Origin of the sequence: Microbulbifer agarilyticus S89, assembly GCF_000220505.1 — a bacterium.
Taxonomy (GTDB): Bacteria; Pseudomonadota; Gammaproteobacteria; order Pseudomonadales; family Cellvibrionaceae; genus Microbulbifer; species Microbulbifer agarilyticus_B.
Map to the genome: position 1 here is coordinate 1 of NZ_AFPJ01000009.1, position 57671 is coordinate 57671.

The 57671-nt window shown below is 55.9% G+C and carries 58 protein-coding genes, 1 tRNA gene and 1 pseudogene (1 of these 60 running past the window's edge); 21 read left to right on the forward strand and 39 right to left on the reverse strand.

Translation table 11 applies throughout. From position 1 onward, the window contains the following. The 5 genes from AS89_RS0102525 to AS89_RS0102545 form a co-directional block, all read right to left on the reverse strand. Positions 1-609 (reverse strand): pyridoxal-phosphate dependent enzyme (locus AS89_RS0102525; RefSeq protein WP_010130735.1); only part of this gene is annotated, 609 nt, incomplete at its 3' end. Between the two features lie 131 nt (positions 610-740). Further along, positions 741-1073 carry a preprotein translocase subunit YajC gene (gene yajC / locus AS89_RS0102530; RefSeq protein ID WP_010130736.1) on the reverse strand — a complete coding sequence of 111 codons (333 nt, stop codon included), beginning with the start codon at positions 1071-1073 and terminating at the stop codon, positions 741-743. A 129-nt stretch (positions 1074-1202) separates the two neighbouring features. Continuing rightward, positions 1203-1649, reverse strand: a complete 447-nt coding sequence (locus AS89_RS0102535) for a helix-turn-helix domain-containing protein (protein WP_010130737.1) — start codon at positions 1647-1649, stop codon at positions 1203-1205. A gap of 413 nt (positions 1650-2062) precedes the next feature. Next, positions 2063-2539 carry a thioredoxin-dependent thiol peroxidase gene (gene bcp / locus AS89_RS0102540; RefSeq protein ID WP_010130738.1) on the reverse strand — a complete coding sequence of 159 codons (477 nt, stop codon included), beginning with the start codon at positions 2537-2539 and terminating at the stop codon, positions 2063-2065. A 161-nt stretch (positions 2540-2700) separates the two neighbouring features. Further along, positions 2701-3237 (reverse strand): DUF2244 domain-containing protein, encoded by a 537-nt coding sequence (locus AS89_RS0102545; protein ID WP_010130739.1) that lies wholly within the window; start codon positions 3235-3237, stop codon positions 2701-2703. Positions 3238-3549: 312 nt separating this feature from the next. Between AS89_RS0102545 and asnS the strand changes: the two genes are divergently transcribed. Next, on the forward strand, positions 3550-4950 hold the full coding sequence (gene asnS / locus AS89_RS0102550; protein ID WP_010130740.1) for an asparagine--tRNA ligase: 1401 nt from the start codon (positions 3550-3552) through the stop codon (positions 4948-4950). Positions 4951-5042: 92 nt separating this feature from the next. Here asnS and AS89_RS0102555 read toward each other — a convergent pair whose 3' ends face one another. The 15 genes from AS89_RS0102555 to AS89_RS0102625 all read right to left on the reverse strand — a co-directional run bounded on the left by AS89_RS0102555 (position 5043) and on the right by AS89_RS0102625 (position 17763). After that, positions 5043-6023, reverse strand: coding sequence for a malate dehydrogenase (locus tag AS89_RS0102555; RefSeq protein ID WP_010130741.1), 981 nt, complete (start codon positions 6021-6023; stop codon positions 5043-5045). Positions 6024-6123: 100 nt separating this feature from the next. After that, positions 6124-6756: a dUTP diphosphatase gene (locus AS89_RS0102560; RefSeq protein ID WP_010130742.1), complete on the reverse strand. Its 633-nt coding sequence runs from the start codon at positions 6754-6756 to the stop codon at positions 6124-6126. A 30-nt stretch (positions 6757-6786) separates the two neighbouring features. Next, positions 6787-7563, reverse strand: a complete 777-nt coding sequence (locus AS89_RS0102565; RefSeq protein WP_010130744.1) for a TatD family hydrolase — start codon at positions 7561-7563, stop codon at positions 6787-6789. A 187-nt stretch (positions 7564-7750) separates the two neighbouring features. Then, the gene (locus AS89_RS0102570; protein ID WP_010130745.1) at positions 7751-8104 is read right to left on the reverse strand and encodes a PilZ domain-containing protein; all 354 of its coding nucleotides are present in this window, start codon (positions 8102-8104) and stop codon (positions 7751-7753) included. A 186-nt stretch (positions 8105-8290) separates the two neighbouring features. Then, positions 8291-9328 carry a DNA polymerase III subunit delta' gene (locus tag AS89_RS0102575; protein ID WP_010130746.1) on the reverse strand — a complete coding sequence of 346 codons (1038 nt, stop codon included), beginning with the start codon at positions 9326-9328 and terminating at the stop codon, positions 8291-8293. After that, positions 9325-9963 carry a dTMP kinase gene (gene tmk, locus AS89_RS0102580; RefSeq protein WP_010130747.1) on the reverse strand — a complete coding sequence of 213 codons (639 nt, stop codon included), beginning with the start codon at positions 9961-9963 and terminating at the stop codon, positions 9325-9327. The genes AS89_RS0102575 and tmk overlap by 4 nt, the downstream gene beginning before the upstream one ends. Positions 9964-9997: 34 nt before the next feature. Beyond that, a complete protein-coding gene (gene mltG, locus AS89_RS0102585; RefSeq protein ID WP_081475651.1) occupies positions 9998-11113 on the reverse strand; it encodes an endolytic transglycosylase MltG in 1116 nt (371 codons plus the stop codon). Beyond that, positions 11107-11958 (reverse strand): aminotransferase class IV, encoded by an 852-nt coding sequence (locus AS89_RS0102590; RefSeq protein ID WP_010130749.1) that lies wholly within the window; start codon positions 11956-11958, stop codon positions 11107-11109. Before AS89_RS0102590 ends, mltG begins: the two co-directional genes overlap by 7 nt. A gap of 120 nt (positions 11959-12078) precedes the next feature. Then, on the reverse strand, positions 12079-13320 hold the full coding sequence (gene fabF / locus AS89_RS0102595) for a beta-ketoacyl-ACP synthase II (protein WP_010130750.1): 1242 nt from the start codon (positions 13318-13320) through the stop codon (positions 12079-12081). Positions 13321-13525: 205 nt separating this feature from the next. Beyond that, entirely contained in the window at positions 13526-13762 is a 237-nt protein-coding gene (acpP, locus tag AS89_RS0102600) for an acyl carrier protein (RefSeq protein WP_010130751.1), read from the reverse strand. 224 nt (positions 13763-13986) lie between these two features. Next, positions 13987-14742 (reverse strand): 3-oxoacyl-ACP reductase FabG, encoded by a 756-nt coding sequence (fabG, locus tag AS89_RS0102605; RefSeq protein ID WP_010130752.1) that lies wholly within the window; start codon positions 14740-14742, stop codon positions 13987-13989. A 92-nt stretch (positions 14743-14834) separates the two neighbouring features. After that, on the reverse strand, positions 14835-15779 hold the full coding sequence (fabD, locus tag AS89_RS0102610; RefSeq protein WP_010130753.1) for an ACP S-malonyltransferase: 945 nt from the start codon (positions 15777-15779) through the stop codon (positions 14835-14837). Between the two features lie 96 nt (positions 15780-15875). Beyond that, the gene (plsX, locus tag AS89_RS0102615; protein ID WP_258165052.1) at positions 15876-16886 is read right to left on the reverse strand and encodes a phosphate acyltransferase PlsX; all 1011 of its coding nucleotides are present in this window, start codon (positions 16884-16886) and stop codon (positions 15876-15878) included. A gap of 27 nt (positions 16887-16913) precedes the next feature. Beyond that, positions 16914-17105, reverse strand: coding sequence for a 50S ribosomal protein L32 (gene rpmF, locus AS89_RS0102620; protein WP_010130756.1), 192 nt, complete (start codon positions 17103-17105; stop codon positions 16914-16916). Between the two features lie 79 nt (positions 17106-17184). Then, positions 17185-17763, reverse strand: a complete 579-nt coding sequence (locus AS89_RS0102625) for a YceD family protein (RefSeq protein WP_237709615.1) — start codon at positions 17761-17763, stop codon at positions 17185-17187. 124 nt (positions 17764-17887) lie between these two features. Here AS89_RS0102625 and AS89_RS0102630 point away from each other — a divergent pair, with 124 nt between their 5' ends. After that, positions 17888-18472, forward strand: a complete 585-nt coding sequence (locus tag AS89_RS0102630; RefSeq protein ID WP_010130758.1) for a Maf family protein — start codon at positions 17888-17890, stop codon at positions 18470-18472. Positions 18473-18501: 29 nt separating this feature from the next. On the opposite strand, the gene AS89_RS0102635 is transcribed toward AS89_RS0102630, so the two are convergent. Together AS89_RS0102635 and rluC are read right to left on the reverse strand one after the other, a co-directional pair. Then, positions 18502-19146, reverse strand: coding sequence for an HAD-IA family hydrolase (locus AS89_RS0102635; RefSeq protein WP_010130759.1), 645 nt, complete (start codon positions 19144-19146; stop codon positions 18502-18504). A gap of 26 nt (positions 19147-19172) precedes the next feature. Then, on the reverse strand, positions 19173-20102 hold the full coding sequence (rluC, locus tag AS89_RS0102640; RefSeq protein ID WP_010130760.1) for a 23S rRNA pseudouridine(955/2504/2580) synthase RluC: 930 nt from the start codon (positions 20100-20102) through the stop codon (positions 19173-19175). Positions 20103-20974: 872 nt separating this feature from the next. Between rluC and rne the strand changes: the two genes are divergently transcribed. Both rne and AS89_RS0102650 read left to right on the forward strand, forming a co-directional pair. After that, the gene (gene rne / locus AS89_RS0102645; RefSeq protein WP_029249735.1) at positions 20975-24067 is read left to right on the forward strand and encodes a ribonuclease E; all 3093 of its coding nucleotides are present in this window, start codon (positions 20975-20977) and stop codon (positions 24065-24067) included. Positions 24068-24188: 121 nt separating this feature from the next. Next, a tRNA-Ser gene (locus AS89_RS0102650) sits at positions 24189-24276 on the forward strand. Positions 24277-24405: 129 nt separating this feature from the next. Here AS89_RS0102650 and AS89_RS16735 read toward each other — a convergent pair. The 3 genes and pseudogenes from AS89_RS16735 to AS89_RS19035 all read right to left on the reverse strand — a co-directional run. Beyond that, positions 24406-25722 (reverse strand): low temperature requirement protein A, encoded by a 1317-nt coding sequence (locus tag AS89_RS16735; RefSeq protein WP_081475653.1) that lies wholly within the window; start codon positions 25720-25722, stop codon positions 24406-24408. Beyond that, on the reverse strand, positions 25622-26353 hold the full coding sequence (locus AS89_RS17995) for a substrate binding domain-containing protein (RefSeq protein ID WP_237709616.1): 732 nt from the start codon (positions 26351-26353) through the stop codon (positions 25622-25624). The genes AS89_RS16735 and AS89_RS17995 overlap by 101 nt, the downstream gene beginning before the upstream one ends. 87 nt (positions 26354-26440) lie before the next feature. Continuing rightward, a pseudogene (locus AS89_RS19035) lies at positions 26441-26512 on the reverse strand (hypothetical protein); the annotation flags it as partial. A gap of 12 nt (positions 26513-26524) precedes the next feature. On the opposite strand from AS89_RS19035, the gene AS89_RS0102665 reads away from it, so the two are divergent. Both AS89_RS0102665 and AS89_RS0102670 read left to right on the forward strand, forming a co-directional pair. Continuing rightward, positions 26525-27274 carry an SDR family NAD(P)-dependent oxidoreductase gene (locus AS89_RS0102665; RefSeq protein WP_237709623.1) on the forward strand — a complete coding sequence of 250 codons (750 nt, stop codon included), beginning with the start codon at positions 26525-26527 and terminating at the stop codon, positions 27272-27274. Positions 27275-27316: 42 nt separating this feature from the next. Then, positions 27317-28303: a zinc-dependent alcohol dehydrogenase family protein gene (locus AS89_RS0102670; RefSeq protein ID WP_010130766.1), complete on the forward strand. Its 987-nt coding sequence runs from the start codon at positions 27317-27319 to the stop codon at positions 28301-28303. A 154-nt stretch (positions 28304-28457) separates the two neighbouring features. Here AS89_RS0102670 and AS89_RS16745 read toward each other — a convergent pair whose 3' ends face one another. Beyond that, positions 28458-29465, reverse strand: a complete 1008-nt coding sequence (locus AS89_RS16745) for a linear amide C-N hydrolase (protein WP_081475654.1) — start codon at positions 29463-29465, stop codon at positions 28458-28460. 150 nt (positions 29466-29615) lie between these two features. Next, positions 29616-30272, reverse strand: a complete 657-nt coding sequence (locus AS89_RS0102680; protein WP_010130770.1) for a trimeric intracellular cation channel family protein — start codon at positions 30270-30272, stop codon at positions 29616-29618. Positions 30273-30461: 189 nt separating this feature from the next. Between AS89_RS0102680 and AS89_RS0102685 the strand changes: the two genes are divergently transcribed. The 10 genes from AS89_RS0102685 to AS89_RS0102730 all read left to right on the forward strand — a co-directional run bounded on the left by AS89_RS0102685 (position 30462) and on the right by AS89_RS0102730 (position 40722). Next, on the forward strand, positions 30462-31160 hold the full coding sequence (locus tag AS89_RS0102685; protein ID WP_010130772.1) for a TVP38/TMEM64 family protein: 699 nt from the start codon (positions 30462-30464) through the stop codon (positions 31158-31160). A gap of 73 nt (positions 31161-31233) precedes the next feature. Next, positions 31234-33477, forward strand: coding sequence for a hypothetical protein (locus tag AS89_RS0102690; RefSeq protein WP_010130773.1), 2244 nt, complete (start codon positions 31234-31236; stop codon positions 33475-33477). Further along, positions 33474-34769, forward strand: a complete 1296-nt coding sequence (locus tag AS89_RS0102695) for a glycosyltransferase (RefSeq protein WP_010130774.1) — start codon at positions 33474-33476, stop codon at positions 34767-34769. The genes AS89_RS0102690 and AS89_RS0102695 overlap by 4 nt, the downstream gene beginning before the upstream one ends. A gap of 12 nt (positions 34770-34781) precedes the next feature. Beyond that, positions 34782-37376, forward strand: a complete 2595-nt coding sequence (locus AS89_RS0102700; RefSeq protein ID WP_010130775.1) for an endonuclease/exonuclease/phosphatase family protein — start codon at positions 34782-34784, stop codon at positions 37374-37376. Between the two features lie 233 nt (positions 37377-37609). Further along, positions 37610-38287 carry a Bax inhibitor-1/YccA family protein gene (locus tag AS89_RS0102705; protein ID WP_010130776.1) on the forward strand — a complete coding sequence of 226 codons (678 nt, stop codon included), beginning with the start codon at positions 37610-37612 and terminating at the stop codon, positions 38285-38287. A gap of 138 nt (positions 38288-38425) precedes the next feature. Further along, positions 38426-38818, forward strand: a complete 393-nt coding sequence (gene tusD, locus AS89_RS0102710) for a sulfurtransferase complex subunit TusD (RefSeq protein WP_010130777.1) — start codon at positions 38426-38428, stop codon at positions 38816-38818. Between the two features lie 4 nt (positions 38819-38822). Then, positions 38823-39182 carry a sulfurtransferase complex subunit TusC gene (tusC, locus tag AS89_RS0102715; RefSeq protein WP_010130778.1) on the forward strand — a complete coding sequence of 120 codons (360 nt, stop codon included), beginning with the start codon at positions 38823-38825 and terminating at the stop codon, positions 39180-39182. A 1-nt stretch (position 39183) separates the two neighbouring features. Further along, complete coding sequence (gene tusB, locus AS89_RS0102720; RefSeq protein WP_010130780.1) at positions 39184-39465, forward strand: sulfurtransferase complex subunit TusB; 282 nt, start codon at positions 39184-39186, stop codon at positions 39463-39465. A 7-nt stretch (positions 39466-39472) separates the two neighbouring features. Beyond that, complete coding sequence (locus AS89_RS0102725) at positions 39473-39808, forward strand: TusE/DsrC/DsvC family sulfur relay protein (protein WP_010130782.1); 336 nt, start codon at positions 39473-39475, stop codon at positions 39806-39808. Between the two features lie 140 nt (positions 39809-39948). Next, positions 39949-40722, forward strand: coding sequence for an OmpW/AlkL family protein (locus tag AS89_RS0102730; RefSeq protein ID WP_010130783.1), 774 nt, complete (start codon positions 39949-39951; stop codon positions 40720-40722). 369 nt (positions 40723-41091) lie between these two features. Here the strand turns inward: AS89_RS0102730 and merA are convergent, their stop codons facing one another. The 10 genes from merA to AS89_RS0102775 all read right to left on the reverse strand — a co-directional run bounded on the left by merA (position 41092) and on the right by AS89_RS0102775 (position 51557). Beyond that, positions 41092-42492 (reverse strand): mercury(II) reductase, encoded by a 1401-nt coding sequence (gene merA, locus AS89_RS16750; protein WP_010130784.1) that lies wholly within the window; start codon positions 42490-42492, stop codon positions 41092-41094. Positions 42493-42585: 93 nt separating this feature from the next. Next, positions 42586-42861 carry a mercury resistance system periplasmic binding protein MerP gene (gene merP / locus AS89_RS18910; protein ID WP_010130785.1) on the reverse strand — a complete coding sequence of 92 codons (276 nt, stop codon included), beginning with the start codon at positions 42859-42861 and terminating at the stop codon, positions 42586-42588. 35 nt (positions 42862-42896) lie between these two features. Continuing rightward, entirely contained in the window at positions 42897-43235 is a 339-nt protein-coding gene (locus tag AS89_RS0102745) for a mercuric transporter MerT family protein (RefSeq protein ID WP_010130786.1), read from the reverse strand. Between the two features lie 58 nt (positions 43236-43293). Beyond that, entirely contained in the window at positions 43294-43698 is a 405-nt protein-coding gene (merR, locus tag AS89_RS0102750; protein WP_010130787.1) for an Hg(II)-responsive transcriptional regulator, read from the reverse strand. A 127-nt stretch (positions 43699-43825) separates the two neighbouring features. Beyond that, positions 43826-44818 carry an arsenic resistance protein gene (locus tag AS89_RS0102755; RefSeq protein ID WP_010130788.1) on the reverse strand — a complete coding sequence of 331 codons (993 nt, stop codon included), beginning with the start codon at positions 44816-44818 and terminating at the stop codon, positions 43826-43828. A 71-nt stretch (positions 44819-44889) separates the two neighbouring features. Next, the gene (locus AS89_RS19105) at positions 44890-45141 is read right to left on the reverse strand and encodes a cation transporter dimerization domain-containing protein (RefSeq protein ID WP_441295530.1); all 252 of its coding nucleotides are present in this window, start codon (positions 45139-45141) and stop codon (positions 44890-44892) included. Between the two features lie 129 nt (positions 45142-45270). Continuing rightward, positions 45271-45768: a cation diffusion facilitator family transporter gene (locus tag AS89_RS19110; protein WP_441295531.1), complete on the reverse strand. Its 498-nt coding sequence runs from the start codon at positions 45766-45768 to the stop codon at positions 45271-45273. Positions 45769-45826: 58 nt separating this feature from the next. After that, on the reverse strand, positions 45827-48937 hold the full coding sequence (locus AS89_RS0102765) for an efflux RND transporter permease subunit (protein ID WP_010130790.1): 3111 nt from the start codon (positions 48935-48937) through the stop codon (positions 45827-45829). A gap of 13 nt (positions 48938-48950) precedes the next feature. Next, positions 48951-50231, reverse strand: coding sequence for an efflux RND transporter periplasmic adaptor subunit (locus AS89_RS0102770; RefSeq protein WP_081475655.1), 1281 nt, complete (start codon positions 50229-50231; stop codon positions 48951-48953). Positions 50232-50246: 15 nt separating this feature from the next. After that, on the reverse strand, positions 50247-51557 hold the full coding sequence (locus AS89_RS0102775; protein ID WP_010130792.1) for a TolC family protein: 1311 nt from the start codon (positions 51555-51557) through the stop codon (positions 50247-50249). 203 nt (positions 51558-51760) lie between these two features. On the opposite strand from AS89_RS0102775, the gene AS89_RS0102780 reads away from it, so the two are divergent. Next, positions 51761-52015, forward strand: coding sequence for a hypothetical protein (locus AS89_RS0102780; RefSeq protein ID WP_138976357.1), 255 nt, complete (start codon positions 51761-51763; stop codon positions 52013-52015). Positions 52016-52081: 66 nt separating this feature from the next. Here the strand turns inward: AS89_RS0102780 and cadR are convergent, their stop codons facing one another. Then, positions 52082-52504 (reverse strand): Cd(II)/Pb(II)-responsive transcriptional regulator, encoded by a 423-nt coding sequence (gene cadR / locus AS89_RS18375; RefSeq protein ID WP_010130794.1) that lies wholly within the window; start codon positions 52502-52504, stop codon positions 52082-52084. Positions 52505-52593: 89 nt separating this feature from the next. Between cadR and AS89_RS0102790 the strand changes: the two genes are divergently transcribed. Beyond that, complete coding sequence (locus AS89_RS0102790; RefSeq protein ID WP_010130795.1) at positions 52594-54780, forward strand: heavy metal translocating P-type ATPase; 2187 nt, start codon at positions 52594-52596, stop codon at positions 54778-54780. Positions 54781-55004: 224 nt separating this feature from the next. Here the strand turns inward: AS89_RS0102790 and AS89_RS0102795 are convergent, their stop codons facing one another. Next, positions 55005-55322 (reverse strand): helix-turn-helix domain-containing protein, encoded by a 318-nt coding sequence (locus AS89_RS0102795; protein ID WP_010130797.1) that lies wholly within the window; start codon positions 55320-55322, stop codon positions 55005-55007. 292 nt (positions 55323-55614) lie between these two features. Here AS89_RS0102795 and AS89_RS18090 point away from each other — a divergent pair, with 292 nt between their 5' ends. The 3 genes from AS89_RS18090 to AS89_RS18095 form a co-directional block, all read left to right on the forward strand. Continuing rightward, positions 55615-55977 (forward strand): hypothetical protein, encoded by a 363-nt coding sequence (locus AS89_RS18090; protein WP_138976358.1) that lies wholly within the window; start codon positions 55615-55617, stop codon positions 55975-55977. 3 nt (positions 55978-55980) lie between these two features. After that, positions 55981-57426: a DEAD/DEAH box helicase gene (locus AS89_RS0102805; protein ID WP_029249737.1), complete on the forward strand. Its 1446-nt coding sequence runs from the start codon at positions 55981-55983 to the stop codon at positions 57424-57426. A 117-nt stretch (positions 57427-57543) separates the two neighbouring features. Beyond that, a protein-coding gene (locus AS89_RS18095; protein WP_081475656.1) for a metallophosphoesterase crosses the window boundary here: on the forward strand, positions 57544-57671 show its start. The gene runs 712 nt beyond the window's last position; the window shows 128 of its 840 coding nt (coding positions 1-128); its start codon is at positions 57544-57546; its stop codon lies off the right edge, out of view.

Genomic DNA, 57671 nt, shown 5'->3' on the forward strand with positions numbered 1-57671 from the left:
GCCCCCGCTGCCACTCGCACACACAAGATGTTCTGGAGAAAATCCTGCACGCTGGCAATCCTGGATGAGTTCCTCGACACCAGCGATATAACCCCACACACCGAGTCCATCACTACCACCGGTAGGGATCGAGAGTGCTTTGCGACCCTGCGCGAGATAGTGCTGCTCCCACTCCTGGAATAGCTCGGGAAGTCGGGAAAGGTATTCTTGTAATGGATACAGGCTCACCTGGGCACCGGCGAGGTAATCCACGAGGAGATTTCCGTCCGGCGCATCCTCGAGCTTACTCTGTGGCCGGCTTTGTCTCAGTAAGACGTGGGCACGGAGACCACACCGTGCGGCGGCAAGTGCGGTGGCACGACAATGATTCGACTGCTCACCTCCGCACGTGATGAGCGTATCCGCCCCAATCCTCTTGGCTTCGGCGACAATAAACTCAAGCTTGCGCAGCTTGTTGCCAGACATTGCGCTCTCGGTTATGTCATCCCGCTTGACCCAAATACGCGGACCGTTAAATGGCTTCGAGAACCGCTCGGTAATACGATCAAGTGGCTGTAATGGCGTGGGCAGGTTCGCAAGCCGCTCTCGCGGCGGGTAAGCAATCGTCACAGTCAACTTCCCTTTTTATTATGGTTTGCGTATTACTAACAAAAAAACCCGGCGATCACCGGGTTTTGCGTGTGAAGCTCCACTGCTTCCCTCAGACCACTTAGCGTGCGGCCAAGGCGAAGCATATGTCTTCAGATATTTTTGATGGTGCCTTTAGGCAGTACCGCATGTACGGCAACTTTCTGGAACTTCAGCTTCATGTTGTCCGCCACTTCCAGAATCAGGTAATCGTCGTCGACTTTCTCGACACGGCCCAGCATGCCGCTGGTCATTACCACTTCATCGCCCTTTTTCAGCGCACCCACAAGCTCCTGATGCTCTTTCTGGCGCTTACGCTGCGGACGAATAATGAACAGCCACATGAATACAAACAAGCCGCCGAACATCAGCAGGGTTATCAGCGGGTTACCCTGAGGAGCCGGTGCGGCCTCTTGTGCCATTGCAGCAGGAATAAAGAAATCCATGGTCTAAACCTCAATAGAGTCAGTCAAATTCTGGGGCACAACTCTAACGGCTTTGACAAAATGAGGCAATCCAGAGCGCCGCAATTGCGGGCTCTGGATCGTGTGATGCGAGGGATCTATGGTTGCCGATTAATAGCGCTGACGAACTTGCCGGCGGTACCCGGTGGGTGACATTCCGGTCCAGCGCTTGAACGCACTGGTAAAGCTGGTTCTGTCAGAGAAATCGAGGATGCGGGAGATACCGTCGACACTCAGTGCAGTGTCTTTCAAAAAATGTACCGCATGACGGAAACGGACGTGATCCCGCAGGGAAGCAAAACTGAGGTTGTGCTCCTGCAAACGGCGCTGCAGGGTGCGGGTCGACATGCTGAGATCGGAGGCTACCGGGCGAATCGCCAGGGATGCCTTGCCAATCCGTTGTTCCAGCACATCAATTACACGGGCGGCAATACCAAAGCTGGTCGCTTCCGGTGGTGCCAGCAACTGGTCGAGAATGTTCGGATCACCGGACAGACGCGCCTGCTGCAATGGTTTGTCTTCTGACAAAGAAGCCTGATCTGGCTGAATGTGATTCATTGAGCTGCTCCTTTATGGATTCCTTGAGCCGCGGTTATTGTTCTACGCCCGCTTCCTGCGAGACCCTTTTTACCACCGCCAGCACTATTGCCGATTTGATGTGTGTTTACAAATCCAGCAATCGCTGACTACAACCTTGGGTGCTGGGCGCACCTGAAAAACAAGCAACGAAGCCTACCCAGAGTGAACGATTTTTGTACTGCTTCCTCGCACCACACTCAATCGCCCTGGGCAAAACGTTTGAGCGGCGCTCCTTTACACAAGCCAGTATAGACCATCTAGGGATAATGCAAGGGGCGACAGGCAATTTTTTTTAAGTAATCCACAAAAAGAATGCAGCGCCCCCGAGGAAAGCCCTTCCAGCTATGGCCCCAAAGGGCCAAGCCCGGGGCCACCGGGGTCCTTCCGTGCGTTCAGGCCAGGTTTTCATCAATCCAGTTGAGGACATCATCGTGGTGGGTTTTCGTCTTCACCTTATCGATGATGTGCTGCAGACGCCCCGCTTTATCGATAATAAAGGTAGTACGGATCAATCCCATGTACTCCTTGCCCATAAACTTCTTGAGACCCCAGCAGCCATATTTATCGGCGATCTTGTGGTCTTCGTCCGCAAGCAGGTCGAAATTCAGCTCGTACTTATCAATAAATTTCTGCAGTTTGGCTTCTGGGTCTGGGCTCAGACCAAAGACAACGGTGTCACGCTTGGCGAATTCCTTTGCACTGTCGCGAATTCCGCATGCCTGCGTGGTGCAGCCTGGGGTCAATGCCTTCGGATAAAAATACAGCACGACATTTTTACTGTCCCGAAAGTCTTTCAATGCAACCTTCTCGCCGTTTTGATTCTTCAGGGTAAATACTGGTGCGAGATTGCCGATCTTTGGATGTGCCATGGTGCCTCCCCTTATTACAAAAATAACACGCGCAGTATTGGATACGTGCTGGATTAGCAAGAGCGCATGCGTCTGGCGAAGATTATATCTAGATTATCAAGGGGCGCGATCTTGCGCGGCGATATTGTTGAATACGGTTTACGGTATTCGCCCCTGCGAGATCAAAAGTCCTGCAGGCGGAAGCTCTGTTCTTTGCGCGCGCGCAAGCCGCAGGTGCCGAGCTTTTCAACCAGCGCCGCCTTTTCCGCATCCGTCAGAAACTCACCCACCTCCAGGCAGCCCTCAGGCCCACTGAAAGTCACGGCGGTGGGCTCGGCTGGCGTCGCCCCCATCCGTACCAGCACCGCCAGGCTGTCGCGGTCAAACTCGGTGTGGTACACCGGCCGCTCGAGATTACCGCGGCTGGTATCCAGCACTACGCGCTCATCGGTTATGCGGATTACTTCGCGGCGCGTACCTTCCATATATACGTAGCCAAACAGGGCTCCGAGCAAAAGCATTTCCAGGCCGGCAAAGGGAATGACCATCCAGGCACCTGCCAGCGCAAACGCGATACTGATACCCAGGGAAACCGCTACCAGGGAAATGAACACCCAGAGGTTGCCGGCAAAGGATAGGGATTGATTGGGCGCGAGAAGGATACAGGCCCGACGCCCGCGCGCGCCGCCGACTTCTTTGACCATGAGTACATCATCCATCACTGTGATATTTTCAGTGTAGGACAGGGCAAAACTGAACCAAGAGTCAGTTTGTCCAGACGTGGGCTTCTATACTGTGGCGGCACCGGCGACCGGAATTTCGGGTGCCCCTCCTGCCACCCATTCTCGCGACCTGTGCTTCCTGGCCACAACCGGCGTTTCAGGGGTAGATTTTCCCGCACTCAGGGGGCAAGATGCGGCGGGAATACGCGTCCAAAAGCCGCGTGTACTAACCGCCTGCCCCGTTTCCGGCACACCCATGGCTGAATGAAACCTAACCCGGCATGCGCGAACGACAACAAGAGCACCATCATGCAAGTTGAGTCCATCGAAAAACTATTGAAGTCCACCAAGCGGGAAGGTGAAACCGCCCGTATCCAGGGTTGGATCCGTACCCGTCGTGATTCCAAAGCGGGCCTGTCCTTTCTCGCCGTGCACGACGGCAGCTGTTTCGACCCGATTCAGGTGGTCGTGGAAGCCGACATCAACAACTACCAGTCTGAAATTCTGCGCCTCACCACAGGCTGTGCCGTCGACATTGAAGGCACGATCAAGGCGTCTGAGGGTAAAGGGCAGTCGATCGAACTGCTGGCCAGCAGTGTGACTGTGGTCGGTTGGGTAGAAGATCCAGACACCTATCCCATGTCTCCCAAGCGTCACAGCATGGAGCACCTGCGCGAGCATGCACACTTGCGCCCTCGCACCAACGTCAGTGGCGCGGTTGCGCGCGTACGTAACTGCATTGCGCAGGCCGTGCACCGCTTCTTCCACGAGCGCGGGTTTAACTATGTGCACACCCCAATCATCACGGCTTCTGACTGTGAAGGTGCGGGTGAGATGTTCCGCGTAAGCACGTTGGACCAGACCAACCTGCCGCTGACTGACAAGGGTGACGTGGACTATGGCGAGGATTTCTTCGGCGAAGAAACCTTCCTCACCGTGTCTGGCCAGCTGAATGTAGAGAGCTACTGCCTTGCGCTCTCCAAGGTCTACACCTTTGGCCCGACGTTCCGCGCGGAGAACTCCAACACCACCCGTCACCTGGCGGAGTTCTGGATGGTGGAGCCGGAGATCGCATTTGCCGATCTGGCCGACTGCGCCAATCTGGCCGAAGAAATGCTCAAGTACATTTTCCGTGCGGTTCTGACCGAGCGTGCCGACGACATGGCGTTCTTTGCTCAGCGTATTGATAAAGAAGCCATCTCGCGCCTGGAGAACATCGTCGATAATGACTTCGCGCGTATCAATTACAGCGATGCCATCGAGATTCTGGAAAACTGCAAAGAGAAATTCGAATTCCCGGTTTCCTGGGGTATCGATCTGGCCTCCGAACACGAGCGCTATCTTGCCGAGAAGCACTTCAAAAAGCCGGTCATCGTGTTGAACTATCCGAAGGACATCAAGGCCTTCTATATGCGCATGAATGACGACGGTAAAACCGTGGCAGCCATGGACGTACTGGCCCCGGGCATTGGTGAGATCATCGGTGGCTCACAGCGTGAGGAGCGCCTTGATCGCCTGGATGCGCGCATGGACGAAATGGATGTTCCGAAAGAGCACCTGGATTGGTACCGCGACCTGCGTCGCTACGGTACTGTTCCGCACGGAGGCTTTGGACTGGGCTTCGACCGCATCGTGTCTTACGTTACCGGTATGGGCAATATCCGCGATGTAATCCCCTTCCCGCGCACACCGCGCAACGCGAAGTTCTAACTTGTTTCTGCCAGCAAAATGCGCTGGCAGAAACAAAAAACCCGCACCAAGGTGCGGGTTTTTTTGTGGCTTTTACTCGCTTGCGTAAAAGCTTACGGCAGCAGGTGCGCTACAGCATCACGCTCTTCAGCCAGTTCCTGCTCAGTCGCAGTCATCTTCTCGCGAGAGAAATCATTGATGTCTACGCCCTGCACGATTTCCCAGTCGCCGTTTTTGCAAACAACCGGGAAGGAGTAGATCAGGCCTTTCTCGATACCGTAAGAACCATCGCTGTAAACACCCATGCTGGTCCAGTCGCCTTCGGCGGAACCCAGGGCCCAATCACGCATATGGTCGATAGCGGCATTGGCTGCGGAAGCTGCAGAGGAAGCGCCACGCGCCTTGATGATCGCCGCACCGCGCTGCTGAACAGTCGGGATGAAGTCAGTCTCGTACCACTCCTGCTCTACTTTACCCATGGCGTCTTCGCCATTGACCTTGGCCTGGTGCAGGTCAGGGTACTGGGTCGCAGAGTGATTACCCCAGATGGTCATGTGGGTAATGTCGTTGACGGTGGAATCGGTCTTGTTCGCCAGCTGAGTCAGGGCACGGTTGTGGTCCAGACGGGTCATGGCGGTGAAGTTACGCGGGTCCAGATCAGGCGCATTGCGCTGGGCGATCAGGGCGTTGGTGTTGGCCGGGTTGCCCACCACCAGTACTTTCACGTCGCGGGAAGCTACGTCGTTCAGAGCTTTGCCCTGTGCAGAGAAGATTGCAGCGTTGGCTTCCAGCAGGTCTTTACGCTCCATGCCAGGGCCACGCGGACGCGCGCCAACCAGCAGTGCGTAGTCGGCGTCTTTAAAGGCAACGGTTGCATCGTCGGACTGAACGATTCCTGCCAGCAGCGGGAAGGCACAGTCTTCGAGTTCCATCGCTACGCCTTTCAGCGCTTCCAGAGCAGGAGTGATTTCCAGCAGCTGAAGAATAACTGGTTGATCCTTACCCAGCATTTCGCCAGAAGCGATGCGGAACAGTAGGGAGTAGCTGATCTGACCGGCGGCGCCGGTAACTGCAACACGAACAGGTGCTTTCACGATGTATCTCCGTTGTTTTCAGGCGCGAGCATTATAGGGCCTGGCAAATTAATTTCATTATCCTTTGGTCTATATCTCTATACAAAAGAGACCAAATTAATTACGCCAAATCCTTTTTCGTGCCCGGATAACGAACTTTTAAGGCTTCATACAACTGAACACTGAAATTTTCTGCTGCGGCGTCTAAAGATTGAACAATCTCCGCCAGGTGCTCGTTGTCTTCCCTGCCCTGCCACTGCTTCTGGTAGCTGCCATCCTGATAACCGTGATCCTGCCGGAAGCGATTCAGGACATTCTTGCCGACATAGCGGCGGTAAAGTTCATCCAGGTCCATCGAACAGTCGGCTAATAATTGTGCAAACCCAGGCAGGTCAAACTGCTTGGTGGCGAGCGTTTTCAGGGTGAAGGCCTCAAGGTTTTCCCTGAAGTCGCCAGCGCTGACATCAAGCGCTGCGAGCTGCTGCTGCATTTCTTTCGCAACTACCTCAGGGGCGCCCTGCTGCAACTCCAGGCTCAGGCCGAAATGCCAGATATCCACTAGCTCCAGCTTAACCTGCTCGATTTCCGGCTCCTGCTTTTTCCACCACTTCCAACCGTAGTGATCCAACAGTTCGGCGCTCTCCACCCAGATCGCGCGATACCAGGCGAAATTCTGCGCACGCCAATTCTCATTTACGACCGTATTGATGGCGTCCTGCAGGGCCAGCATGGTCTCCAGTTGTTGTTGAGACATAGTTATTTCCTAAAATCAGCCCGGCCGGGTTTATGCGGCGCGAGGAAACAGTCGGTAAAAGTTTTCAGTAGTGATGTGGGCAAGCTCTTCGTAAGGCAGTCCGCGCAAATCGGCAATAAACTCGGCAACCTCACGCACATAGGCGGGAATATTCGGTTTGCCACGGTGGGGAACCGGCGCGAGGTACGGAGAATCCGTCTCCACTAGAAGGCGATCCAGCGGTACCTGCTTGGCTACTTCGCGGAGTTCTTCGGCATTTTTGAAGGTCACGATGCCCGAGAGGGAGATGTAGTAGTTCAGATCCAATGCCGCCTTGGCCATCTCCCAGGATTCGGTGAAACAGTGCAGAACACCCGCATGCTCACGGCTGCCATGCTGTTTAATCAGGTCGATGGTGTCCTGGCGAGCATCACGGGTATGCACGATGACAGGTAAGCCGACTTGCCCCGCAGCCTGAAGATGCGCAACAAAGCTTTGTTGCTGCACTTCCCGGGTTTCGGTGCTGTAGTAGTAATCCAGACCGGTCTCACCGAGTGCCACTACGTTGGGCTGTGCCGACAGGCGCTTCAGTTTGTCGACATCGGCAAGGCCGGAATCCACGTCCAGCGGGTGCACACCCACGGAACAGACCACGTCGGGATAGGTATTGGCGATGGAAACCACCTGGTCGGCATTCTCCAGGCTAATGCCCACACAGAGAAATTTGCTCACCCCGCGGCTACGCGCAAGGTCCAGAACTGCGTCCAGGTCACCGTCAAACTTATCGAGTTTGAGCCTGTCGAGGTGACAATGAGAATCTACCAGCATAAATCACAGCCTATCGCCCTACGTTCGAAATGACGAAGCAGGGAAATTGAATCAGGGAAATTGAGCGGGCGATTATACAGCCCTGGCCAGCGATATGCCTGTCTAGCGAGGCGCGCGTAATACAACGGCTTGTGGGAGGGCAACAGCCAGGCCAAATGGCCCGGCGTATCGATCCAGCGGGACTGCGTTACAGGGTGTGCGTTGGCCGGCTCGACTCCAGGGAGCCTGCCAGCAGCGTTTCAATTTTGTTCTGCGCGGTATTTTCCTTGTCGCTAAACTGAATACCAATGCCCGGAGTGCGGTTACCTTGCGCTCCACCGGGAGTAATCCAGACGACCTTTCCGGCCACCGGGAGCTTTTCCGGTTCATCCATCAGGCTCAACAGCAGGAAAACTTCGTCACCCAGGCTGTACGATTTGTCGGTATTGATAAACAGACCACCGTTCTTCACGAACGGCATGTACGCCGCATACAACACGGATTTGTCTTGGATCTTCAGTGACAGGATGCCGTTACGGGCACCGCCCCCCATACCTTTCATGCTAAACCCCACCGCGGTTGCGCATAACCTTCCACCCCAAAGGACGATTTGGCCATACGCCACTTCTTGTACATTATTTAACCGCTCGCCTGAAACCCTAACCCTGTGTAGAGCCGACGACCGTATAGGAATTGTCGTGCTAACTTACCTCGATGGCCAGCAACCTGTCCACATTCCTGTGCAATATCAGCGGAACAGCCCCGCCCAGCGAATCATCAGTTCTTCCAGCAGTAGTCGCTTGTTCGGGTTACTGTTGCCAGATAGCAACGCGCGTGCTTTGAGCAGGTGATCGTAGAATCCAAATACGGGCCGCATGCTCTCGGGCCCTGTGCCCGGCAGTCGCTGCAGCAAGCCCATGATCTTGGGGTCCGCAGCGACATCGGTACTGCGGGACTTCAACATCAAAGCAACCCAGCTCTGCCAGAACTGCAGCAGCATATTCAGGTCGGCGCCTTCAGCAGGCTTTTCCCATTTGCCGGCCAGCACCACCGGGTTTTCATCACCCCGCGTTAGCGCCCCAAGGTCTGCAAAGAATGATTGCCGGGTCTCTTCCGCTTCCGGTTCCATCAGGCGAATTGCCAGCAGCGGTGCCCCACCGGCGAGATTGAGTGCGCTATCGGCGTCTTCGTTTTCAATGCCGCTTTCGCGCAGCCAGCGCAAGGCGGATTGCTGCGGCGGAATCGGAAAAGCGATTGTCTGGCAGCGGCTGCGAATGGTTGGCAGCAGACCGGAAGGATGATCCGTTATGAGTAGGAAAATGACCGATCCCGACGGCTCCTCGAGATTCTTTAGCAGTGCGTTTGCGGCGTTCACATTCATCGCCTCGGCGGGCGCGAGCAGCACAACACGGGCGCCTTCCCGGCCACTGGTGCGGCCAACGAATTCGCCCAGCTCACGAATCTGCTCAACCTTCAGTGGCCCCTGCTCTTTCTCCGGCACCACGCGGGTAAAATCCGGATGCGAGCCCGCAGCACGCAGCTGGCAACCGCGGCATTCGCCGCAAGCCAGGCCGTGACGGGGCTGGTCGCACAACAGCAGCGCGGTAAACGCCTCGGCGAAACGGCGCTTACCGAGGCCGGATTGACCACTGATCAAAAGTGCATGCGGGCAGCGCCCTGCAACCCACTGTGCGCCCAAGCGCTGCCACTGTGCCGCCTGCCATGGCAGTGGCGATGGAATCTGCGATTGTGCGAAACCCTCGGAATCTGCTGCTACCGCTGTCATGGCGCACTCGCAATCTGGCCCAGCGCCTGCGCAAGGCTCTTCTGAACCTGTTCAAGTGGCACTGAAGCATCAATTACCGTGTATTGATCCGGGGCACTTTGTGCTCGGTTGAGGTAGGCCGCACGGACCTTGTTGAAGAAGTGAATCTGCTCACTCTCAAAGCGGTCTGCCTCACCAGTACTGGCGGCACGCTGCAGGCCAATTTCCGGGTCGACATCCAGCAACAGAACCTGATCCGGACGCAGGTCGCCCTGAACGGTTTGTTCGAGCTGCGCAATCAGGTTCCAGTCTAGCTCGCGACCGCCCCCCTGGTATGCGTAAGTCGCGTCGGTAAAACGGTCACAAATAACCCATTTTCCGTCCGCAAGCGCGGGCAGTATCACGCGCTGTAAATGCTGCGCGCGGGCCGCAAAGACCATCAGCAGCTCTGCTGTTGGGTCTACCCTTTCCTCGCGCTTTTCCAGTAGCAGGTTGCGCAGCTGTTCCGCGAGGGGGGTGCCTCCAGGCTCCCGCGTTTGGATAAACGGAATCCCCTGCTCCGTCAGCCACTGGGTAATAAAGCGAAGGTTCGTGGACTTGCCTACGCCCTCTCCGCCTTCCAGGGTTATAAACTTACCGTTTGGTTGATCGCTCATTGATTTTCCGGCCGTCGAACGGGCCACCATTTCATTAATTTTCTTGTACTTTTCCAGGGCTCGAACGGTAATCCGAACGACGCCGCAGCTGATACTCGCGCACCGCCTTGTTGTGCTCAGACAGCGTCTCGGAAAAGTAATGCGAGCCATCCCCCTTGGCGACAAAATACAGGCTCTTTCCTGGCTTGGGGTGTAATGCCGCGTGAATGGCTTCCCGCCCTGGCAACGCGATCGGCGTGGGCGGCATTCCGCTGATTACGTAGGTATTGTACGGAGTGTGCTGGCGCAAATCCGTGCGGCGCAGATTGCCATCGTATCTTTCACCCATCCCGTAGATTACCGTCGGGTCGGTCTGCAGGCGCATACCCTTGTCCAGGCGACGGACGAAAACGCCGGCGATTTCATCCCGTTCCCACGGCACACCGGTCTCTTTCTCCACGATGGACGCCATTATCAAAGCATCGTAGGGGCTGTCATACGGCAGGTCATTGCCACGTTTTTCCCATTCTTCCGCCAGTACCGTGTTCATACGCTGATTCGCCTGGCGCAGCAAATCCAAGTCGCTGGTACCGGAGCGATAGATATAGGTGTCCGGGAAAATCTGGCCTTCCGGGTTACCTTCTATCCCCAAAGCTTGCGCGGCGGATTGCACCGAAGCGCCGGCGTCCGTTGCGCGAATTTTTCTCGAAGCACGGATCTGGTTGAGAGCCTGCTGGAATGTCCATCCTTCGACCAGAGTTACACGATAGCGGGTGACATCCCCCCGGTTCAGTCGTGCGACCAAATCCATGGCGTTACTACCCGCAGGGATCATGTATTCGCCTGGGTGAATATGGCCAAGTTGTTTAATTCGAGCGTAACCCAGCACAAGGCGCGGGTGTTTCACCACGCCGTCTGCAGCAAGTCCATGCACGACACGCGAGAGATTACTGCCGGTCTCCACATCCATCCTCAGCCCCTGCGCGGGAACGGATAACGGTGCAACAAGCGCACTGTTAATGAACCACAAGGATGCGCCGCCGGTAACGACGCCGAGCACGAGCAGTACAAGTACAGCGCGGACTAGGCGGCCAAGAGTGGACCCCTTCGAGGATTTTCCCTTGCCTGAATTCGAGGAAGCTTTTTTACGATTCTCTTTCTTCGCTACCATAACTTTTCCGAAATTAACGCTTGCAGCATGCGTGTGTCGCGCCCTGCACGCACTGGCCTTCGGGCTGTGGAATCCTTGTGAAATTCCTCCGGAGTTTCCGCCAGCAATTGCGCTGGGATTACCCCCCGCACACTGTTGCAGATCGCGAGCTCATCGGCATTCGCCAAATCTGCTGGATAGAGCGTATCTTCGCTGATTTGAACCTGACCGGCCAGCCAGCGCAACATGACCCCGCGCACCCCAAAATGATCCAGGCGAGGTGTTTTCCACTCGGTGCCGATCCGCAACAACAGATTGCTTCGTGATCCTTCAATCACCGCGCCGGCTGGGGCCATCAGCACCGGTTCGACCAATGGCCCGCCGTTGGTTGCGCGCGCCGGCCACTCGGTTGCGGCCTGACTATAGACATCTCTTACGAGTAATTTACAGCCGTGGAGTTCAGTCGGCTCTGAACTACCCCCCAAACTAGCTCCCAAACTGTCAAAGCTAGGTGCAAACGGCGAATGCGTGGCAGCAGCGGTTACTCTGGTGCGACACAAGCCCAACAGTACGCCATTGCGCCATGGGGAGGTGTGCTCCAGCGGCTCCACACGCAGGTCCCATACCGGGGCATCCATATTGCCGCCTAGCCGCACGCCGTAACGCAACCTTACCCGAGCACCTTGCGGCCAATCGCGTGTACGCGAGGTCACCTGTTCCAAAGCATCATTGATTGCAGACAGGGTCTCCGGTGACGGCGAAGCACTGCGCTGCAGACGTGCACGGTGAAACGCCCACAACGGGATCTTGCCGTGGCCGGCTCGCATGGTTTCCAACACGCCAAACTGGAACGCACTATCCGGCATGAGCGTTTTCAGCTCACCAGCAGCGGAAAGAAAGAAAGGGTGGATATCCGTCACGGATCTAAGGAAGGCGGCAATAGAGCGGTCTGCTACAACACAGCCGCTCTATTGCGCATTGCACAGTTAAACGCGCTGAAAAATCAGCGAGCCATTGGTACCGCCAAACCCAAATGAATTGGATAGTACGGCATCAATTTTCATTTCCTGCGCTTTATGCGGCACCAGATTGACACCGGTACAGTTTTCATCGACGTTATCGAGGTTGACGGTCGGTGGTGCGACCTGATCCTGAATCGATTTCACCGAGAAAATCGCTTCGATCGCGCCAGCAGCGCCCAGCAGGTGACCGGTCATGGATTTGGTGGAGCTTACCGCCAGCGCATCCAGTGAATCCGCAAACACGGATCGTACGGCCGCAATTTCTGCTTTGTCGCCCAGCGGCGTTGAGGTGCCGTGTGCATTGATGTACTGAATGGCCGCAGGATCGAGGCCCGCGTCGTTAAGCGCATTTGACATGGAGAGCGCTGCACCTGCACCGTCTTCGGGTGGTGACGTCATATGGTGTGCATCACCACTCATGCCAAAGCCACTCAGCTCTGCGTAAATCTTTGCTCCACGCGCCTTGGCGTGCTCATACTCTTCCAGTACCAACACGCCTGCGCCCTCACCCAATACAAAACCGTCACGGTCTTTGTCCCAGGGGCGGCTGGCTGCCTGAGGGTCATCATTACGTGTGGAGAGTGCGCGCGCGGCACAGAAACCACCGAGACCAACCGGAGTGGTAACCATCTCGGCGCCGCCACACACCATCACGTCGGCGTCGCCATATTGGATGGTGCGCATGCCCAGGCCGATCGCATGGGTACCCGTGGTACATGCGGTTGTTGTTGAAAGGTTCGGGCCTTTCATTCCGTATTTGATCGACAGGTTGCCGGCGACCATATTGATAATGGCACCCGGTACAAAGAAGGGAGAAACCCGGCGCGGCCCCTTCTCTGCGATCAACATCGCATTGTTTTCGATGGCGGCAATACCGCCCATGCCAGATCCAATGCAGGCACCGACCTTTGGCGCCATTTCTTCAGATACTTCCAGGCCACTGTCTTCCATGGCCTGAATACCGGCACTCAATCCATACTGCAGAAACACGTCCATTTTGCGGGCTTCTTTCGCTGGGATATGAGGTTCCGGTGAAAACTCTTTCACTGTCGCTGCAAAGCGTGTGCTGAATGCAGAAACATCAAATGTGTCAATCGGCACTACACCACTGGTACCTGCCAGCAAAGCAGACCAGGTATCTTCAAGGGTGTTGCCCAGAGGGCTAACCATGCCCATACCGGTAATAACGACTCTTCTCTTCGACACTGATGTCTCCCCGATATAAATACTATGCGCCGTAACCCTATTGCCGTTATCGGTCGCAAATTTATCAAGTTTCAAATATGCCGAGAGCCGCGCTATGCAACATAGAACGGCTCTCGTAAAGCTTTTATACCGACCAGTGCGCTTGGCACTGGTGGTAAAAGTAACGTGTATTTGGTCACGCGCTACTTAAGCTATCCAGCAGGAATCAACCCAGGTTCTGGTTGATGTAATCGATGGCCAGCTGAACGGTGGTAATTTTCTCAGCTTCTTCGTCCGGAATTTCGGTCTCGAATTCCTCTTCCAAAGCCATCACCAGCTCAACAGTGTCGAGGGAGTCAGCGCCCAGATCTTCAACAAAGGATGCTTCAGGTTTTACATCTTCTTCCTTCACGCCCAGTTGTTCAGCAACGATCTTTTTTACGCGCTCTTCAATGCTGCTCATGATTCAATTTAACTCCTAGTGGATAAAAATCTAATTTGGTCACTGCTTAAAATTTATTCGTCATTTTTGACGATTCAGTAACCGGCTTACACAGCTAACGGTTAATGCGAGGCGGCATTGTACCCTGATTTTTTCGGGATGTAATGCACCGCCTCACAGCAACCATTGAATGATAAATTTTTCTTTACCAATCAATCAGTTATGTCGACTTTCTCGAAAGAAAATCAACCCATATACATGCCACCATTCACCTGGATGGTCTCTCCGGTCACATAACCACCTGCATCGCTGGCCAAAAATGCAACAACGGAGGCGATTTCCTCTGGTGCGCCGAGACGGCCCAGTGGAATCTTGCTCAGCAGCGCTTCACGCTGCGCTTCCGGCAAGACTTTTGTCATGTCGGTGTCGATAAATCCCGGTGCAACGGTATTCACCGTAATACCGCGGGAACCAACCTCCGCCGCGAGTGCGCGGGCAAAGCCACCAACACCAGCTTTTGTTGCCGCATAGTTGCTCTGGCCCGCATTACCCATGCTACCAACCACGGAGCTGATGTTGATAATGCGGCCCCAGCGCGCTTTCGTCATATCGCGCAGGCAGGCCTTGCTGACTCGATAAACGGCGGTCAGGTTTGTGTTCAGAACGTCATCCCACTCGTTATCCTTCATGCGCATGAGCAGGTTATCTTTGGTAATCCCCGCGTTATTCACCAAAATGGTGGGCGCGCCGAACTCTGCTTTCACGGTTTCCAAAACACCGGCAATACTTTCCACATTGGTTACGTCCAGTTCTTTGCCGCAACCTTGGATGCCCTTTTCAGCAAAACGTGCAGAAATTTTTTCGGCACCGCCGGCACTTGTGGCTGTACCGATTACGGTCGCGCCCTGCGCACCGAGCAGATCTGCAATTGCCGCGCCAATTCCTCGGCTGGCGCCGGTAACCAGTGCGACCTTGCCTTCCAGTGAAGTTGTAATTGTCATAAGTTCTCCAGATCGCCAACCGCAAACCCGTTTACAGAAACGGGCCGGGGGCGAGATTCTTCGTCAACTATTGGACTGTGTTATACGGCTTTTTAGCTGGCCGTAGCGGCAACCGCTGCAGATAGCTGCTCGGATGATTCGATATTGTGTGCGACCAGGCTGCGATCAATGCGCTTGGCGAGGCCAGCCAGGACCTTGCCCGGGCCGCACTCAACCAGCTGCTGCACACCCATTCCCGCCATTGATTGAACGCAGGAGGTCCAGCGCACCGGGCTGTAGATTTGCTCAACCATCAAGGCCTTGATCGCCGCGGGGTCACTTTCGGTTTTGGCGTGCACATTGTGAATAATGGGCGTGACGGGTGCATTAAATGCAGTGGCTTCAATTTGCGGGGCGAGCTTCTCCGCCGCTGGGCGCATCAGCTCGGTATGGAACGGGGCGCTCACTGGCAGCGGCATTGCACGCTTGGCACCAGCCGCCTTGCAGGCGTCGATTGCGCGGCCGACCGCCGCAGCGCTACCGGCGATCACAACCTGGCCAGGCGAGTTGTAATTCACGGCGGCGACCACACCGCCTTCCGCGGACTCGGCACATGCCGCTTCCACGGCGGCATCATCAAGGCCGATTACCGCGGCCATAGCGCCCTCACCTGCAGGAACAGCTTCCTGCATCAGGCGCCCACGTTCGCGGACCAAACGCACACCATCGGCGAAATCGAGCACTCCGGAGCATACCAGTGCGGACCACTCGCCGAGGCTGTGACCCGCCATATACGCCGGGGTCGTACCGCCCTGAGCAAGCCAGGCGCGATAAAGTGCGACGCTCGCGGTCAGAAGAAGTGGCTGGGTTCTTTCGGTGAGATTGATATCTTCCTGGGCACCATTCTGGCAAAGGTCCCACAGGTCGTAACCGAGTACGGAGGAAGCTTCAGAGAAGGTCGCGGAGACCTCAGGGAAGGCCTGGGCGGCATCCGCCAGCATGCCGATTTGCTGGGAGCCCTGCCCCGGAAAGACGAACGCCAATACTGAGTTGGTCATTGAACATCCTTTAACCAAATAAATTAAGCCACGAATTCCAGGGATGGCTATACAGCAGGCGCCTGCTGGTCGAACCGGAGGACGAAAGACCGGGGTTTAATTACACCCGGTCTGACGCTGGGCCTGGTAGGCCAGAGCCCGCCCTACAAGATGTGCCAAGTCAGACTCGGCACATTCTTTTGCGGTCAACATTGCGCGGTAAAACGCCTCACTGCTGGCACCGCCATGACTCTTGATGACGTTACCTTCCAGCCCTAAAAAGCTGGCGCCATTATAGCGGGCCGGTTCCAGCTGTGACCGCCATTTTCGCAACAGATTTATGGCTAATTGGCCAAAATACCGCTTCAGGGGCGCCTTCTTGTCGATGGTGAACGTCTTCTGACCAATAAGTCGAATGACGCCCTCGGCAGATTTCATGGCCACATTGCCCATGAGCCCATTGCACACCACCACATCGACAACACCGGTAAAGATGTCGTGCCCTTCAACGAAACCGGCATACTGAATGGATGGGTCAGCCTGGAGCAGTTGGCCGGCACGGCGAATTTCTTCTGTGCCTTTATGCTCCTCTGCACCAATGTTCAGCAGGGCAACCGATAGGTCCTGCCTCCCCGAGAAGACTCGCTGCGCCTCGACCCCCATGCGTGCAAACTGCACCAGGTCCTCAGCGCTGCAATCGATATTGGCGCCGAGGTCCAATAGAAAACAGGAGCCTTCGGAGGTGGGCAGTGATTTGCCCAGTGCAGGACGCCGAACACCTTCCACGGTCCCCAGAATGCTGCGCCCCAATGCCAGTAATGCGCCGGTATTACCCGAAGTCACCATGGCGCCGCACTCACCGGACGAAACCGACTGCAGTGCCTTGGCCATCGATGACTCACGCTTGTGGCGCAAGGCATGGACCGGGTTACAGCCCTGGGTAATCACTTGGACGCAGTCCACCACTTCCACACGTTCGCGGACAGATGGAGGTTCATTATGCAGGAGGGATTGGAGTTCCGAGCGGGGGCCGAACAGCTTGAGCGCTGCACGAGGATAGCGAATGAGAAATCTTGCGCAGGCCGGAACGACAGAGCGGGGACCTAAGTCCCCGCCCATCGCATCCACGGCCAATCGAAATTGGCTGGACAAAACTTACTCTTCTTCGGAAGAGCCGCCAACGTCTACCACTTTGCGACCACGGTAGAAACCGTCTTTGGTCACGTGATGACGGTGGTGCTTTTCACCAGTAGTCGGATCTACGGACAAAGTTGGTCCGCTCAGAGCGTCGTGAGAGCGACGCATACCGCGACGGGAACGGGTTTTTTTGTTCTGCTGAACAGCCATTTGGTGCTCCTAAACATAACTAACAGTTAACACCGGAACCGGGGCGCCTACCGGCGAGCCCAAACCCTTCAAACAACTCTCAAGACTTGTTTGACGAACCCTTCAACTGTTCCAGTACTTTAAAGGGGTTTTCTCGTTGCTCTTCCGCTTCTGGTTCCTCACTGTGACTTTGGAATGCCTCTTGTGCGACGCAATCCCAGTCGTGGTAAGCCACCATTGGCAAATTGAGCAAAATCTCATCTTCCAATACCTGATACAGATCCAGCTCATCGCCATCCTGTATCACTGGATCCAAAGACTTGGGTAACGAGTTACCCTGCTCTTCGGACCACACAAACCCCAAAGCGATATCAGCTTCAATCACCTCGCTCACCGGCTGCAAACAGCGTTGGCAAAGCAGGTTGACTGTCAATTCAAGTTTGCCAGTGGCCACTTGATTGCGCTGCAGGTCTCGGGCAAATGCCAGAGAGACCGTTACGTCACCCTCGATTGATTCCGTGGATGCAGTCAGCCGAGGCAGCGCATCGTGGGGCACAATACCGTCCAGTTCTTGCCCGCGCTGCACCAACTTTCGTGCGTCTATGCGGCGTGGCAGCGCGGATTTCTGAGCTGAATTCTGCGCCATTTTCTGACCGGACTTCTGGGGGGGTATCGACATAAGCGCGCAATTCTATGGACTCACCTGAGCCTTGTCAAAACAAATCATTCACCGCATGATCAGCGCCCGAAAACACTTGTCCTCCCGCGATTTCCCGCGCAGGGACAACCCATGGAGAAGCTTCATGCGCAACTTAATTCTAGCGTCCAGTTCGAGCTACCGTCGCGAGCTGCTGTCAAAGCTGCATCTGCGCTTTGAAAGTTGTGCACCCCATATAAATGAAGAAGCATTTCCCGGAGAAGCGGCCGGCGATCTCGCTAGCAGGCTCGCGCGGGAAAAAGCGCTGGCACTGGCGGACAGGTATCCGGACCACCTCATTATTGGCTCGGACCAGGTCGCAGAGTGCCGCGGCACACTGCTCGGCAAGCCCGGCACCAAGGAGCGCGCGATAGAGCAGCTCAGCCAGAGCTCGGGCCACAGGGTGAACTTCCATACCGGCCTGTGCCTCGTTGATACCCGCGACATGAGCCACGTAACCGCATGTGAAACCTACTCTGTGTACTTCCGTGACCTCAGCAGTGAGGAGATCACTCGCTACGTTGAGCTGGACCAGCCCCTGGATTGTGCTGGTTCACTCAAGTCGGAAGGTCTGGGGATCACTTTGTTCGAAAAAATGGAAGGGTCTGACCCGAATACACTGATCGGCCTCCCATTAATTCGACTGGTGGAGCTTCTCAGGCAGAAGGGGGTGAACCCGCTGGCAGGCTAACCGAGCTCACTTCAACGCAGTAAAACGCGTCAGGGAACGAGCGGTGGCCAGGACAGCAGTTCGGTGAAGTGGTCAATGACCTTCAGTGGGCGGCAGTCGTGCAGCCGCTCGCGACTGTGCACCCCGTAGCTCACCCCGATCGCGGGCATATCGATGGCTGCCGCCATTTTCAGGTCAAATTCCGTATCGCCAACCATGACCGCCTGCGAGACGGGCAAATCCGTCTCGGACAATATTTCGCGCAACATCGTTGGATTGGGTTTTGAGGCGGTTTCATCTGCACAGCGACTGGTGGCAAACAGGTGCCCTATTCCGTGCTCGGCAAACTCACGATTCAGGCCGCGGCGACTCTTTCCCGTGGCAACTGCCAGCTGGTGGCCTGCCCCGAGAAGCTGATCAAGAGTGTCCAGAACCCCATCAAACAGTGGCAGAGGCTCACCTCGAGCTGCCAGCCACTCCTCGGCATAGTATTCGCGCAAATCGGCGCGCTGCTGACTCCGCGCGTCGGGGAACAGCGTAGAAATCGCCTCGGGGAGACCGAGGCCAATGATATTGCCGATCGTGGAGGGTTCGAGCACCGGCAGCCCGGCGCGGCCGGAAGCGCGCTGCATGCAGGCCACAATACGCGCCTCCGAATCACACACCGTTCCATCCCAGTCGAGAATAACCAGCATCGGCAAACCCTCCTTAATAACAGCTCTTAGCGTAACTTAGCCACGAGACCGGCCAATTCTGCGGGCAGTGGTGCCTCCACACGCACGCGGGTGCCATCAGGCAAGGTGCAGCCCACCCGGGCAGAGTGCAAGAAGAGGCGTTTGAGTCCGAGCTTTCTGAAGTGCACGTTTGCCTCGTCGGGCGTATATTTGGCGTCACCTGCCAGCGGGCAGCCAACAAATTGCGCATGTACGCGGATCTGATGGGTGCGCCCGGTCACAGGCTCTGCGCGCATCAAGGTCGCGCCATCGAGCCGCTCCTCTACCTGGAAGCGCGTTGTCGAGGGTTTGCCCTCGCCATCGACGACAACCATACGCTCGCCACTTTTCAGTGTGTTTTTACGCAGCGGCGCCTCGACCAGTTTCTGCGCGCGCGGCCATTTGCCAACAGCCAGCGCCAGATAGGACTTGTCCATTTTTCCGGCGCGCAGTTCGCTCTGCACATGCAGCAGAACCGCGCGCTTGCGCGCCACCAGGATGGCGCCACTGGTATCCCGGTCTAGACGGTGCACCAGCTCCATAAATGGGCTCTCGGGATACATCTGGCGCAGCGCCTCAATCAGGCCGAGCCGCACGCCGCTACCGCCGTGGACCGCGAGTCCCGCAGGCTTGTTCACCACCAGCAGGCCGCCCTGATCGTAAAGAATGGCCGCTTCGAGGGTGCGCCGTAGCTGGTCACCCGCCACGGCCGGCGGCGTCTCCTCAGAAACCCGGATCGGGGGCACGCGCACGACGTCTCCCGCCTGCAAGCGATATTCCGCCTTCACCCTTCCTTTATTTATCCGCACTTCACCTTTCCGCAAAATGCGGTAGACGCGTGAACGCGGTACACCCTTGAGGCGTGCCTGTAAGAAGTTGTCCACGCGCTGGCCGGCCAGCTCTTCCGGGACGGTGATAAACTGAACGCTACTGCCCACTTGGGGGGATTTCGCGTCAGCGCCTGAGGGCTTGGCCTGAGCGGCCTTGTTTGGGGGGGTACTTCGCATGGGGCGCATGATAACGGCATGCACTAACCATTTGAAGCACGCAATTGATGCCCATGATAGGTCGTGTTATATTCGGCCGGCCTAAATTGGGCTGGTTTTCGGCGGTGCACGGTTTTTCTGCTATATAAAAACCCAGGTGCCGTTCTCGAGAAAATACCGCCAGTCAGGCCGGTGCGCGGAAAACCGCGTTATCAACAAAACTTTGTCGGTGAGATCCTTCGAGAGCGCGTCGAAAGATGGTGCCAAGGGAGCGAACAGGCAGCAGGTGCTGCTGCTTCCGAAGTTCTCGCCGACCCCTAACCCGAAGAAACGGGACTTTTGCGAAGGTAAGACGGGCTGATGCCCGCAGCGCTTGGAACAGACTCAACTCGTTACATAGCACTCTGAGAATGCGCGCCAGCGACCGAACTGGCCCCCGGCCCGTGCCTGAGATGGAAAGCCACCCTTGCACCGCCGGTAACAACTAGACAACAAAGGGCCCAGCCACGAGCCGGCCCCAGAGTGGAAACGAATGTAACCCATGCCCGCCCCACACGGCAGGCAGCCAGGACCCGCCCAAAGAATCACACTGGGCCCGGACTGGCAGGATCTGAATACACCCGAACACTAAGGGGTATTCTGAGTTAAATCGGTATGCGGGCTGACCGCCGTGACCTCAATTGAAGGCACGCGCGCCTGGCCACATACACGAAAGCCGTGCACCCCCGCCCTACCCGGCGCCGGGCGAACACGGCGAAGCCACCAATGCCTGCGAGCTTCAGTGGTGTTTTACCTTTGCGTAAACGCAAGGAAAATACCTACGCATGAAGAGAATGCTGATTAACGCGACCCAGCCAGAAGAGCTGCGCGTTGCCCTGGTTGATGGCCAGTGGCTGTACGACCTGGATATTGAGAATCGCACTCGCGAACAGAAAAAAGCCAACATCTACAAGGGTAAAATTACCCGCGTAGAGCCCTCACTCGAAGCCGCTTTTGTCGACTATGGTGCTGAACGCCACGGCTTCCTGCCCCTGAAAGAAATTTCCCGCGAATACTTCAACAAACAGCCCAAAGATATTGAGGGCCGCATCAAGATCAAGGATGTGGTCAAAGAGGGCATGGAAGTTATCGTGCAGGTAGATAAGGAAGAGCGTGGCAACAAAGGCGCCGCCCTCACAACCTTTATCAGCCTCGCCGGCCGCTACCTGGTTCTGATGCCAAACAACCCGCGTGCGGGCGGCATTTCTCGCCGTATCGAAGGCGAAGAGCGCAGCGACCTGCGCGATGCCCTGTCCAGCGTGGACGTACCTTCCGGTATGGGCATCATCGTGCGCACCGCCGGCGTTGGCCGCAGCGGCGAAGAGCTGCAGTGGGACCTCAACTACCTGCTGCAACTGTGGACCGCCATCAAAAAAGAGGCGGACGAGTCCAAAGCGCCGCACTTCCTGTTCCAGGAAAGTAACGTCATCATCCGTGCGATCCGCGACTATATGCGCGACGATATCGGTGAAGTGATCGTTGATGAAAACGGTGCTTACCAGCTGGCCGCGGAGTTTGCCCGCCAGGTCATGCCGAACTACGCCAACAAGGTGAAGTTCTACGATGACAACATCCCGCTATTCAATCGCTACCAGATCGAAAGCCAAATCGAGACGGCCTTCGAACGCGAAGTGAAACTGCCATCCGGCGGCTCCATCGTGATCGATGTGACCGAGGCGCTGATCTCGATCGATATCAACTCCTCCCGCGCCACCAAAGGCGGCGACATCGAGGAAACTGCCCGCACCATCAACCTTGAAGCCGCTGACGAAATCGCTCGCCAGCTGCGCTTGCGCGACATGGGCGGCCTTGTCGTGATTGACTTTATCGACATGCAGAGCAAGTCGAGCCAGCGCGAAGTTGAAAAGCGCATGGAAAAAGCTCTGGGCATGGACCGTGCGCGCGTGCAGGTCGGCCGTATTTCGCGCTTCGGCCTCCTGGAAATGTCCCGCCAGCGACTGCGTCCTTCCCTGGGTGAAACCACCTTCCGCGTCTGCCCACGCTGTAGCGGCACCGGCACCATTCGCGGCACCAAGTCCCTCGCCCTTTCCATCCTGCGACTGGTCGAAGAGGAAGCGAAGAAAGAGCGCAGCGCTGAGATTCGTGCGATTGCGCCAGTGAATGTCGCCACTTACCTGCTGAATGAAAAGCGTAAGGCGATCTCCGACATCGAATCTCGCAATAACACACGTGTTGTTGTGGTACCGAATGCCGACCTGGAGACTCCGCACTTTGAGGTGCAGCGCCTGCGCGATGACGACTCCACCACCCTGGAAACCTCGTACAAGATTTCGGGTAGCATCGAGGAAGCAGTCGACAAGGCTGATGAAGAGCCTGCGCGCCCGGTAGCACAGCCCGCCGTGCAGCAGATCGCTCACACCGCACCGGCACCGACGCCGACTGCCAAGCCCAAGGCTAAAGAAAAGCCAAAGGCGAAGGCAGAAGCGAAGCCTGGCCTGTTCAGCCGTCTGATCAGCGCGATTGCCGGCCTGTTCGGCGGTGAAGACGAAGATAGCCGCAAGAAGCACAAGAAAGGCAAAGGCCGTGGTAAAAACTACCAGCAGCGCAATCGCAGCCAGCGCGGAGGTCGTGGACGCGGCCGCGGGAATCGCGGCAGAGGTCGTGACGACCAGCGCGGTGAAGAGCGTAAAGAAGACGGTCGCAACAAACGCGGCGATAAGCGCCGTGAAGACGGTGACGCCGTAGAAAGTGCACGCGACAACAAACGTGATCAGGGCCGTGACAATGCACGCGGTGGTGAAGGCCGCGAGGGTCGCGAAGGCGGCCAGCGTCGCAGCCGTCGTCGTCGCGGTGGCGATCGCCGCAACGACCAACAAACTGCCGTTGCCGATGTCGACGTAAACAATCTGGAAGCTGCAGAAGGCACCGAGTCTGGTGAAGAGCAGCAGCGTCCATCCCGTCGCCCGAGCAATGTGCGTGGCCGTCCACAGCCCCGCCGCCGTGGTCGCCGTGGCGCTGATCAGGCGCAACAGTCTGCGGATAGCGAGACTGCCTCCGCGCCTGTAGCAGCCAAGCAACCTGAAGCGGAAGCAGCCAAGGCCGAGCCAACCGCACCGGTAGAAGCCAGTGCAGAAGCGAAAGCGGAAAGCCGCGGCGAGCGCTCAGAGAAGCCGCGTCGTCAGCGCAAGCCGCGTCCGCCACGCGCCGAGCAGGAACAGCAGGGCCGTCAGCCAGAACCGGTCGCAGCCGACGTGGCGCAAGCGAAAGCTGAAGCTAAAGTTGAAACGAAAGTAGAAGCTAAGACTGAAGCTAAGACTGAAGCCAAGGTTGAAACCAAGGCTGAGCCGGATGTGGCAGCGCAAGCTCTCAAGCAGCGCGCGAGCGAGGTAAAAGCAAAAACACCGGAAACCCATGTTGAAGGTGATTTCCTTGCAGATACGCCGGCAGAAAGCGCGACTCAGCGTGCCGAAGCCGTAGCCCCACAGGTGGCGCCTGCCGAGGAAGCGAAGCCGGTAACGGAAGCTGCGCCTAAGGAGGAAGCGAAGCCTGAAGCAGCGGCTGATGAGACCACCACTGAGAGTGGAGCACCTGCCGCAGCCCAGGAGACGGTAGAAGTTTCCGCAGCGGTAGAAGAAGTCGTCGAGGAACAGGCAGCACCTGCCGCATCCGTGGCCGAGGCGGAAGCGCCTGTTGCGCGCACGGAAGCTGGCGGCAAATCGACCCGTGCCAGTAACGACCCGCGCGTCAATCCGAAACCTCTGGTTGGCCTGGAGGTTGTCACCAAGCAACTGGAAGTCGGTGAGCTGCGTCCGCTGGATACCGCGCAACCGGCAAACATTGATCACAGTCCACGTGCACTTGCGCGCCCGGCAAATGATCCGCGTGTGCAACGCAATAGCGAGGTAGCCGAAGGCTAAGCGCTCAGTAACAGCAGAGAGTTAGCTGTTCAAAATTGCAGCTAACTCTTTGAAGTTACTAAAAAAATTCGGATCGCACTTGTACCTGCAAAACAGCTCGGTATAATGCGCCGGACAAATTGGTGGGATGGCTGAGTGGTCGAAAGCGGCGGTCTTGAAAACCGTTGAGTGTAACAGCTCCTAGGGTTCGAATCCCTATCCCACCGCCATACAAAAAAGCCCGGCCTTGCGCCGGGCTTTTTTATGCCTGAGTTTCCAATCCCCGCCCAGCAGGCCCGGCCGTACCAGTCCGCGCACAAAAAACTTTCGGGCTCCAGGTTTCATCGAATTGCAGTTCGCTAGGCGCTACTCCCCTGCTCCGGGTGCGCACGCAGCCGCAGCATGAGGCATAGCGCCAGAACCAGCGTAAGCCAGACAATACCGTTGGGTAACCAGCCACACGCGATAAGAAACGGTACCGCGACCAACATAATCCAGCAGCGGCTATCTTTGACGGCGAACTGGTCTCGAACCAACCACAATCCCAACACATACACAGACACCGCAGCAGACAGGGTGATAGTCGCCAGCCTCGTCACTCCCTGCCCACCACCAAGTTGCGCGACTGCAACCACCAATCCCGCGCCCACCGCCGCACCACCTGCAAAAATAAGGAAATGGCCGTACGCCCAGACAAAAACACGCGTCAGTTTTTCCGATGCCAGATGGCCATCCACAGAGAAATAAAGCCACCACATACAAAACGCGAGCACAGCGCCACAGCAGAACACCAGAAGATAGTCGCCCCAGAAGCCTGAGTGGATCGCCTCGGTGAGCGCTTCACTGCTGCCGAGCAATACCTCGCCCAGTACAATAATGTTCAAGAGCCCAAATCGCTCCACTATATGCTGCCGATGCCATTGGGTAGAGCCAACTTTCTCGCCGAGGAACGGAATCAACATTTCCAGAGTGATCCCCACTGCGAAAAGCAAAGTGAAGTGGTCGTAATCGTGGGGAACAAGAAATACGAGCCAGGCCCAATACACCTGCATAATCACCTGGCCACCCGCATAGATCAGGGCGGTATTTCGATACTCACGCTTCGCCCATGCAACCCGCAGCCATAACGAAGCAAATGCCAGCCGCATGATGAGATAGCCGCAAAACATATAGCGCAGGTCACGATCTTCAAAAAATCCCGGCGCGCTGGCGGCGATAAACAATGCCCCCAGCATCAGTACCATCACCGTAATGCGATACCCGACGTCGTCGTTATCGAAGCTCGATGCAAACCAGGTAAACAGGTTCCACGGCCACCACACACACCAAAACACCAACAGAAATTTAATAACCCCTTCCTGCCAGTGCCCATCCGCAATCGCATGCCCCAGCCCGTGTGCCGCTGCTGAAATTGCAATCACAAATACCAGGTCAAACAGCAGCTCTAGCTGTGTTGCTGCCCGATGGGCCTCCGCTTTGTCCCGCGGTAACAGAGGCCTGAAATATTTTTGCGTACGAGATTCAGTCAAATTATCTAACCTGAATTTGGAGGCTTGTTGAGCTCTACTGGCCTGGCTATTGGCCGATTTTAGCTCCACTCCCTGGAGACTGATGATTTGGCGTTGTAACCTCCCAGTACGGCGGCTCACCGTAAAAGCCCGCGAGGAAATCAACAAACGCTTTTACTTTCAACGCGAGTAAGCGAGACGAAGGATAGACTGCCCAAATTGAGGTATCTGACACGGAGGGGTAGTCCGTCAGAATCTCAACTAGTTCTCCGCTGGCCAGCTGCTCATAGACACACCAAGCTGAACTTTGTGCAATCCCGAGACCCGCAACACAGGCATCTCGCACCACCTCACCGTTGTCGGCGCGCAATACGCCCGACGTCTTGATGCGCACTGCACCCGTTCCTTCAGCGAGCTCCCAGGTATCCAGGCCGCTAAGATGAAGACATCGGTGCTGTTCCAAATCCCGCGGAGATTCGGGAGTACCGTATTTTTCGAGATAGGAAGGCGCCGCACAGACGATCCGTCGATCCGTCGCCAGCTTTCTTGCGATCAGTGACGAGTCCAGTAGCTTCGCGTTGCGTATCGCAACATCAATGCCCCCCTCCACCAGATCGACCATCGCATCGGATAACCGCAGGTCCACGCGTAGGTTTGGGTACTCCGCCATAAAATCGGCCAGCGCTGGCACCAAATGCATACGCCCAAAGGATGCGGGCGCGGCAATTCTGAGCACGCCGCTGGGCATGGTGCGCGCGGAGCCGACAGAAGCCTCGGCGGCCGCTACGCTTTCCAGCACGTCCTCGGCATGGGGCAGGAGCGCTGCCCCCTCCTCCGTAAGAGATACTTTACGTGTGGTGCGATTGAGCAGCCGTACCCCAATACTCTCTTCCAGTTTGTTCAGATGCGCACTGGCAACCGCCGCCGACAGGCCGAGCTCCTTGCCCGCCTGACTGATATTGCGTTCGGCCTGGAAACGGCAAAGCTATTTGCGAAAAACGGCCATGAAGTGATTCTGCACGGTCGCTCTCAGGAAAAGCTGACCGCGGCAGAAGAAGCGATCAAGGCGGACACACCGGATGCGATTGTCAGCGGCTTCATTGCCGACTTCTCAAACGTACCGGCGGTCAACGCGTTTGCGGACGAGATAGTCTCCCACTTCGACCACATCGATGTGTTGATCAACAATGCAGGAATACTTCGTACCAGCCACACGACCACCGCAGACGGTCTGGATATCCGCTTTGCGGTAAACACTATCGCCCCATGGGTGCTCACCCAGCGACTATTGCCATTAATTGGCAAAACGGGTCGTGTGGTGAACCTCGCTTCCGCCGCTCAGGCAGGCGTGGATACCGCTGCGCTTCTCGGCAAGAAGCCGCTTGATGCGATGGATGCCTACGCGCAAAGCAAACTCGGACTGATCCAGTGGTCCAGACATCTGGCTAATGCACTCGGCAACGAAGGTCCGGTGATTATTCCGGTCAATCCCGGCTCGCTGCTTGCCACCAAAATGGTGAAAGAAGGCTTCGGCGTCGCTGGTAAATCCACCAGCATTGGCGCGCAGGTGTTGGTCGACGCAGCCCTCTCCGGCACCTTTGCTAATGCCTCCGGCCGCTACTTCGACAATGACATAGGCCAGTTTGCCGACCCGCATCCCAGCGCATTGGATGAAGCGCAGGTGCAAGAAACCATGCGCATCCTTAAATCACTTGTTTGAACACACCCAATTACCGACTCATGGACGATTCAGGAGCCCGACATGAAAGCAATGATTATTAATTCTTACGGCGCGAGCGATGTATTTGAGCTTGCCGAAATTGCCACGCCCAGCGCGGGGCCGGGGCAAGTTTTGGTCAAAATCGCCGCGACCAGTGTCAACACCGTCGATACTATGATCCGGCAGATGGGCAAGGAACTGCCGCTATCCCCCGACCTGCCCGCCATCCTAGGGATGGATTTTGCTGGAACCGTAGAAGCGGTTGGTGAAGGTGTGGACGCCTTTGCCATCGGCGATGAAGTCTATGGATGCGCCGGTGGGCTTGCAGACATTCCCGGCGCACTCGCCAAGTACATGGTTGCAGATGCCAGGCTAATCGCACTGAAACCAAAATCCGCTTCCATGCATGAGGCAGCCGCCCTGCCGCTGGTCGGCATAACCGCCTACGAAGGTTTAACCCGCGCTGGCGTATCTCAAGGTCAGAAAGTACTGGTGCACGGTCGCTCTGGCGGTGTTGGGCATGTCGCGCTACAAATCGCCAAGGCGTTTGGTGCGGATGTGTACTCCACTGGTGGCGGCACCAAGCAATTGGCGCTCATCGAGGAGCTCGGCGTTACGGGAATCAACTACGTGGACGAGTCGGTGGAAGCCTATGTGGCGAAACACACGGATGGTATCGGCTTTGATGTGGTGTTCGACTCCGTGGGTGGAGCTAACCTCACAAATTCCTTCGAAGCGGCCGCGCTCAATGCACAGGTAGCGACCACTGTGTCGATGGTGGAGCTGGACCTCACTCCCATGCACTTTAAAGGGCTGTCGTTGCATGTTGTGTTTATGTTGATCCCAATGCTGCACGATCACAAACGTGAAGAGCACGGAGTGATTCTGCAGGAGCTCGCCAAGCTAGTGGACGATGGCAGCTTGCGCCCTGTGGTAGATGAAAATACCTTCACGCTGCAAGAGGCTGGCAAAGCTCACGACCATTTAACCAGTGGCAAAGCCATCGGCAAGGTTGTGATCAACCTATAGTTCACGCCGATAATGCACCTGCATCAACAATTGTATACTTGGGAACTCTCCGCCTCGTCCTTGTCAAATTTTGGCTAATTGTCAGGCGAGAAGCTCCCAGCTAAAACCACACAACGATGTTCAAATATCGAAGGTGAGCTCGTAAGAGTGTTTCCTAAGCCGCGGCCTTCCACTCCACCACCGTTCCGGCTTCTTGGAAGGTTACCGACTCTGCGGGTGTGAACTTGCCAGAGACCTCCCCGGCCGCCTCCAGATCTGACGCAAGGTCAAACATCAGAACCGGTGCCCCTTCCGACAGGTCGAGCTTTTCCATGTCAATCCACACGACATTCGGCAAGCGTGAGAACTCAAAGTAGTAACGCTTGTTGGTTAGATCACTGACGGATTGCCATTGTGTTGGAGAAACATTCGGTTGCACAGGATCGACATACCCCAGGGGGGTTGCCATGTTGCGCATGACACTCAAAACACCGGCCACTGCCTCCTGATAGGAAGCTGGTTGTTCGGGTAGGGTGTTCAGATAATAGGCACCACGCGCAAATCGATCCTCCGCCTCTGCGCTACCGGGCAGTGTTTTTTTGCCGCCAAGGCCCTGATACTGTTTCATCAGCACCAACTGCTCATCGTAAACCGGGGAATTCGTCATCACGCGATACTGGGCGCCGTGATGAATCACCGGTTTGCCGTGCAGAATCTCGATGATCGCCGAATCCCCCGATGCGTCTGACACGCACATATGCATGGGAGAATCGACATGATCTCCGCGGTGCACAATCTCCACTGGGCGTATCTGCATTGCACGCGTGGCTGCTACGACTTCATCAACGGTGGCAAAACAATCGAGGTAATACTGAACCCACTCAGAAATAGAGAGCCCTGGCAGGTCCTCTTCGCGCGCTCCATACTCCGCCTCCGCCAGGTACAGTAGCCGCACCGAGAGGCCCGCTTCGTTGAGCCCGTCTGCCGTGGCACAGTCCCAGATGACGGCACCGATGCTCCCGTACCGGGAAGTCCACTGCAAAGTGTTACCGTCGGTCAAACCCTCACGCTCTGCCCCGCGCGGGAAAACATACAACTTTGTTCCCATCTGTTCGGTCCAGTCCATATTACGACCCACAATGACTGGCTGTCCTTTTTGGGTCCAGAGAATTGTCGAACACATAAGGCCTCACCCCACAATCAATTCGAGAGAAAATTGTCCACCACCACCTCCCTCGCTACGGGCGTAGTTCGGCCTGATAAGAATATTGTCGTGGGCAGAGTCGTCCAAACCGAGGTTTGGCGCAGGGTAAGCGTGAGCGCCCGGCCCACGCTACTTTTGAGACTCCTTGCTACCGATTGGTCGAGTGAGCAGGAAATCTGGTACGTACAAGTGCCAGTGAATGGCGGCGCCGCGCAGGCAGAAGATCAGCAACATACTGAAGGCACCTACGGTAAGTCCGGCAGTGGGAAATATCGCATGCAAGGAGACATACGTGACGCAACCCAGGGTGACTGGTACCGCGTACAGTTCTTTGCGCATAAGCAGGGTGTCATTACCGGCGAGTACATCCCGCAGCAACCCCCCGCCAATCGCCGTAATAACACCAAGAAGAACTGGGCCCAGCGGCTGGGCAAACGACAAGTCCATGGTTTTCTGGGCCGCCTGCACCGCGAACAAGGCGACTCCCGCAGCATCGAGATACAACATGGCCCGGTAGACTTGTCGACCGGTCATTTGCTTATTGGCAATGAATGCCACCAAGCTCGCTGCCAGCGCCACCCATATGTAGTTCAGGTCCTGGGACCAGAAGACCGGCACATCCAGGATCAGATCTCGAATGGTCCCCCCTCCAATGGCGGTAATTACCCCCATTACGAGTGCGCCAAATAAATCGATGCGCTTTGGTGCCACAGCCGCAACGGCGGTCGCCGCAAACGCGACGGTTCCCGCCATGCCAAGTAGGTACTGCAGCTCTGCAACTGTCATCAAAATCCGTCACTCTATCCGTTTATCGCCGTACGAAAGCCCAAAGTTTAGAACGACCGCCTCTCGGACCATGCTTTAGGAACACTCCGTCTCTCCGACATCCGGCCTGCAGGCAAAATGTGCGCAAAATTCGACTAGGCTAAGAGAAAGCCGCGCCTTTTCGGGGCGCGCTCCTCACGGGATGAAGATATGAAGGGGAAGCACGCCTCAGCGCTCTTCCTGGCGGCTTGTGTCGCCGGTGTGTGTATTGGTCTGGGAATAATTTACTACTTCGACCTCGACGAACAGATTCTCGAAATCTTGCAGTGGCTTGAGGATCAGGGCTGGCAGGCCAGCCTGTTGTTCATCCTGATTATGGCAGCGGCCATTATCTGCCTGGCGCCTGGGGTGATTTTTACCATGGGTGCTGGATTCGTATTCGGAGTAATAAAAGGCACAGTGCTGGTTGTTGCTGGCACAGTGCTGGGTGCGGGTATTGCGTTTTTGATTGCACGCTACCTTTTTGGCAAGCGGCCGTCCGAGTGGGTGATGTCCAAGGTCAAGCCATCCAATATTGGTGATGTCATACGCGATGAAGGCTGGCGCATGATCATGTATACGCGACTGGTGCCACTGTTCCCATTCAAACTATCCAACTATTTCTTTGGGCTCACGCCCGTGCGCTTCAAGGACTTTCTGCTGGGCAACTTCCTGGGCATCATTCCACTTACCCTCACCAACGTTTATGTAGGCTCGATTGCTTCCGACCTAACGACGCTCGGAAGCAGCGAAGTGGAAAGAACGCCCGTTGAATGGGCACTGTACGCAATGGGTTTCATCCTGGCGATTGTGGCCCTGGTCGGCCTGACCCGGATGGCGAAACGCGCCCTTGCGCCGTTGAAGCAATGAACATCGTGTGCGTGGCGCCACAGCAAAATGCGCGGTGATACCTGAATCTAGCGACGAACGGAGGTGGACACGAATGCCCTGGATGAAATGGCTACCCTGGCGGTTCTTCGTGCGCAAGTTTGCGACGTCCCACGGCTTCCTCGACCCTCTGGCGGTCATGGCGCGCATGCAGCGTTTTGCCGAACCGTCGGAAGTTAGCGAGCCTATCGAGTTACTGCGGGCTGGCGTAATTTTTCATGCCCGGGCACTGATGAATAGCAAGGTGATCCAGCACAACCTGGATTGGGTGTGGCCCTACTGGATCGAACGTCAGTTCGACCCCGCAGATATCTCCTTTATCCCCCGTGCATTCTCGATTACCCACTGTAATCTCAGCCACCGTAACTGGACAGCCGTCGGCGTACCCGGGAGCGAAGAGATGCCCATCGTCGACCCCAGGGGCCTATTGACCCCGCACTACGACAGTTGGTCGATCGATGCCTGGATCATCGGTGATGACGGGGAAAACCTGTACCCATCGCAACGGGATGATGTGACTCAGCGCCTGCGGCTACTCGACGGTGTCGCCGTGGCAACCCAGTCGGGTACCGAAGAATGCAGTTTGCTCAGCCGTGTCTGGGCGGAACTCGACGATCACAACAACAACTGCCATATGCGCCTGAAGGCCAGCCACAGCAGTGGTGGCTGGCTTGTGGTCTCCCTGAGACCGTGCAATCCGGAAGGCGTGGCGTTTATCAATAAAATATCGCTGCAAGGCAACCGCGATCAGTGGCTGGTGGACGGCAAAGATCGCATTCTGTTCGACAGGCCCATGGATAGGCATCACGCATCGGATTACAAAAAAGGGGATATATCCCTGTACTTGCGCGACGATACCAATGAGACACATGCGGAGTGCGATGTGGGCATGGCCACGGCGGCTGCGCTGTTTCGGATTGAGCCAGGCCAAACCCTCGATACGCTTGTCACCATCCCGCAGCACTGCCCGCTGAACCGCCGCAATGCGCCGCCGGGTTGGCGGGCAAATCTCGACAAGCACTGTGCGATGAGCGTGCCCGATGAAGAAATGCAGTTTATGTACGATGCTGCAATACGTACGCTGATTCTCCATTCGCCCCACGACGTGTATCCGGGGCCGTATACCTACAAACGATTCTGGTTCCGTGATGCGGCCTTTATGATCCAATCGCTGTTGCATGCCGGTTTGCTCGACCGGGCTGCAAAGGCGCTGGAGCGGTTTCCGACGCGGCAAAAACGCAACGGGTATTTTCATTCCCAGGATGGCGAGTGGGACTCAAATGGCGAAGCGCTGTGGATTATCGATCAATACTGCCGTATGACCGGGCAAAAGCTGAAGCCCGAATGGCTTGACCCCGTGCTACGTGGCGCACACTGGATCAACAACAAGCGCCTGCCGAAAGATGGCAGCCTCACTGGCGGTTTGTTACCTGCCGGGTTTAGCGCGGAACATTTGGGACCAAACGACTGTTACTTTTGGGATGATTTTTGGGGAATCGCTGGCCAGCAGGCAGCGGTCGCGATCTGCCAGCGCGAGGGAAATACCCAAGACGCGGAGACCTTTCAAAGCCACGCCGATGATTTCATGTTAACCGTCGACGAAGCCTTGCAAGGTTGTGCAGAACGGCTCAAACGCCCGGCAATGCCGGCGTCGCCAAAGCGGCGGCTGGATGCTGGGGCCATCGGTTCCATCGCTGCGGGTTACCCGCTCAAGCTGTACGCCCCTGAAGACCCTCGCCTGCTCGACCTCGTGGACTTCCTACTGGAGAAATGTTTTGTCTCCGGCGGATTTTTCCAGGACATGATCCATTCGGGAATCAATGCCTACCTGACAATTCATGTGGCTCAGGTATTGTTGCGTGCCGGTGACCCGCGCTGTATTGAGCTTATGCGGAATACGGCAAAGCTTGCCTCACCCACCGGCCAGTGGCCGGAAGCCATTCATCCCCACTCTTTCGGCGGTTGTATGGGTGACGGGCAACACGCATGGGCGGCCGCAGAATGGGTCACCATGCAGCGCAATTGTTTTGTGCGCGAAGAGGGCGACAAGCTGATTCTGGCATCCGGATTACCACCAGAATGGCTAAATGATACGGAAGCCAAGCGTCCTATTCTGTTTGGCCCCGCGCCCACCCATTTTGGTACCATCTCGCTCGAGATTACGCCGGGGCAACACCCACGGGTTGCCTGGACCGGGAACTGGCATGACATCCCGCCAACAATAGAAGTCCGGGCCTTTGGCTACCACCCAGTGGTTGTGGATCCCGACGCAGAAAACGTGGAGCTCAAGCCACTGTGAATATCGTTATGCTCACCAACACCTACCTGCCTCATGTTGGTGGTGTTGCGCGGTCGGTTGCCGCGTTTTGCCGGGAATATCGCCGGCAAGGCCACAAGGTTCTGGTGGTCGCGCCAGATTTCCCGGAAAAGATCGAAAATGAAATGGACGTGGTGCGCATCCCCGCGATTCAGAATTTCAATGGCAGCGATTTCTCAGTAGCGCTGCCACTCTCCGGTGAGCTCAGCGAACGGCTGGATTTCTTCGAGCCGGATCTCGTACATTCTCACCACCCTTTTTTGCTGGGTATGACAGCACTGCGCATCGCGCGTGGCCGTGAGCTCCCGTTGGTTTTCACCCACCATACGCTGTATGAACGCTACACCCACTATGTGCCTGCGGATTCCGAGGCACTGAAACGTTTCGTCATCGAGTTGGCCACACGCTATAGCAACCTCGCCAGCATGGTGTTCGCACCCAGTGAGAGTGTTGCCGAGCTACTGCGCGCGCGCGGCGTGAAATCACCCGTAGGGGTTGTCCCCACCGGGGTACAGTTAGAGGACTATCGCGACGGTGACGGTGCCAGGGCGCGAGCTCAATATCAGATCCCGCAGGACGCGTTCGTAATCGGTCATTTGGGCAGGCTTGCGGAAGAAAAAAATCTCGAATTCCTGTCGGAAACGGTAGCGGAATTCATGCACCGCAACGCAAACAGCCATTTTATGGTGGTCGGTAGCGGCCCACTAAAAACACGTGTCGCGGAAATTTTCGCGGAACAAGGCCTGTCGGATCGTCTGCACCTGACCGGAATCCTGCAGGGTGATGCGCAGCGTGACGCCTACAGTGCGATGGACGTGTTTGGTTTTACCTCGACCAGCGAAACCCAGGGCATGGTGCTGACCGAGGCCATGGCCGCAGGCACTCCGGTGGTGGCGCTGGACGCAAGCGGTGTGCGTGAGGTGGTGGACGATCGGTTTAACGGGCGGTTGATCCTGCAGCACTGCCAGCGAGAACTGCTTGCGGGATTACAATGGGTATTCGACCTGGAGCCCTCTGAGCGCGACAAGCTAAGAGAGGCCGCGTTAGAAACCGCCGAACGCTTTTCCATGGAAAACTGTGCCCGCGCCGCCCTCTCCCATTATCAGTCTCTGGTCCATCAGCACTGGCCATTGGACGACTCGCTCTACGCCCAATGGATGCGATTGCGCAACACCATTGGCGCACAGTGGGAAATACTCGAAGGCGTGACCGGTGCTGCCACTGCGGCACTGGAAAATGCTGGCAAAGGCAAACCTCAACAGGCCAACGATTAGGGAACCCAGCGTATGTTAACCCGCATCGCCACTCGTCTCCGCAACTGGCGCCGCCGCGTCAGCCGCAGTGAGTGGCTGGCACGTACGCTCAAGCTGCAAATCAACGAGCGTGAGCCTGAAGCGCCTGCGCTGGTACTTATTCAGATCGACGGACTGGCACGCCTGCAGCTGGATCGCGCATTAGCCGAGGGCAAGATGCCCTTCCTGAACAAACTGATCAAAAACGAACACTACCACCTCGACCATATGTACTCCGGCGTGCCGGCGACCACACCGGCGGTACAGGCAGAAATATTTTATGGGGTTAAATGCGCAGTGCCCGCGTTCGGGTTTATGTCGACAGACTCCCAGGAAATGCTGCGGATGTATGAATCCAATGCGGCAACCAAGGTCGAGGGCAGCCTGACAGAATCCGGTAACGAACCGTTACTGCAGCACGGTAGCTGCTATGTCAGTGTATTTCGTGCGGGGGCCGAGCATGACGAGGCACACTTCTGCCCTGCCTCTCAGGGCTGGGGGCCTTCGCTGAAGGAGGCCGGCCCCAAGGCGCTGATCCTGATGCTACTGGTGAATCTTTGGAGCCTTATCCGTACCGCCGGCCTGCTTTTTCTCGAGTTTTTCTTATCCGTGGTGGATTTCTTTCGCGGACTGACAAGCGGCCAGGACTTTTTGCGCGAGTTGATGTTTATACCAACGCGTATCGCCATCACGATACTGATGCGCGAGCTGTCTACCGTGGGGGTAAAGATCGATATCGCACGCGGTTTACCGGTCATCTACATTAACTTGCTCGGTTACGACGAACAGGCGCACCGGCGTGGTCCAAGCTCCGCGTTTGCCCATTGGACGCTGAAGGGAATCGACGATGCGATTGCCCGGATCTGGCGTGCAGCGCACCGCTCTTCCCGTCGCCACTATGATGTCTGGATCTACTCCGACCATGGCCAGGAGGACAGTACGCCGTATGAGACCTTGCATGGCCGCAGCTTCGCCGATGCGGTAAGCGATGCGCTCTCGGAACTGCCGGAAAGCCCCAGTGGTTACCGTTCCAGCTCCAATCAAGGCATACAGCTGCAACGTGTCCGCCTCTTCGGTGGCCAGTGGGTACAAAAGCTGTTTCCAGTAAAGGTCACCGAAGACCAGCAGGAAGGCGACGCACCCATGGCCCTGTCTGCCATGGGCCCACTGGCGCTTCTGTATAACATCCACTGTACCCATACGCCGCCTGCCGAGATCGCACGCATCATCGTCGAGAAAACCGACGCGCCGATGATCCTCTACGAAGACAAGGAATCCACGGAAATCGACGCCGAGGGTAACGAGGTCACCAAGATTCGAGGCTGGTGGCGACACGGGGCCTTGACGCTCCCGGAGGATGGCGCAAAGGTTCTCGGTGCCGATCATCCATTTCTCGACGAGGCCATCGAGGACCTGGCAAACCTGTGCCGTCACCCGGATGCCGGTGACTTCGTGGTGAGTGGCTATTGCGCGGGCCTACCGAGCATCACTTTTGCCATCGAGTCCGGTAGCCATGGCGGTGCCGGCCCCAACGAAACCCACGCGTTTGCGCTGATGCCCGGTGACATCCATTTTCCGGAGAACGGGCGTGGTCATTGGCGACCCCGTGATATCCGCAATGCCGCGCTGAAATTCCTGCGGGCGCAACCAGCGCAAAATCTCAAGTCTCCGCCTGCGGTCACCACGGCCGCCGATGTGCAGCCATCCACCGCGGAAAGCGCGCCCGTTGCGGATGTCAAAGCCACTGCCATAGCGCACCCGGATACGGCAGCTAGCACAACAGCTAATACCTCAGCTAAGCCTTCCAAACCGCATGCCCTGCGCGTGATGACCTACAACGTCCATATCTGTAAGGGCATGGACGGTAAGCTCTCGCCGGAGCGCGTGGCACGGGTTATTGCGCGTTACTCACCGGATATTGTTGCCCTGCAGGAAGTGGACGTGCGCCGCAAGCGCACCGGCGACGTCGACCAGGCACGACAAATCGCCAAACTGCTATCCATGGACTTTCATTTTCAGCCAGCGATGCACCTCGAAGACGAGCGCTACGGGGATGCGATCATGACCCATCTTCCCGTGCGCCTGATCAAAAAAGGAATCCTGCCAGGACCGCCGGAAAACTCACGCTTCCGCAACAGTGCGGAGCCGCGCGGTGCACTGTGGATGGAGATCGACTTCCACGGCACACCGATACAGATGTTCAACACGCACCTCGGGCTGTCCAAAGGTGAACGGCAACGTCAGGTGGATGCCCTGCTGGGCGAAGACTGGCTTGGCAATGCAGCGTGTCGCGACAAACCCCGAATACTGGTTGGCGACTTCAACGCCCTGCCCGGCGCCGCAGAAATCAAGAAACTGACTGGGGTACTGGATGACGCACAACTGATACTGTCCGGTCATAAACCCAAGGGCACATTTTTTAGTCGCTTACCAAAGGCGCGCATTGACTACGTGTTTGTCGAGCCGGGGCTGCGGGTCAGTGACATTCATGTACCCCGCAGCGAGCTAACCCGCCTCGCATCCGACCACCTGCCCCTGATCGTCGACATCAAGGTGCCAGTCAAACCGCCGCCTCCGCCCAATGCCTAGGCGGCCCCAGTCAGCCACAGACCCACTCAGCCCATTGAAAAAGCCCACATTCGCCCATAAATCTCGCTTTATGTGGCCAGATCTTGTCCAGCAACGGCATTTCCGAGAGGCTGACATTGCGCGCTAAATTTCCTCAAGATTCCCGTTTTCAGCGAACCTCACGACTACTTGAAGGTCAAAAGCACTGGTTATATGATCACATCAGATTATCTATTCAATAGCAGGAGACGCTAATGCAGCCCGAAGTTTATACACAGTCCCGAGCGGTCGACCGCTTGGAGTCCGCCAAAGTTCTGCGCAATACCTACGCACTACTGGCTATGACTGTTCTATTCAGTGCAGTCACGGCTGGCGTTTCCATGGCAATTGGCATGGGGCGCGGTACGGGCATCATCTGCTCCATCGTCGCTCTGGGCCTGATCTGGTTTGTACTGCCGCGCACCGCGAACTCAAGCACCGGCATCGGTGTGGTCTTCGCCTTCACCGGTCTGCTCGGTGCTTCCCTGGGGCCGATCCTTAACTACTACGTGTCTGCTGGCAGTGGCCAGGTGATCATGCAGGCGCTCGGTACTACCGCGCTGATCTTCTTCGCGCTGTCTGCCTACGTTCTGACCACCCGCAAAGACTTCAGCTTTATGGGCGGCTTCCTGTTCGTCGGTCTGATTGCGGTACTGGTTTGTGCCGTGGGCATGATGATCGCGAGCTTCTTCGGCGTATACATGCCGCTGGCGAGCGTAGTACTGAGCGGTGTTATCGCCCTGCTGTTCTCCGGCTTTATCCTGTACGACACCAGCCGTATCGTGAATGGTGGTGAGACCAACTACATCATGGCAACCACCTCTCTGTACCTGAGCATCCTGAACCTGTTCACCAGCCTGCTGCACATCTTCGGCTTCGCTTCCGACGACTAATCAGCGCGTTGACCCGGTTCAACCCTCGGTTCAACAAATGCCCCGCTTCGCGGGGCATTTTTTTGTCGGTATGCCACCCTTTGCTTAGCTCTCTGCCTGAATTCGGGCATCACACTCACGCACCAGGTACACACGCCCATGCAATTTACCCTTGTGGTTTACGGCGCACCCCATAGCTCAGAAGGTGCCGCTACCGCACTCCGCTTCGCACGGGCGGCCCTTGCCACTGGCCACAGTATCTATCGGGTGTTTTTCTATGCCGATGGCGTGCACAACGGCAGTGCCCTCGCCGCGCCTCCGCAAGATGAGCAGGATTTGCTCGGACAGTGGCAGTCCCTGCAACAGAGCCACGCGCTCGATCTCACCGTGTGTATAGCGGCAGCCCAACGCCGCGGGCTACTGAGCGAGTCCGAAGCGAATCGTCTGGAGAAGCCGAGCGCCAACCTTGCCGATGGTTTTACCCTCGCCGGTCTCGGGCAACTGGCCGAAGCGGCGGCTGTCAGCGACCGTCTGATCAGCTTTGGAGGCTAACACCATGGCAAAATCCATCCTTGCCCTGTGCCGACACGCACCCTACGGCAATGCGCTCGCGCGCGAAGGGCTCGAGGCAATTCTGGCCTGCGCCGCCATGGACCAGGTTCCATCCGTGCTATTCAGCGGTGATGGCGTGTACCAGCTGCTGGAACAAGACCCGGTGGCGATTAATGAGAAGAGCCTGCGACGGAATCTGCAGGCCTTGCCGATGTTTGGCATAGAGCACATCCATGTATGCAGGAAAAGCGCTGATGCACGGGGAATTGCTGCCGACACGCTGCAGCTTGCTGGGGCGGAGATTGTTTTGCTGGCCGACACCGGCCCCTTTATTCGCGGCTTTGATCAGGTACTGAGCTTTTAACATGACCCTTCACATCATTAACCAATCCCCTTTGGGGGGTAGCGCCCTACAGGATTGCTTAGGTTCCTTTGTTGAAGGAGACGCACTACTGCTGATCGAAGACGCCGTCTATGCCGCGGCCTCTCCCGCTGAGCATAAGCTGCCACAGGGTCAAGTCTTTGCATTGGCGGCCGATGCGCAGGCACGCGGTGTAACACTGGCTCAAGCCGTAACAGGCATCGATGAAACCGCGTGGGTAGATTTGTGCGTAGCGCACACACCCATCGTTAGCTGGTTCAGGTAAGTTGTTGATGGACAATCTGGTAATCGAAGGGCGCGAGATCGCGCTCGACAAAGAAGGCTTTCTGCGCGACCTGAACGATTGGAACCCGCAAGTGGCCGCCGCGCTCGCGACCCGGGAAAACATCGAACTCACGCAGGACCACTGGGACGTGATTACGTTACTGCGCGATTTCTATCGGGAGTTCGAACTGTCTCCGGCGATGCGCCCTCTGGTGAAGTATGTCGGGCAACACCTGGGTCAGGAAAAAGGCCGTAGTATTTTCCTAATGCAACTCTTCCCGCCGAGCCCAGCCAAAATAGGCAGCAAGATCGCCGGGCTCCCCAAACCCACCAATTGTTTGTGAGCGTAAAAGTATTTAACGCAAACACTTCTACCCGGATACGATTTTGGCACCTAAGTTGGTCGTATTTCCCATAAGTTAAATAGTCCCGTATTACACTTTTTACTCAACAGGTATACAAGGAGTTACCTCAAGTGAAAAGGATGTTGAAATTTTTGCCTATTCTGGCGCCGCTGACATTGGGATTGAGTGGCGTCGCCTCGGCGGGCCCACTCGGCCTGACTGGACCACAGGATTTTATTGTCCGTGCGGGCGGATACTATATTTCCCCGGGTGATGACACAGTTAGCTTCGTCGATGAAACGCTCGAGTTTTCCGATGCCTTCCGTGCTAATGTGGACCCTGGTTCCGAGTGGGGTTGGTTGATCAACTTCGAATGGAAACCGCATGAGCATTGGGGTATCGAGCTCGCCTATATGGATGGCGACAGCCACTCAAGCAGCCATGCTGACAGCTATTTCACACTCGGCTTCGATGATGTGGAATACCGCAATGTCACAAATTTTGATGCCGATATCAGTACCCTAAGCCTCAAGTATTACCCACTTGATGAGACGTGCCTGGTTCAGCCCTACATCGGTGGTGGCATTAGCTACACCGAGTTCGGTTCAACCCGCCTTAGCCGTGCCGTACGGCGGGACTTAGCCGACGTTGGTCTACGTGGCAACTTCGGCTTAGGTTCCTCTTGGGGCTATACGTGGCAAGCCGGTATGGATTTCAACTTCGGGCGCGATAGTGCCTGGCTAGTAAACGTTGCCGCGGTGTATACGCGAGCCGACACCGATATGCGGCTACAGGTTTTCGACGACGTACCGCCACCCCCGGACCTAGAACCGATCTTTGAGTCCTACTCCGGCGACTACATCTATGATCCATGGATGTTCAATTTGTCAGTGGGATATAAATTTTCCTTCTGATACGTTTAGTTCGGCAGATTGAATTGGGCGCTACGGCGCCCTTTTTTTGGCCTGTGCAATACAGTTCGCCGCGGACCCACCCAGCGCTAGAGTTCCCGCTGTACGGCATGCTGTACCGAAACCTGTAGCGAATCAAAAGCTCTCACCTAAGCAAAATGCAAAATCACTCGACGGGCGCCCGCATGATAGCGGTGTTCCCAAAAAAAATACACGTTAGTGACAAAATGCCTGACATTTTCCCAGCCCTTGATTTTCGGGAGGGTTCCGTATATTCGTTTTGTCAGGTTGAGTTGCTTAAAAACAACGGTATCCACCCACTTTGAATTGTCAGGTGCGAAGAAGGTTTCTGATCGACGCCCAAGACAATAATCAGCCAGCACAGCAGGACAAGCGCTTCACATCACCAGCGAACGTCTGCGCGCAAAGCTTCAACCCCTCTGCCATCGTCAGGTAGGGAAATAACTGGTCTGCGAGCTGCTCTACTGTCATGCGATTGCGTAGCGCCAAGGCCGCAGACTGGATCACCTCCCCACCTTCATGGGCTAAGATCTGGACGCCCAGCAGCCGCTGGCCACCCGCTTCAACCACCAATTTGATAAAGCCGCGGGTATCAAAGTTGGCCAGCGCCCGCGGTACATTTTCCAATGTCAACACACGGCTGTCTGTTTCGATACCGCATAAACGGGCGTCTTGCTCAGACATGCCTACAGTGGCAACTTGAGGATCGGTGAAAATAACAGCCGGCATGGTTGAGGTATCTAGCCGAGCGTTGCCGCCGGTCATGTTTATAGCCGCGCGAGTGCCTGCCGCCGCGGCTACGTAGACAAACTGAGGCATATCACTGCAGTCGCCGGCGGCAAAAATATGCGGTATTGAAGTGCGCAAAGCGTCATTCACACGTACGACACCACCGGGCCCGATCTCGACACCAATACCATCAAGATTCAACCCGCTGGTGTTCGGGTTTCGGCCCGTAGCTACTAGCAATCGGTCGCCATGAATTTCGCCACTGTTGGTTTCGAGTATAAACTCACCCTCTTTGTGAGTAACGCGGCTGGCCTCAGTCTGTTCCAGCACGCGAATACCCTCTCCCTCAAACACACGCGTGAGCTCTTCTCCCAGAAGAGGGTCTTCGTTTCGCAACAGTGTGTGCCTCGCCAGTACCGTCACCTCTGAACCCAGGCGGCGATAGGCCTGGGCCAGCTCTACAGCTACCACTGACGCTCCGATCACGAGTAGGTGTTGCGGCGCATCTTCGGCAAACACCGCATCATCAGAAGTCCAATATGGCGTTTCCGCCAGGCCATTGATTGACGGCAACGTCGGTTGGGCCCCAGAGGCGATCAAAAATTTATCCGCGCGCAACGTTTGCTCAGTGCCGTCCGAGCTTCGCACGGATAGTGTGCGGGCATCGCAGAATCTCGCACGGCCGCGCAGCAGTGTTATGTTCGGGTTCTCATCGAGAATGTTTTGGTACTTGGCTTGACGCAACTCTTCCACCCTGTCTGATTGCTGGCGGATCAGCAGCGCACGATCTATTTGTGGCTCATGGCTTTGAATGCCCGTAAATGGAGGACGCCGCTGCTGCTCGGCCAGTTGGGCTGCGCGGATCAGTATTTTTGAGGGCACACAACCGACATTGACGCAGGTGCCGCCAATGACTTTGGCGTCCTCCACCAGGGTAACTTGAGCACCCCGATCGACGGCTTTAATGGCACAAGCGAAGGCGGCGGAACCACTGCCGATTATTGCGATGGAAACTGATTGCATGGGATGTCTTTCACTTTTTCAGTCGGGCATTGCAGGGATGCTGTGCTAGGGATACACCGTCGATAAGGTGTCCTAAGTGTTCCCCTCTTCCCACTACTCTATGGTGGTGGACGGGAAACCTGCGTTAGTAGTGGCCTCGACAAGCGCATCAACACTGGTCAAGTCATCGTCAAAGATCACCACCGCACGCTTATCGTCGTAGTGCACCTCCGACTGACTCACGCCCTCCACCTTGTCCAGCGCCTTTTTAACGGTGATCGGACACATGGCACAATTCATGGTGGGTAGATCCAATGTCACAGTGTGCGTTTCCGCTTCTGCAGACAGACTGACACCGATCAAACACAGAGCGATTAGAGTATTTTTCATGGGGTTTCTCCTTAAAGTCGACACAAGATATATATTCAGACCAACCAGGGGATCCAGTAATTGCTGGTCACCAGCAACGCTGCTGTCAGCGCAGCCAGTACAAAGATAAGCTGGCGCCGCCTGCGCACCTCGGGGCGTGCGCAGGCGGCGCCCTCCGCGCAGGGCCCGAAAACCTTCCAGCCCGCCCAGCCGAATAGTGCCAGCACTGCCAGAATGAATAGTGGACGGTAGGGTTCCAGGAGCGTCAGATTACCGATCCAGGCACCGCTGATGCCCAGAGTGAGCAACACGAAGGGACCAGCGCAACAAAGCCCTGCGCCAATGGCCGCGACGATGCCGCCGATAAGGGGAATTTTGGGGTTGTTATTGGGCACGGTTTCTCTTCCTGGGAAACTTATACCGGGAGCTTAGAAGCCGTACCACAGTACGGTGTCAAGTATCTGGCTGTAGCGCCTCGACAATGGGGCAAGGAGCACTGTCACGGTTGCGCCTGCAACTACGAACGAGCCTGTCGAGAACGCCTTCAAGTCGTTTCAGGTCGATGATCTTGGCCTGTATCGCAATGAGCTTTTCCTCCGCGAGAGCCTGCACCTCTGAACACTGCCCACCATCCAGAGCTAACAGACTATCAATCTCCTGCAGAGTGAAGCCCAGCTCTTGCGCACGCTTGATAAACATCAGCCGCTCCAAGGTATCACCGGAGTAAATTCTATGGCCCTGTTCAGGTTTGGTGGGCTGAATGATCAACCCTCGACGCTCGTAATAGCGCACAGTTTCCACGTTTACCCCAGCAGCCTGCGCCAGCTGGCCAATGGTCATCGACTTATTACCAGCCATAATTGCGTAAACTCCTTCCCCAACTCACGTTGGGCAATAAAGACATTAAAGGCAAAGAGTAAAATTCACCATCCTCAGAATTCCCACTCACCCCGCTCGCCATCAATTGAAAATAGGGCAGTTGATATCAATGCTTCATGTCTGCCACCGAGTGCTGTGAACCATATTCTGGAATCATACGTTGAGGTACCCAGCGCAAATAGGCCAGCATTCCGAATAACTCAACCAGTGATTGGAATACAATAACAACAACAGCCGCGCGCCAGGCATCTGGTAACGATAGAGCCAGAGGTAACATTACAAAAGAGTTTCGAGTACCGAGGCTGAACGTGAGGGTCCGGCCGGCGGCGGGAGTCAATTTGAATAGACGGTAGAGCAACTTGCCGGAGAACGCTGCCGCCACTAGATATACGACAAATACCACAAGTACTGGCCACAGCAAGGCGCCATTTTCGAGTACGAGGCGAACTTGGGAGCCGGCGATGAGAAATACCACCAGCGCCAGCAATGGTACCGGCAACCAGCCCAGCCGATCGACAAACGTCCGTGCTAGAGATCGCTGTTCCGCCCATCGTTCAGTTAACCAAGCCAGAATTAGAGGTACAACAATCAATCCAAAAAAAGCCGGCAGCAGATGACTACTGACGGCCAGCTCTATCGCCAGGTTGCCCATAAATAGCCAGATATAAACTGGAAGCAGTGCGAGCTGCGCGATCAATAGCACGGGGGCCGCGGCAATTGCCCGGGCGCTGTCACCCCGGCCGAGATGAGTAAAGCTGATAAACCAATCCGTACAGGGTACCAGCAGCACCATAACCACACCGAGGCGAACGGCGGGATCATAACCCCGTAGCAAAAGTAGCAGTACGCTGACAACCAGCGGCACCAGAATAAAGTTGCCCACCAGTAACGCCGTCAGAAAGCGGCGATCGCGGAACGCCGAAGCCAAATGGATCAATGGTACCTGGGTAAAGGTGGTATACAACAGGACGCCCAGGACTGGCCATAGCCATAATTCCCAGGTCTCCGTCAACTCTGGAGACCTCCAGCCAATGAACATTCCGGCAAGGATGACAACGAGGTAAATCCAGACTTGGCGCTGTTCCAGTTTTTCGCGCATAGAGTAATCTACCCTCCCTAAAGACAGAGCCAGTGCACACGGCCTTGCCAAAAAATGGGTGAATCACCCTTTCACCGGCTGCCGTCGCGACACCGCTCTTCACTGAGTTCAAACTCGATTGTTGTATGTTCCAGTTCGTAGCTGGCCAGTCGTTCACTTATCCTATCTTTGAGTGCCTGGTGGTTGTCGATGTGTGTTTCCGGGTCCAGTACAACATGGGCAGTGAGTACATGGTGCTCCCCATCCAGTGACCATAAGTGCAGGTGGTGTACCTCGCTAATACCATCAATGTCCTTTAGCTTTTGGTTAATCTCTTCCCTCATGCCTCGATCAGGAACACCCTGAAAAAAGAGCTTTGCGGTAACCCATAGATTCCTGCCAACATTGAAGAGGATAAACAGCGTAAACCCTATCGACAGCAATGGATCTAGAATCGGCCATTCAACAAATTGCTATGTCACAGCGACGATCAATACCGCCACCCAGCCCAGTACATCTTCCAGCAGATGCCAGTTCAACACCTTTTCGTTCAGGCTAGTGCCTTCACTGAGCCGGTAAGCAGCGAATCCGTTCACTGCCACACCGAAAACGGCCAATAGAATCATCCCCTCGGTGACCGGCATTTCTGGATCTGCAAGACGGGGAATGGCTTTTCCCAACACCCAAATAGAACCGGCAAGCAGCACCACCCCATTGAAGAAGGCACCGAATAGCGATAGACGCCGGTAACCGTAGGTAAATTCGCTATCAGAAGACTTGCCACTCCAGCGGTTCAACAGCCAGGCAGTGCCGATAGAAAGGCTATCACCCAGATCGTGAACAGCATCCGCCATGATCGCGGTGCTGTTGGTGAGTAAGCCACCGATAAACTCGATGACTGTAAATCCGACATTCAGAAAAAAGGCGAGACCTATACGTCGTGAGCTGGACTCGCCGTCATGCTTGTGCATCTTCCCTCCCGATTCTCAAGTCGCGCCAGCTTTACGCCAGCGCGTATTGGCTTTCGTTTTAGCGCTCGTCTCTACCGTGGGCAATCCTGTATAGCAATGGCAACACGAGCAGCGTCAGCAAGGTCGAAGAAATAATCCCTCCGATCACGACAGTAGCCAGTGGCCGCTGAACCTCCGCGCCAGTACCGGTATTGAGTGCCATGGGCACGAAGCCGAGACTCGCTACCAGTGCGGTCATCAGCACCGGACGCAGGCGTATCATGGCGCCGTCAATGATGGAGGTCAGCAGTTCACCACGCTCCCGCCAAAGTTCGCGGATAAATGACAGCATCACCAGGCCGTTCAGGACTGCCACGCCGGAAAGCGCAATAAAACCCACTCCGGCAGAAATGGACAGGGGCATATCCCTAATCCAAAGGGCCAGCACACCACCGGTCAGTGCCAGAGGAACACCGGTAAAGATAATCAGCGCATCCTTCACGGACCCGAATGCAATAACGAGTAACCCAAGGATGATAGCCAGGGTCAGCGGAACCACCAATGACAGCCGTTGACTAGCCGATTCCAACTGCTCAAAGGTACCGCCATAATCCAGCCAATAGCCCGCTGGGAGCTGAACGTCATTGGCAATTCGAGTACGCGCTTCTTCGACAAAGGAGCCCAGGTCGCGATCCCGTACGTTAGCCGTTACCACCACCCGACGCTTGCCACTTTCACGGCTGATCTGATTCGGTTCCGGTTTCATTTGCAGACTGGCGATTTCCTCCAGCGGCACGTAACCCCCATCCGGAAGTGGCACTGGAAGTTCTGCCAAGCCGTCCACATCTCGGCGAACCTTTTCCGGCAGGCGTACTACCAGCTCAAACCGTCGGTCACCCTCGAAAATCAAGCCCGCAGATTCGCCACCGATGGCGGCGGACACCATGTCCTGCAGCGTCTGCAGATCCAGCCCGTAGCGCGCCAGCGCAATGCGCTTGGGCTCGACCGACAGCACCGGCAGGCCCTCGATCTGTTCGATGCGCGCATCGGCGGCGCCGTCGATACGGCTGATAGCGGCCAGGATTTCATTGGCGGAAAGCACCAGCTGGTCCAGGTCATCCCCGAACACCTTGATCCCCAGATCCGCCCGGACACCCGAAATGAGTTCGTTGAAGCGCATCTGGATCGGCTGGGTGAACTCGTAGTTGTTGCCGGGCAGCTTCCAGACCGCAGCCTCGATCTCTTCCACCAGCTCCGCGTGCGTCTGGCCCGGGTCCGGCCATTCGGCCCGGGGCTTCAGCATCACGAAGTTGTCGGTGACGTTGGGCGGCATGGGGTCGGTGGCCACCTCCGGCGTACCGGTTTTTGCAAAGACTTTATCCACCTGCGGAAATTCCTTGATGCGCTGCTCCAGTAATTCCTGCATTTCCACGGCCTGCTCAAGACCAGTGCCTGGGATGCGCATGGCATGCAGCGCTATATCACCCTCGTTGAGCTGAGGAATGAATTCCGACCCGAGAGTGGTCGCCAGCCATCCACAGAACAATACCAGCAGAAAGGCACCTGAAAGCACCAGCCAGCGGATCTTCAGCGCCGCCAACAACAGGGGGCGATAAAGGGATTTCAGCGCGACGATCGCCCGGTTCTCTTTCTCGCTGATTTTTCCCGTCAGGAACACCGCAACTGCCGCGGGTACCACCGTGATTGAAAAGACCAACGCAGACAGTAAAGCCATTACCACCGTGGCTGCCATCGGGTGGAACATCTTGCCTTCCACGCCGGTGAGAGTGAATAGTGGAATATAGACTACAGTGATGATCAGCACCCCGAATAGGCTCGGGCGAATTACTTCATTGGTCGCGTGAAATACAAGCTCTAGGCGTTGTTTGAGCTCGAGCTTTCCACCATTGCGATGCTGTGCCTCGGCCAGGCGGCGAATCGCGTTTTCCACGATAATCACGGCCCCGTCAACAATCAGACCAAAGTCCAACGCACCAAGACTCATCAGGTTCGCGGAAACACCGGTTTTTACCATGCCCGAAATGGTGGCGAGCATAGACAGTGGAATGACTGCAGCTGTAATCAACGCCGCACGAAAATTGCCTAGCAGAAGGAACAGCACCACAATCACCAGCAGCGCGCCCTCCACCAGATTCTTCTGCACTGTATGTATGGCCTTGTCCACCAGGGTGGTGCGGTCGTAGACGGCCTCCAGCTTGATACCGTCGGGTACTGAAGCTTTTACTTTCTCCAACGCTAGTGCCACGTCGCGAGCGACCTGCCGGGAATTTTCCCCGACAAGCATCATCGCAGTGCCGAGAACGGTTTCTTTCCCGTCTCGAGTAGCGGCGCCGGTGCGCAGCTCTTTACCAATAGCCACTTCGGCGACGTCGGAAATTTTCACCGGCGTGCCACCGCGGTTGGCCACCACGACATTCTCGATATCGGCAATGTTCTTCAATTGCCCAGGCGAACGCACCAGCAGCTGTCGGCCGTTGCCCTCGATATAGCCGGCACCCCGGTTCTCGTTGTTGCGGCGCAGGGCCTCGCCGACGTCCTCCAGCGAGAGGCCGAAGCTGAGCATTTTGCGCGGATCGGGGGTGACGTGATACTGCTTGTCGAAGCCGCCGATGGTATTCACCTCGACCACGCCGGGTACCAGCGACAATTGTGGTTTGATGATCCAATCCTGGATTTCACGCAGGGCTGTTGCGTCGTAGGGTTGGCCATTGGCTTGGGTCGCGCCCGGCAACGCCTCCACCGTGTACATAAAGATTTCGCCGAGGCCGGTGGCGATGGGCCCCATTTCCGGCTCCAGCCCCGGCGGCAGCGCGCTCTTGATGGCGCCGAGGCGCGCGTTGATCAGGTTACGGGCGAAGTAGAGGTCGGTGCCCTCCTCGAACACCACCGTGACCTGGGACAGCCCGTAGCGCGACAGCGAGCGGGTGTACTCCAGCCGCGGCAGACCCGCGAGGGCCGTCTCCACCGGGAAGGTAATGCGCTGTTCGGACTCCAGCGGGGAATAGCCCGGCGCATTGGTGTTGATCTGTACCTGCACGTTGGTGATGTCCGGCACCGCGTCGATCGGCAGCTTCTGGTAGCTCCAAACGCCCAGGCCGATCACCAGCAATATCAGGGACAGCACCAGGTAACGCCGCTCGATCGAGAAGCGCAATATCGATTCAATCATAAAGGCCTCTCAATTAATGTTCGTGCGACGCGCCGGCTTTTTCGATGTCGGCCTTGATCAGATAGCTGTTTTCAACCACGTAGCGGTCGCCTGACTTCAGCCCACTGAGCACTTCGGTAAAACGCCCGTCGCTGCGCCCCAGCTCCAATGGGCGAATCTCGTACGCATCGCCGACGTTGACAAAGACTACCGTCCAATCCCGGAAGGGTTGTAAACCGCGGTTATCAACAGCCAGCGGCACCTCTACTTCGTCCACGGTTACCTTACCCTCAACCAGCAGTCCCGGGTTCCAGCGTCCATCGCGATTGTCGACGGGCACACGTGCAATCACAAACGGTTGCGCCGAATCACTGGATACCAGACTGTCGATCGCAGACTCCTTCAGACGGCTATCCGCTGCCAGCGAAACCTGCTGCTTCGGAGCAACCGCATTACTCTGCGCGGGAAATACCTGAAGATCAGCCCACAGCTGATCGTAATTGGCGAGGGTAAACAAAACCTGATCACTGGCGTAATCGCCGATACTGGCATTCTTACTGATCACGACGCTATCAAACGGTGCCTTCAGCGGGTATCGTTGCAGGCTTTCATTAGACTCGATTTCCCCGATGGTCTGCCCCGCTTTTACCCGATCACCGATATTGACGGAAACACCGGTGACCGGCCCGGCAAAGCGCGCGCGGATGCGGCTGACCTGGGTGGGGTCAGCCATGGTCTTGCCGTAGACAGTGATCGTCTGGCGAATTGTTCCAGAGCGGGCTTTTGCAACCCTGATTCCAGCTTTTTCCGCCATTGCGGGGGTAATTTCTACCCGTCCCTCATGAGAGTCGTACTCCCACTCAGCGCGCTCCCCACGACGAAACATTGATACTTTTACCTCAAAAGAATGGGGTTCCTCAACCGTTCCTTCGCTGATCCAATAGTCGCCATTGGGTGAGAATTTAAATCGATCGACCTCGCCGTCTAAACGCGTTAACTCCACCGTCAGACTGGCCTCGCCGGATTTGGTAACCGGTTTGCCTTTGTCTGTTATCCATGCGCGAAACTGCGGCTCCACGCCGTTTTCGAAAATCATGAGTTCTACGGTGCGGTCGCCGTCTTCCAGCAGTCGACCACCGTTGGGCCCGGTCACTTCTTCGTGCTCACCGTGCTCTCCAGACTCTCCATGTTCATTGCCGTGACGCTCTTCACCACCGTGGGACTCGTTTTCCGATGCCATGACGAACAGCGCGAAGGTGGATATGCACACCACTAGCACCGCGGCGAGGCGTTTTCTCAATAGAGCTTGTCTCATACTCGTTCTCAAAAATTATTTGCTGTAATCGTATTGCGCCGGCAGTAGCGGCTCGGCGGTTAGCTGTTCGATTTCGGCGCCGTAGCGCAGTACGGCGGCAGCGGCTTCGATCTGCGCACGCCGTGCAGCGATCAAATCCTCACGGGCGGCAGCCCACTCCAGATAGCTGTATCGACCGCGACGATATGCCCGCTCTACCTGTTGCAACGCCTGATTCATTGTCGGCACTACATCCTGCCCCAACGTACGCGCGGCAATTACCGCCTGCTGTCGGTTAGTGACGGCACCGTAAAGTTGCGTGTGCAGTTTGAGCAGAGCCGCTTCACGCCTGTACGCAACCTCGTCGCGCTTTGCCATAGCCGCGGTAATGGCGCCGGTGTTACGCCGCCCCGAAAACAGCGGAAGATTGAAGCCGGCCACCAGTGTGGTCTCGTCAATTTCCCGGGAACGGCGCACACCCACGGACCAGCCGATATCGGCGCGGGATTGGGTTTCTGCCAGCCGTAACTCCGCTTCTCGCAGCCGCTCCTCACTCGCAAATTGCTCAATGGCCGGATTGTTTTTGGCTCGGTTGTACAGATCGGCAAAGTCCACCTGTGCTCCAAAGCGATAGAGAACATGGCTGTCCAGAGTGAACGTCGCTTGAGTGTCTCCCCAGAGCGCCGCCAGCGCGTTTTTGTAGTACTGCAATTGCTGTTCTGCTGACTGTTTTGCCAGTCGCGCACGCATCAGCGCGGCAGTTGCACGCAACCCCTCTGCCTCCGGTGTTGCTGCAGCCTTCACTCGCCGCTGTACCGCGCTCAACGTATCCTGAGCCAGCGTTACCGCATCCAGGGCAAGCGTCAGCCGCTCCTGTGCGGCAAGTACTTCTACATAGCGCCTGGTGACTTCGCCGATCAGGTTCAGCGCTTCGACCTGCCGCTGCATGTCGAGATAATCACGACTGGCGCCGACGGCCGCCACGCGTTCCCGGCGCTTACCACCGAGTTCAATCACTGAAGACAAGGACACTGTCAGCTCGGCCTCACTAGCCCCCCCGCTACCAGCGAAGTTCTCCAGTTCGGCACCGACTTCTAATGGCGGCCGCAGGTTTGCAGTCTGTGCCTCGCCGTCTAGCGCGAGGCCCCGAAACTCGAATACCTGCAGTTCGGGGTTTTGTTCCAAGGTCCAGCGGACAGCCTGCTCAAGATTGAGAACCGAGCCGGTCCCCATTGGTGTGGCATCTAACGCATGCGTTAGTGGCATCCATAGGGATGCTGATACGCTGGCGATAATCGCCACGCACCGGTAGAGCGCACCCTTGGGGCGCACCATAAAAGAAAACATTGAAATCTCCTGAGACACATCACCAGCAGCACGCTCAAACAAGCGTGCACACGATTTTTAGGCGAAACTCAGGCTATGGGAGGGCGGAAAAACGCGGAGAAATGGCCTTCTGCAAAAGCCACTTGGAAAGTAATACGGAATTGTTGCGCACCGGAATTTAGCCACTGGGCAGCGTTAACCAGCATGTACGCACAGGCAGAGCCGTGGCAGTGACAGCAGTGATGGCAATCCTGGACGGTGTCCGGTTGCGGGTGCTCGAAGGAGGTGTGTTCGTCCAGGTGGATATTACCGTCGGTCCCATCTTGATGGTGCAACGGTACATGCTGAGTAATATCTTGCCGTTCTTCATGGCCATCATAGAACGCCACTGCGGTCTGGCAAACCAGCAGAGCGATCAGAAAATAGCAAATGCGGATGAAGTTCATTGTGACGAACGGGTACTTGAATCCAAAATGTGACCGACAATCTAACAGGATACGGGCGGGACTTCCAACCCCAGCCTTTTTCTAACGCTGATCTGTGGCCTATCTCTCTGCTGGGTAGTGGCACGCGCAGTCAGAGAGCCCCTGTAGTATCCCGCAAGAACTGGTTGGCATTTTCCCCGAACACTGGCTGCGCAATTCCACCAACTGCTTCCTCAGCTGCTGAAGTGATTGCATGCGAGATTCCACGCGATCAATCTGCTCATCGATAAGCTGATTGATATCGGCACAGTTTTCTTCGGGATGTTTCTGGGAAACGAGAAGGCGGCGGATATCCTCCAGTGGTATATCTAGGGAACGGCAGTGTCGAATGAATCGCAGTTGTCCAAGCTGTGATTCATTGTAAAGACGAAAATTGCCACTTGATCGCGCCGGAACCGGCAACAACCCCATCTGTTCATAGAATCGCACTGTCTCGACTTTACAGTCAGAAAGTCTAGCGACCTCTCCAATTCTGTAGCGCATATACAAGCCTCTCGACTCTCTCTTGACTCTATAGTGGCTACAGGGATTCTAATCGATCAACGGACTGAACTACCACCTAGGAGCCCACCATGGACGACCGCAATCCGGAAACCCCCTGCGACTGTGCAAACACGGTCGATCCCGCCAACAGCCAAAATCCCCCAGTTGAGCCGGGCACAGGCGGTGAGTCGACACTATTGTCCATCTCCAAAATGGACTGCCCCACCGAAGAAAGCCTGATTCGAAGCAAGCTGTCCGGTATTGAGGGGATATACCAGCTCGACTTCAACCTGGTGCAGCGAACACTGCTGGTAGGCCATGCCCAGGGATTACAACCAGAGCTGCTCAAGGCATTGGAGCCTCTGGATCTGGATACGCGGCTGGCGGTTGCGGCCGACACGAATACCGCGCCTCCAGAGACAGCCACCAACTGGTGGGGCCTGGGTGCAGCGGCCGTGGCAGCCCTGGCCTCGGAATTGGTGTACTGGATACAAGGGGGTAACAATTGGCTGGTGATGCTACTGGCCCTTGTCGCTATTGCTGGCGGTGGGCTCAAGACCTACAAGAAGGGCTGGATTGCGCTCAAGAATCGCAACCTGAACATGAATGCCCTCATGTCCATTGCCGTCACCGGCGCGCTGCTGATCGGCCACTGGCCGGAAGCTGCCATGGTCATGGTGCTATTTACCTTGGCGGAGCTAATTGAGGCCAAATCTCTGGACCGGGCGCGCAACGCAATAAGGGAACTGCTGGCGTTGGCGCCGGAGTCCGCAACAGTCCAGGGTGAAGATGGGAACTGGCAAGAGATACAGGCCAAACAGGTGGCTGTCGGCAGCCGGGTACGGGTGCGGCCAGGGGAGCGAATTGCCCTCGATGGTGAAGTGCTCAAAGGGCAGTCTGCCGTCAATCAAGCACCAATTACAGGTGAGAGCTTACCGGTTGAAAAAGCCGTGGGCGACAACCTCTTTGCCGGCAGTATCAACGAATCTGGCGCTCTCGAGTACCAAGTAACCGCCGCCGCAGATAGCTCCACCCTCGCCAGGATCATCCACGCCGTGGAATCTGCACAAGGTAGTCGAGCACCGACACAACGCTTTGTTGATCAGTTTGCGCGCTGGTACACCCCCCTAGTATTCGCGGTAGCACTGGCAACCGCAATCATCCCCCCTTTGCTCTTCGGCGGCGCATGGATGGAGTGGGTATATCGGGCCCTGGTGTTACTGGTAATCGCCTGCCCCTGCGCGCTGGTAATCGCCACGCCGGTTACTATCGTTAGCGGTCTAGCGGCTGCCGCACGCCAAGGCATCCTGATCAAAGGCGGCGTTTACCTGGAAAATGGTCGGCGACTACGTTGGCTGGCGCTGGATAAAACAGGAACCATTACCCGCGGCGAACCCGCACAAACTGACTTTGAGGCTTGGTCCGGCGAAGACGCCCACGAAGTACAATCGCTGGCTGCCAGCCTCGCCTCCCGGTCAGATCACCCGGTTTCTATGGCAGTCGCCAAAGCCGCGCAGGCCGACAAGGTTCCATTGAGAGAAGTGGAAAATTTTGCTGCCTTGCCAGGGCGTGGCGTGAAGGGCGAGATCGGTGGCACTGAATTTCACCTAGGAAACCACCGGCTTGTTGAAGAGCTGGGCGTTTGCACCCCGGAACTTGAAGAGCGCCTGGAAGAGCTGGAGTCTGAAGGGAAAACCGTCATCATGCTGGTCGGCGAAAACGGGGTGCGCGCGTTGTTTGCCGTGGCCGATACGGTTAAAGAATCCAGCCGTCAGGCAATTGATGAGCTTCATGATCTGGGTATAAAAACGATGATGCTCACCGGCGATAACCCACATACCGCCAAGGCCATTGCCACCCAGGTCGGCATAGACCGTGCCCAGGGCAACCTGCTGCCCGAAGACAAACTACGTCAAATCACAGCCCTGACGGAGCACGGCCATACCGGCATGGTTGGTGATGGCATCAATGATGCCCCAGCACTTGCACGGGCGGATATTGGCTTCGCCATGGGAGCAGCGGGCACCGACACAGCCATCGAAACCGCCGACGTTGCGCTGATGGACGATAACCTCGGTAAAATCTCTTCTTTTATCCGCTTATCCCAGCGCACTGCCCGTATACTTCAGCAGAACATTATCCTGGCCCTGGGGATTAAAGCGGTATTTCTCGTACTCGCCTTCACCGGACACGCCTCCATGTGGCTGGCCGTATTCGCCGATATGGGGGCCACCCTGCTCGTCGTTTTCAATGGGTTGCGGTTGATGCGTCATTGACTCTTGAGGCTTTCCGAGAAACCTAATGCCACCGATTCAATCCAAATAAATGGTTTGTAGGGATACTCTACACCTGAATTGGGTAGCCTATATTGGTCAGCATGAGCAAATTCCCCGCAACTCTGCCCGAAAAACTAAAACAACCCTCTCCAGTCAATTAGCTACAACTTGAACAAATCAAAATTAGCCGGATACCCTCCTCCCCCTTTAATGGACCGGAGAAATCACTCCACTTGGCTCGGGGTATTTAGCTGCTTCAAAAGCGCAAGCTGTCGCTTTTTAGGCAGCTTATCGATTTTACAAATCAGTTCCGCCAAGACATTCGATTCACAGAAAAAGTACGCCACCGGCACATCCAGCTCTTTGCCGATTCTTTTGAGCATCTGGTAATCAGGGCTATGACGCCCCTTTTCATAATGCGTCATGCGGCTACTGGCCGAGCCCGGCTCAATGCCCAAGCGAATACCCAGCTCCTTTTGGCTGACACCTTTCGCGGTGCGCGCTTGGAGCAGGCGCAACGGGATGGGAGAGGAATTGGGCAAAATACGAGCATCTTCGAGTTCTCAGGGACTTAGATTGTCTAAGTATATGGCCATCCGGTATACTTAGGAATCCTAAGCGCCGCCGCCCCAGCTGTATATTTAACGATCAATCCTATTACCCCCCCCCATGACTCCATCAAACATTAAGCCTGAAATACTCGACTTGTTGGTTTCGGGAAGGTATGACACTTTCACTTGCCCAGCACTTACTCAGGCCTACTTTGCGTCACCTCGCTGCACTAGTCCCACCAAGCGCGCCGCGAGTCAAATCGTTGCCCGGACCGTCAAAGCTTTGGAAGTCGATGAGTTAGTTGTGGGTACCTCCTCGACATCTGCACGAACCAAACAGTATCAGCTCACTGCAGATTTCCACCGCGTCTTCTCCGAGACGGATAGCAGCACGGTCTCAACACGTGAATCCAATGCCCCAAGTGACAATTTCCTCTCGATACTTGAAGGAAAACTACATGAGTACAAAGTCGAGCTCTTGGAGGCAATTGGGGAAGTCGAAGAATATGAGGAATTAAGCAAAACAGCACCGGAGAAAATGAATCAGATTCAAGCGCTCTACGACCGTGCGCGTGACCATTTTTCTAGAACTCAGGGGCGAGTCAAAGCTATCGAGGCCGTCCTCACTGAAGTAAAGCGATCATAATTAATGCAATTACGAAAATGGCAGTCCGAGTGCATTTCAAAAGCGCTCGAGCATTACAGTGCGGGCATGACACATTTCTTGTGCTTGGCAACTCCTGGTGCGGGGAAAACAGTGATGGCATCCACTCTGGCCAATCATTTGTTTGACTCGGATTTAATCGACCTAGTAATTTGCTTTTCCCCTTCTGTGGTAGTGGCTGAGGATTTTAGGTGTGAGCTGGAGCAGATTACCGGAAAACGCGTTGACGGATTGATTGGGTCTTCCGGGTCTTCACTGACATACCAGTCACTACGTAATCTCGGTGACCGATTTTGGGCCCTATTCGACCACTACAGAGTCTTCGTAATCTTTGATGAAATCCATCATTGTGCGGGTAACACTGTTGAGCAATCAAACGCCTGGGGTGAAAAAATTATCACCCATATACAAGGGCGTGCGTCTTATACGTTGGCGCTCACCGGAACCCCTTGGCGATCCGACCAGCTGCCCATAGTCCTAGCGAACTATAGCGATGAAAATCACATGGTTCGCTGTGATTACCAATACGGCCTCAGTGAAGCGATTTTGGATAGTGTGTGCCGTACACCAGTTATGACGGCTATTGACAACAATCAAGTTCAGTTTCAACGCGATGATGACCGCGAGCAGTTCCGATCTTTCAGAAGTTTACTTACCGAATCTGATTGCACCTATCAGGAGCTATTAGAAAGTCGAGACTTAATTTTATACTGCCTGAATCAGGCGAGTCAGAAATTGGACTCATTGCGGAGGAAAACGCCAAATTCAGGTGGATTAATAGTAGCCACATCGATTGCCCACGCCGAGGAGATACACGCAATTCTTGCCAGTGAGTTAGGTGAGCATGCCGACATCGTAACGCACAAAAGTGAAAATTCCTTATCTACGATCCGCGACTTCAAAAAATCGGATAGAAAGTGGATCATATCGGTTGGAATGATCAGTGAGGGAACAAACATACCTCGTCTTCAAGTATGCTGTCATTTAACCCGTGTCAAAACCGAACTGTACTTCCGGCAAATACTCGGAAGAATTCTGCGCTCCTATGGCGGCCGTAATGAAATTGGGTATATGTATTTCCCAGCGGAACCAACGTTAATGGAGTACGCAGAAAGAATTGAAAATGACATTCCAAATACCGCCACTATAAAATCATTTCTTTCAAAACCTCATGGCCAAGTAAGCTCAGTCGAGATTACGCCCAGATCAAATGTGAGTGATCAGAAATCGGTAACTATCAGCTTGGCCCCGCAGGAGCTGGAAGTTGTCTATTCTGCAGTAAGAGTGCACGACAAAAGGCAAGACTTTGATCTTCCGGTTGATGCCACATACCAAGGTTCAGACTTATCAAGAAATTACTTGAGATCAATAAACATTTCCGGGAATTTCATTCGTAAACGATTATCGCCACAAATGGCCAAAACCTACTGACAATTGCAACTACTTACTATAAATGCGGCAGATCGCTATTATTCGTCTCAATGTCGCTCGTTTGAGGGTTATCGAAAGCGGAGACTCTCTGTCTTCAATCAACCGCGCAAATTTCTCATGAGTATGTTTCTCAACGTAGACAGGAATCTTGTAGGCCGAGACTTTGTCGTCGGCGATGTGCACGGCCACTTGCAGCAACTACATGCGCAATTGCAGGAGGTCGCCTTCGACACATCTCTCGACCG

Bases quoted from the DNA above. Each gene is read 5' to 3' on its own strand.
- AS89_RS0102690 (WP_010130773.1), top strand. From the start codon at position 31,234: ATGCCCTGGATGAAATGGCTACCCTGGCGGTTCTTCGTGCGCAAGTTT.
- tusD (WP_010130777.1), top strand. From the start codon at position 38,426: ATGCAATTTACCCTTGTGGTTTACGGCGCACCCCATAGCTCAGAAGGT.
- mltG (WP_081475651.1), bottom strand. From the start codon at position 11,113: ATGGTAGCGAAGAAAGAGAATCGTAAAAAAGCTTCCTCGAATTCAGGC.
- AS89_RS0102545 (WP_010130739.1), bottom strand. From the start codon at position 3,237: ATGGATGATGTACTCATGGTCAAAGAAGTCGGCGGCGCGCGCGGGCGT.
- yajC (WP_010130736.1), bottom strand. From the start codon at position 1,073: ATGGATTTCTTTATTCCTGCTGCAATGGCACAAGAGGCCGCACCGGCT.
- merA (WP_010130784.1), bottom strand. From the start codon at position 42,492: ATGCAATCAGTTTCCATCGCAATAATCGGCAGTGGTTCCGCCGCCTTC.
- AS89_RS0102730 (WP_010130783.1), top strand. From the start codon at position 39,949: ATGTTGAAATTTTTGCCTATTCTGGCGCCGCTGACATTGGGATTGAGT.
- AS89_RS0102790 (WP_010130795.1), top strand. From the start codon at position 52,594: ATGGACGACCGCAATCCGGAAACCCCCTGCGACTGTGCAAACACGGTC.
- AS89_RS0102775 (WP_010130792.1), bottom strand. From the start codon at position 51,557: ATGTTTTCTTTTATGGTGCGCCCCAAGGGTGCGCTCTACCGGTGCGTG.
- AS89_RS0102570 (WP_010130745.1), bottom strand. From the start codon at position 8,104: ATGAAAGGTATGGGGGGCGGTGCCCGTAACGGCATCCTGTCACTGAAG.
- tmk (WP_010130747.1), bottom strand. From the start codon at position 9,963: ATGAGCGATCAACCAAACGGTAAGTTTATAACCCTGGAAGGCGGAGAG.
- AS89_RS0102700 (WP_010130775.1), top strand. From the start codon at position 34,782: ATGTTAACCCGCATCGCCACTCGTCTCCGCAACTGGCGCCGCCGCGTC.
- fabG (WP_010130752.1), bottom strand. From the start codon at position 14,742: ATGACAATTACAACTTCACTGGAAGGCAAGGTCGCACTGGTTACCGGC.
- AS89_RS0102560 (WP_010130742.1), bottom strand. From the start codon at position 6,756: ATGTCTCAACAACAACTGGAGACCATGCTGGCCCTGCAGGACGCCATC.
- merR (WP_010130787.1), bottom strand. From the start codon at position 43,698: ATGGCTGGTAATAAGTCGATGACCATTGGCCAGCTGGCGCAGGCTGCT.
- AS89_RS19105 (WP_441295530.1), bottom strand. From the start codon at position 45,141: ATGAGGGAAGAGATTAACCAAAAGCTAAAGGACATTGATGGTATTAGC.
- AS89_RS0102770 (WP_081475655.1), bottom strand. From the start codon at position 50,231: ATGAGACAAGCTCTATTGAGAAAACGCCTCGCCGCGGTGCTAGTGGTG.
- AS89_RS0102765 (WP_010130790.1), bottom strand. From the start codon at position 48,937: ATGATTGAATCGATATTGCGCTTCTCGATCGAGCGGCGTTACCTGGTG.
- AS89_RS0102575 (WP_010130746.1), bottom strand. From the start codon at position 9,328: ATGACAGCGGTAGCAGCAGATTCCGAGGGTTTCGCACAATCGCAGATT.
- AS89_RS0102805 (WP_029249737.1), top strand. From the start codon at position 55,981: ATGCAATTACGAAAATGGCAGTCCGAGTGCATTTCAAAAGCGCTCGAG.
- asnS (WP_010130740.1), top strand. From the start codon at position 3,550: ATGCAAGTTGAGTCCATCGAAAAACTATTGAAGTCCACCAAGCGGGAA.
- AS89_RS0102685 (WP_010130772.1), top strand. From the start codon at position 30,462: ATGAAGGGGAAGCACGCCTCAGCGCTCTTCCTGGCGGCTTGTGTCGCC.
- AS89_RS0102725 (WP_010130782.1), top strand. From the start codon at position 39,473: ATGGACAATCTGGTAATCGAAGGGCGCGAGATCGCGCTCGACAAAGAA.
- rne (WP_029249735.1), top strand. From the start codon at position 20,975: ATGAAGAGAATGCTGATTAACGCGACCCAGCCAGAAGAGCTGCGCGTT.
- AS89_RS16745 (WP_081475654.1), bottom strand. From the start codon at position 29,465: ATGTGTTCGACAATTCTCTGGACCCAAAAAGGACAGCCAGTCATTGTG.
- AS89_RS0102635 (WP_010130759.1), bottom strand. From the start codon at position 19,146: ATGCTGGTTATTCTCGACTGGGATGGAACGGTGTGTGATTCGGAGGCG.
- cadR (WP_010130794.1), bottom strand. From the start codon at position 52,504: ATGCGCTACAGAATTGGAGAGGTCGCTAGACTTTCTGACTGTAAAGTC.
- bcp (WP_010130738.1), bottom strand. From the start codon at position 2,539: ATGGCACATCCAAAGATCGGCAATCTCGCACCAGTATTTACCCTGAAG.
- AS89_RS0102755 (WP_010130788.1), bottom strand. From the start codon at position 44,818: ATGCGCGAAAAACTGGAACAGCGCCAAGTCTGGATTTACCTCGTTGTC.
- AS89_RS0102680 (WP_010130770.1), bottom strand. From the start codon at position 30,272: ATGACAGTTGCAGAGCTGCAGTACCTACTTGGCATGGCGGGAACCGTC.
- rpmF (WP_010130756.1), bottom strand. From the start codon at position 17,105: ATGGCTGTTCAGCAGAACAAAAAAACCCGTTCCCGTCGCGGTATGCGT.
- fabD (WP_010130753.1), bottom strand. From the start codon at position 15,779: ATGACCAACTCAGTATTGGCGTTCGTCTTTCCGGGGCAGGGCTCCCAG.
- AS89_RS0102705 (WP_010130776.1), top strand. From the start codon at position 37,610: ATGCAGCCCGAAGTTTATACACAGTCCCGAGCGGTCGACCGCTTGGAG.
- AS89_RS0102625 (WP_237709615.1), bottom strand. From the start codon at position 17,763: ATGTCGATACCCCCCCAGAAGTCCGGTCAGAAAATGGCGCAGAATTCA.
- AS89_RS0102590 (WP_010130749.1), bottom strand. From the start codon at position 11,958: ATGCCGGATAGTGCGTTCCAGTTTGGCGTGTTGGAAACCATGCGAGCC.
- AS89_RS0102630 (WP_010130758.1), top strand. From the start codon at position 17,888: ATGCGCAACTTAATTCTAGCGTCCAGTTCGAGCTACCGTCGCGAGCTG.
- AS89_RS0102535 (WP_010130737.1), bottom strand. From the start codon at position 1,649: ATGAATCACATTCAGCCAGATCAGGCTTCTTTGTCAGAAGACAAACCA.
- acpP (WP_010130751.1), bottom strand. From the start codon at position 13,762: ATGAGCAGCATTGAAGAGCGCGTAAAAAAGATCGTTGCTGAACAACTG.
- tusC (WP_010130778.1), top strand. From the start codon at position 38,823: ATGGCAAAATCCATCCTTGCCCTGTGCCGACACGCACCCTACGGCAAT.
- tusB (WP_010130780.1), top strand. From the start codon at position 39,184: ATGACCCTTCACATCATTAACCAATCCCCTTTGGGGGGTAGCGCCCTA.
- AS89_RS0102565 (WP_010130744.1), bottom strand. From the start codon at position 7,563: ATGCTGGTAGATTCTCATTGTCACCTCGACAGGCTCAAACTCGATAAG.
- merP (WP_010130785.1), bottom strand. From the start codon at position 42,861: ATGAAAAATACTCTAATCGCTCTGTGTTTGATCGGTGTCAGTCTGTCT.
- AS89_RS19110 (WP_441295531.1), bottom strand. From the start codon at position 45,768: ATGCACAAGCATGACGGCGAGTCCAGCTCACGACGTATAGGTCTCGCC.
- AS89_RS0102670 (WP_010130766.1), top strand. From the start codon at position 27,317: ATGAAAGCAATGATTATTAATTCTTACGGCGCGAGCGATGTATTTGAG.